The sequence below is a fragment of the Pseudomonas sp. QD4 genome (assembly GCF_049199125.1).
Lineage (GTDB): Bacteria > Pseudomonadota > Gammaproteobacteria > Pseudomonadales > Pseudomonadaceae > Aquipseudomonas.
Genome location: NZ_JBLZOM010000003.1, coordinates 389,949 through 447,619, shown reverse-complemented (window position 1 = coordinate 447,619; position 57,671 = coordinate 389,949). Strand labels below are relative to the sequence as shown.

The following is a 57,671-nucleotide window of genomic DNA, read 5'->3' as shown; positions in this document are numbered from 1 at the left end:
GGGCGCGGCGTCACGCTTGCGCATGGTCACGCATCTTGACGTCAGCCGGGCGCAAATCGAGCAAGTCGTCGATGCTTTTGCCGAGTTTTCCCGCAACTGACAGTGTTAGCCGTCCAATTGACTGTTTGTATCGTACAAACACGCTGTACCTGCTGATTAACGCCGATATAATGCGGCCCTTTGCCGTCGCTTCGTCTGTTGACGTTTCGCACAGGCCTTTGGCCGCAGCCTCCGTGGAAGAACCTAATGAAAAGCGCAGAAATCCGTGAAGCCTTCCTTCGCTTCTTCGAAGAGCAAGGCCACACCCGTGTAGCCTCCAGCTCTTTGATTCCGGGCAACGACCCAACCCTGCTGTTCACCAACGCGGGGATGAACCAGTTCAAGGACTGCTTTCTGGGCCAGGAAAAACGAGCCTACACCCGCGCCACCAGCAGCCAGAAGTGCGTGCGTGCCGGTGGCAAGAACAGCGACCTGGAAAACGTCGGTTATACCGCTCGTCACCACACTTTCTTCGAAATGCTGGGTAACTTCAGCTTCGGTGACTATTTCAAGCACGACGCGATTACCTATGCCTGGACCTTCCTGACCGGTGTCCTGAAGCTGCCGAAGGAAAAACTCTGGGTCACGGTCTACGCCTCGGACGATGAAGCGTATGACATCTGGACCCAGCAAATCGGTGTGCCAGCCGAGCGCATGATTCGCATCGGCGACAACAAAGGCGCGCCTTACGCATCCGACAACTTCTGGACCATGGGCGATACCGGCCCGTGCGGCCCATGCACCGAGATTTTCTACGATCACGGCGACCACATCTGGGGCGGCCCACCCGGCTCGCCGGAAGAAGACGGCGACCGTTACATCGAAATCTGGAACAACGTGTTCATGCAGTTCAACCGCACCGCCGATGGCGTGTTGCATCCGTTGCCAGCCCCTTCGGTCGACACCGGCATGGGCCTGGAGCGGATCAGTGCGGTGATGCAGCACGTCAATTCCAACTATGACATCGACCTGTTCAAGAACCTGCTGAGCGCATCGGCCGAGGCCATCGGCTGCGAAAATGGCGATCAGTCGTCGCTGAAAGTCGTGTCCGACCACATCCGTTCGTGCGGCTTCCTGATTGCCGACGGCGTGCTGCCGTCCAACGAAGGTCGCGGATACGTGCTGCGCCGGATCATTCGTCGCGCCTGTCGTCACGGCAACAAGCTGGGTGCAACCGGCAGCTTCTTCTACAAGATCGTCGCGGCACTGGTTGCCGAGATGGGCGAAGCCTTCCCTGAATTGAAGAAGCAGCAGAGCAACATCGAGCGCGTACTCAAGGCCGAGGAAGAGCAGTTCTCCAAGACCCTGGAGCACGGCCTGAAGATTCTCGAGCAGGATCTGCTGGAACTCAAAGGCACCGTGGTGCCGGGCGACGTGGTGTTCAAGCTGTATGACACCTACGGGTTCCCGATGGACCTGACCGCCGACATCGCCCGTGAGCGCAGCCTGACGGTTGACGAAGAGGGCTTTGAGCGCGAGATGGAAGCGCAGCGCGTACGTGCGCGTTCGGCCAGCTCGTTCGGCCTGGATTACAACACCCTGGTCAAGGTTGACGTGGCCACTGCGTTCACCGGCTACACCGCCACCAGCGGCGCGGCCAAGGTGGTTGCTCTCTATAAAGACGGCCAATCGGTCGATGTCCTGAGCGAAGGCGAAGAGGCGGTGGTGGTTCTGGACCAGACCCCGTTCTACGCCGAGTCGGGCGGCCAGGTCGGCGACTGCGGTTACCTGCAGGCTGGTGCGGCGCGTTTCGACGTGCGCGATACCACCAAGACCGGCGGTGCCTTCCTGCATCACGGCGTGCTGGCGTCGGGCAGCCTGACGGTCGGTGCTCCGGTGCAAGCCCAGGTCGATGCCCAGGTGCGTCACGCCACGGCCCTGAATCACTCCGCGACTCACTTGCTGCATGCTGCGCTGCGCCAGGTGCTGGGCGAGCACGTGCAACAGAAAGGCTCGTTGGTCGATAGCCAGCGTCTGCGTTTCGACTTCAGCCACTTCGAGGCGATCAAGCCCGAGCAGCTCAAGGCACTGGAAGACATCGTCAACACCGAGATTCGCAAGAACTCCGCAGTGGAAACCGAAGAAACCGACATCGAAACCGCCAAGAAAAAAGGCGCCATGGCCCTGTTTGGCGAGAAGTACGGCGATAACGTGCGCGTACTGAGCATGGGCGGCGATTTCTCCGTCGAATTGTGCGGCGGTATCCACGCCAATCGTACCGGCGACATCGGCCTGCTCAAGATCATCAGCGAAGGCGGCGTGGCCTCTGGCGTGCGCCGTATCGAAGCGGTCACCGGCGCTGCGGCGCTGGCGTACCTGAACGCTGCGGAAGAACAACTCAAGGAAGCGGCCAACCTGGTCAAGGGCAGCCGCGACAATCTGATCGACAAGCTGTCGGCCGTGCTGGAGCGCAATCGCCTGCTGGAGAAACAACTCGAGCAGCTGCAAGCCAAGGCTGCCAGCGCCGCTGGCGACGATCTGTCGGCCAGCGCAGTGGACGTCAAGGGTGTGAAAGTACTGGCGGCGCGCCTGGACGGCCAGGACGGCAAGGCGCTGTTGGCGCTGGTCGATCAATTGAAAAACAAACTCGGTCGCGCAGTGATCCTGCTCGGCAGTGTCCATGAGGAAAAGGTCGTTCTGGTTGCGGGCGTAACCAAGGACCTGACTGGCCAACTCAAAGCCGGTGATTTAATGAAACAGGCCGCTGCGGCAGTGGGCGGGAAGGGCGGTGGTCGTCCGGACATGGCGCAAGGCGGTGGCGTTGACGCCGCAGCGCTGGATGGCGCGCTGGCCCTGACCGTACCCTTTGTCGAACAGGGTATTTAAGGCTCCGAGCCGGGCCCGCCGTCTAGTGGCGGGCCTTTTGCGCTTTGCAGTTTGATTGATTAATAGGCGCCCCTTTACGGGCTGAGGCGGCTTAGAAATGGCTTTGATCGTACAGAAATTTGGAGGCACCTCGGTCGGCTCTGTCGAAAGAATCGAGCAGGTCGCCGACAAGGTTAAGAAATTCCGCGAAGCCGGCGATGACCTGGTAGTTGTGCTGTCTGCGATGAGCGGCGAAACCAACCGCCTGATCGATCTGGCCAAGCAAATCAGTGGCGATGGCCAGCCGGTTCCACGTGAGCTGGATGTGATCGTTTCCACGGGTGAGCAGGTGACAATCGCCTTGCTGGCCATGGCGCTGATCAAGCGCGGCGTGCCGGCGGTCTCGTACACCGGTAACCAGGTACGGATCCTGACCGACAGCGCGCACAATAAAGCGCGCATCCTGCAGATCGACGACCAGAAGATTCGCGGTGACCTGAAGGCCGGCCGTGTGGTTGTGGTGGCAGGCTTCCAGGGCGTTGACGAGCACGGCAACATCACCACCCTGGGACGTGGCGGTTCCGACACTACCGGCGTGGCACTGGCAGCGGCCTTGAAGGCCGATGAATGCCAGATCTACACCGATGTCGATGGCGTCTACACCACCGATCCACGGGTAGTGCCGGTGGCGCAGCGACTGGACAAGATTACCTTTGAAGAGATGCTGGAAATGGCCAGCCTCGGTTCCAAGGTGTTGCAGATCCGTGCGGTTGAATTCGCCGGCAAGTACAACGTTCCGCTGCGCGTACTGCACAGCTTCAAGGAGGGTCCGGGCACCCTCATTACTATTGATGAAGAGGAATCCATGGAACAGCCGATCATTTCCGGCATCGCTTTCAATCGCGATGAAGCCAAGCTGACCATCCGTGGCGTGCCAGACACCCCCGGCGTGGCCTTCAAGATTCTCGGTCCGATCAGTGGCGCGAACATTGAAGTCGACATGATCGTGCAGAACGTCGCGCACGATAACACCACTGACTTCACCTTCACCGTGCACCGCAACGACTACCTGGCGGCGCAGACCGTGCTGGAAAACACCGCTCGCGAGATCGGTGCCCGCGAAGTGGTCGGCGACACCAAGATTGCCAAGGTGTCGATCGTCGGCGTCGGCATGCGCTCTCACGCAGGTGTGGCGAGCCGGATGTTCGAATCGCTGGCTAAAGAAAGCATCAACATCCAGATGATCTCGACTTCGGAAATCAAGGTGTCCGTAGTGATCGAAGAGAAGTACCTGGAACTGGCTGTGCGCGCTCTGCACACGGCTTTCGAACTGGACGCACCGGCCCGCCAGGGCGAGTGATGCGTTGCCCAAGGGGCGCGGCCTTGCCGCGCCCCTTGTCTTTTTTGGCCGGCGTGAGTGAAAACTGTTCTTTTGCTGGCGCTGGTCAATACTTAGGCGTGTAGGAATGCAGCCGTCCTGGTTGTAGGCCAACACCCTTTTTTTTGCAGACTGTTGTCCCTGAAATGAAATGCGTGAGGAGAAAGGTATGCTGATTCTGACTCGTCGGTGCGCAGAAAGCCTGATTATTGGTGATGGCGAAATCACTGTGACCGTGCTCGGCGTCAAAGGAAATCAAGTGCGTATTGGTGTCAACGCCCCGAAAGAGGTGGCTGTGCATCGTGAGGAAATTTACCTGCGGATCAAGAAAGAGAAGGACGAAGAACCAAGCCATTAATTTTTATCGTTTTTTATGTTTGCAAACGGGGATAAAGCTGGTTAATATACGCCCCGTGTTGCGGAGAGCTGGCCGAGTGGCCGAAGGCGCTCCCCTGCTAAGGGAGTACACCTCAAAAGGGTGTCGGGGGTTCGAATCCCCCGTTCTCCGCCATTATTTGCTTAGTACGTTGCAATCTGGATTTTTCGGTAAGTTGTTGAAATTACTAGAAAAAATCGCTTTACATAGAGATTGAACGGCCTATAATGCGCGGCAACAAATGCACTCGTAGCTCAGCTGGATAGAGTACTCGGCTACGAACCGAGCGGTCACAGGTTCGAATCCTGTCGAGTGCACCATTTAAGAGTTGTTTGCAGTGATGCAAGTAACTTGGCTCCAACCAGTTGTGATCTGGTCTAAAAACACAATCTGCACTCGTAGCTCAGCTGGATAGAGTACTCGGCTACGAACCGAGCGGTCACAGGTTCGAATCCTGTCGAGTGCACCAAACACCAAAAAGCCCGCATCTTGATGCGGGCTTTTTGCTTTCTGCGATTTATCTTTTTTCTTTCCTTCTCTTCTTCGGGCCTGACTTGAACGCTGCGGGTGTTCTGGCGTCTGAGTTGGCGTGTGGCCTGTATTTCTGCCCCTTGTTTGCTGCTGTCGGCGACTTTTTTCGCCGGTGGTGTGTTTTCTTTTTCCGGGCAGTCGTCGCAGCTTCATAGATTCGGGCAGCGCTTAGCTTTGTCTCGCAAGCGCTTGTTCTGACCATGATTTTTAACGTTTAAAGCCGCCAGGCGGTGTATGATTGCGCCCGTCAGCCCCGCCGGGGCTTGTGGAATACCTCCATGGACTTACCCAGTAGTAACTCAGTACCTCGCTTTTCCAATCATGAATTGACTGATTGATCCTTCCGGCGTGCCCCGCTGCTGGGAGTGGAGTTCGCCTATGACCGAAGTTGAAGTAAAGAAAACACAAGACAGCTTGCAGGATCGCCTCGCTCAAGTTGTTGAGCTGTTGCACCGCCAGCGAGTCGTCGAAGACCTGACTCATCGCCAGGAAGGTCATCACCAGGATCGGGTTGAAAACCTGGTTCACCGGCAGAACCTCGTCGAGTTGCAACGCAAGCTCGATGATCTGCACTCCGCCGACGTTGCCTACATCCTTGAAGCCTTGCCGCTGGAAGAGCGTCTGACCGTCTGGCAATTGGTCAAGGCCGAACGCGACGGCGACATTCTTCTCGAAGTATCCGACTCCGTACGTGAAACCCTGATCGCCGACATGGACGATCATGAGCTCCTGGCTGCTGCCAAGGAGATGGACGCCGACGAACTTGCTGACCTGGCCCCCGAGCTGCCGCGAGACGTCGTCCATGAGCTGATGGAAGCCCTCGATGGCCAGCAGCGTGAGCGCGTTCGCTCCGCGCTGTCCTATGACGAGGAGCAGGTCGGCGCGCTGATGGACTTCGAGATGGTGACGATCCGCGAAGACGTCAGCCTGGAAGTAGTTTTGCGTTACCTGCGTCGTCTCAAGGAATTGCCGGGGCACACCGATAAATTGTTCGTGGTCGATAACGGCGGGGTGCTCAAGGGCGTGCTGCCGATCAAGCGGCTGCTGGTCAATGATCCGGACAAACAGGTTGCTGAAGTGATGGCCAGCGATCCGGTGAGCTTTCACCCGGATGAGGACGCCTATGACGCGGCCCAGGCCTTTGAGCGTTACGACTTGATTTCGGCTCCAGTGGTCGACAAGAACGGCAAGCTGATCGGCCGTTTGACCATCGATGAAATGGTCGACTTGATTCGTGAGGAGAGCGAGACCGAAGTCCTGAATATGGCCGGTCTGCGGGAAGAGGAAGATATCTTCGCCTCGGTATGGAAATCCCTGCGCAACCGTTGGGCGTGGCTGGCGGTCAACCTGATCACCGCCTTTGTCGCATCGCGGGTGATCGGGCTGTTTGAGGGGTCGATCGAAAAGCTGGTGGCGCTAGCGGCTCTGATGCCGATCGTGGCCGGTATCGGTGGTAACTCGGGCAACCAGACCATCACCATGATCGTGCGCGCCATGGCGCTCGACCAGGTCAGTACCGGTAATACCGCACGTTTGATGCGCAAGGAACTGGCCGTCGGCCTGATCAACGGTCTGGTCTGGGGCGGCGTTATCGGGGTTGTGGCATACCTGCTTTACGGCAGTTGGTCGCTGGGGGTGGTGATGACTGCCGCGATGACCCTTAACCTGTTGCTCGCTGCGCTGATGGGGGTACTGATCCCCATGACTCTGGCGCGCCTGGGTCGCGATCCGGCGATGGGTGCGAGCGTCATGATCACCGCGATGACCGACAGTGGTGGTTTCTTTATCTTCCTCGGGCTGGCAACCATCTTTCTGCTCTGAGTCCTGCGCACCTCCCGGTTCTGGCCGGGCGGTGCGTTTTCGTTGCGCCTCCCTCTTTCTTCTATCTCTCCGACCGAGCGTTTCGTGGCGTCGGCAGCCAAATTTTGTGCAAAAAAAAGCCAGCGCGAGGCTGGCCTAGTGCTTACGGGATGAATCAGGAAGCGTCTGCAGCCATTTCGGCGTCGTGGGCAATCAGCGAAACAAGAGCGTTCTGCTGGCGGTGGGAGAGTTGACGGAAACGTTGAAGCAGTTCGCGTTCATGCAAAGACAGCTCGGGGCTGTCCAGACGCATGCTCAACTCTTCACCCAAAGCGCCTTCCTGAATAAGACTCTGTTCCAGGCGCGCGATGATTTCGGAGTTCATGCTGCGGTGATGATTGCGAGCCACCTCGGCAATGCGTTCACGCATCCCGTCGGGTAGACGTACGACGAACTTGTCAGCCGTACGGCTGGAATAAATTGCCTGTTTCAATGGGCGCATATATTTAACCGGTTAGTTCAGGGGAGCGGTTCTCGGAATTGGCCGCAGGATGTCTTTAGGACAAGCCTTAAAGCCAAATGTTCAACCTGAATTGTTTAAGAGGCCCGAATCATGCCTCAAAATTGCCAGATCATTGGCGCCAATTCTGTGACAAATATTGAACCGGATAAAGGCGTTATGCCAGCACCAATTATCAGAAATGCGGACTGGTTTGAAAAGATCGCTCTGGCCCGGTCACTCCATCTATCCTGCCGCTCGTCAGAAGCTGTTTAAGCCTTCTTAAACGTGCATGCTAGGGGTATCGGTTGCTGCGGCCCCTACCTTGTACAGGATAGTGGCAAATGGCCGATTTACTAGCGATATATGGCAGAGTGATATTGAATGCCGGGCAAACTGATTTACCTGTTGGGGCCGTCGGGCGCAGGCAAGGACAGCCTGATCGCTGCAGCCCGCGAGGCGTTGCATGAAATCGGCTGTGAGGTCGCGCAGCGTGTCATTACCCGTTCGGCTGAGTCGGTGGGAGAGCAAGCCCTTGAGGTTTCTGCGCAGGAGTTTGAAAAGGCGGTCCAGCGCGGGGAGTTTGCCTTGTGCTGGCGGGCCAACGGCCTTGGCTATGGCATTCCTGTGCAGATCGACGCGTGGTTGGCCGCTGGTCGACATGTATTGGTCAATGGTTCCAGGGGGTATCTGCAGCAGGCGCGTGAGCGGTACCCAGAGCTGATTCCGATTTTATTGACGGTCACCAACGAAGTGCTGCGCCGCCGCTTGATTCGCCGCGGGCGTGAGAGCGGGGAGGAGATCGAGCGCCGGATGCAGCGCAACGCTGTGTTTGCCGATGAGGGCTGGGGCGACGATCAGAACATCGTGCATCTGGACAACTCGGGCGAGTTGTCCGTGACCGTCATGCATTTGTTGCGGTTGCTGCAGCAGCAGGGGATCAGCGCAGTACAGGATCAAACTTGATCCTGCGCCCTATAATCAGGGCCAGCACAAATAAACCGCCGAAGGTGCCACAGGCAATCAGCGGCAGGCTGCTGAAGCTGCTCTCAGGCAGTAATAGGCTTAGCGCGCCGCTGAGGATGGCCAGGATAAGAAGGCTCTTGGCAAATGTGGACATAAAGTGCTCCTGGAGTAACGGGCTTAAAATACCCAGCTCTGGGTACGTGGCCCAACGGGCGCGGCGGCTTTTTGCTCGGTTGCAACCTGAGTGGCAATAGCTGTCTGCGCCTGGCTGTTCATCACGGCCAGTTGTGGCGTTTGCTGCTGGATGTAGTGAGCGCTGGAGTAGGCGACAGGTTCAGCGTTGTTATCGGGTTGAAAGTGAAACGCCAGCAACACGGCAATGGCGATCGCATTCAAAAGGAAAAGGGCGCTGTTCATGTGCGTTGTCTCCGCGGTTCTTTATAGAGGTTATAAAGCAGTGCGCGTGCCAACCGTATTATCTTAAAAAATACTTTAAAATCAGCGACTTATGATGTTTTCGCAAGGTCGGTTAATTGCATTTTGCAATGATGGCCTTTTGCGGTAATGCAAATTGCACGACGCCTGCCAGCGGCCTGGGCTCCAGGGCCTAGATCATGCAAAAAGCCCTACGGATTGCATGACAAAGTCAGGCTTGGCCGTTAACATGCACGCCGTTCCCCGCACCGCCCACTTTTCGGCGGTCGACGATATGTCTCAGTAGCTCAATTGGATAGAGCATCCCCCTCCTAAGGGGAAGGTTGCAGGTTCGAACCCCGCCTGGGACACCATTTAATTCAAGGCTTATAGCCATTCTTGGTGTTTCATCCATGCTTCTATGACAGCAGGGTGGCAGCAGCAGGCAAAAAAGAAAGCCCCTCCAAATGCCTGGTGGGGCTTTTTTACGTTTACGTCATTGGCAGAGTGTATGCCCACTGAGGACTTGTTTATGGAGTTTAGGGATTACGCGGTCATCGCTGCTGCAACGGCAGGCGTGGCAGGTCTGGTGCTTTCATTGATAACGCTTCTGATGAAGGGCGGGGAAAATAATCGCACTATTAGGTCGCAGCTCACGGACGTTCTAGCTCGCCTAAATGCCGTCGCAGCCGAATCGAGAAAATATCGGATCGAAACCTCTAAAGAACGTCTTACTCCAGATCAGCGTGCGATGTTTGGCTTTTACAATGACCAAAGGTTATTTCTTGTAGGTCAAGCAAGGTATTTGATAGAGCAAATTCCTGACCACGTTTCGCATTCGGAGCTGTTTTTAGTAGCTCAGGCACTGGGAGTGGTAGGTGATCACGAGCTGGCCTGTCACTACTGGGAAAGCAGCTTTGAAAAGTCTCCCAGCAGCTCCATCAGGGGGATGCATAGCAGGGGCTTCGCATCGTATTTGTTCGGTCAGGGTTACACCGAGCTGGGGCGATCCCGCTTTAAGAGCAGTATTTCTTTGATTGCAGCTGACAGCGATCAAAGGCGTGCGGATCGGTTGGAAACCTACCTTCGCTGGGCGGTGTGCGAAAGATATTCGGATTTTGTCGCCGAAGCTGCAGAGCTAGTGGTGCAAGCACAGATTGAACTCTCCCTAATCAAATCACCGCCGGTTCGAAACCGCTGCGCTCAAAAGATTAGAGAATACGAGGATGACTGGCTTCCGCAGCCGGATGTTAGGAAGCTAAATCAAGCAAATGCTTGATCCTCATTACTGTAGTGGTTGAGCAGTTGGCGTGCCTGGAGATAGCGCGTATACACAGGCCGGCGGTTAGAAGCTCACGCACCCGCTTGTGCAGATCCTCATCGATTGGTCTGCCCAGGTACTTACCAGCAGCTTTAGCCTTCTCAATACCTTGCGCTTGACGCTCTCGGCGCTGTTCGTAGTCCTTGCGTGCATTTCTACCAGCATAGAGTTGATCGCCCTCAGCATCCGGCCGGTGAACTCGTCGCCCTTAGTATCCTGCATTCCCTGGTGGCTCGTCGGAAGGTCAAGCGCAACGACGCGCAGACCTTAGTGGCCTTGAGCTTCTGCCAGTCCTCCATAGGAAGGCGTGAGAGGCGGTCTATCGACTCCACCAGCAGTACGTCACCCTTGCGCGCATCCTTGAGCAGGCGCAGCGGCTCAGGCCGGTCCATAGTCGCTCCGCTGGCGTTCTCCAAGTATACCCTGAAGGAATTTTGTAGTTATCTGTACGAAAATCGTCTTGGGTTGATCGGACTCCAGTTCTGACGCTGAAGGGCAGACCGTTTTCCAAATTCAATCTCAAGACGTTGTTGCATAGGCTAGCGCCCGACAGTGAAATCAATTATGGTCCACTTATTATTCAGTAGTGGAAAAACGTCATGTTTTGTATCGGTGCTGCAGCTTCCGCCGCTCGCATTCCGTATGACCTGCGTGTCACGCCTCCGTTTCTCATGGCTGCAAGGCTTAGCGTGTGCCAGAATCGGCATCCGCAGATGACCTCCACTGCAAGCCAGATACCCCAAAAATCTAGCCAACAGATCGCGACATCTCGCTGCGGCACAAGTTAAAAAGCCTCGTAGCAACATAACTCACAAAAAATCCTCATAAGAATGTTGAGCAAATATACAGATTCAATTGGGATGCAAATGTACAGTAAACTTTTACAACTTGGCTCTGAATTGAGCAGCAGTCGCGATGTACTTTATCAACTCATCACCCAGCAGCTCATACTTCGATATCGTCGCACCGCATTAGGTTATTTGTGGACTCTTGTCAGCCCGCTACTAATGATGTCGATCATGGCCGTGGTGTTCTCGGGCCTGTTCAAGACCGACCTTAAAGACTTCGCCATTTTTCTTTTTGCGGGAATGATCCCCTGGACATTTTTCAATGCCGTCGTCACCCAGTCAGGTCCTGCATTTATTGCAAATGAAGGGCTTATAAAAAAAATCTACATCCCTAAGATTATATTTCCATTAAGTGTTGCATGCGCGCTTCTCATCGACAGCATGCTTTCATTCGTTGCGCTATTCGTAATTATCCTTTCGCTGGGTGGTTCATTGTCCGGACCGGTATTCTTCATGCCCGTTGCCTTTTTCCTTTTGTTCGTGTTCTCGTTTGGCATAGGGCTAGTCATGTCGGTGGCTACAATATTCTTTCGAGACCTGCAGCACGTGATTTCGATCATTATGCAGGGCCTGTTCTTTCTGTCGCCCGTACTTTACAAGCAGAGCGCACTATCTGGATCGATAGGCTGGATCACAGAATTAAATCCGATTATTCCATTCCTTGAAATGTTTCGAGCCCTGCTTTATCAGGCGCAACTCCCGCCCACTGAGGTTCTCATCCGCGCCAGCATACTTGCAGTTGTGTCGTTGGCAGTAGGACTAATCATCTTTCTCCGTCAGGAGAAGAAAATCGTTTTCAGGTTGTGAGCAAAATGTCAAGCATTAGCATCGAAAATTTATTCATAAAGTTTCGGTTGTATCATGACCGTACCCCTTCTATGAAAGAGTACTTCGTTAACTTTTTCAATCGTAATCCGGGACATTCATATAGTGAGTTCCTGGCTGTGAACGGTGTTTCGCTGGAAATCAAGTCGGGTGACCGTGTAGGTATCGTAGGCCACAACGGCGCGGGAAAAAGTACTATCTTAAAAGCTATTTGCAGAATCTACGAGTCTACCGAGGGCAAGGTTTCAGTGAGTGGCCGTATTGCGCCGCTGCTGGAAATTGGTGCCGGCTTCCATCCGGAATTTACGGGGCGTGAAAACATCTATTTAAATGGCGCGATATATGGTTACCGCAAGTCCGAACTAAAAAAAATTGAACATGAGATCATAGCTTTCGCGGAGCTGGAAGAGTTTATTGATACTCCGGTCAAATATTACTCTACGGGTATGTACATGCGACTTGCCTTCTCGCTGGCAACGGCAATGCACCCCGACATCCTTGTTTTGGACGAAATCTTCGCGGGAGGCGATGCGTCATTCATGGCCAAGGCAAGAGCAAGAATGCATGAAATGATTGATAATGCGAATATCATGATCATGGTATCCCACGACCATGAGCTGGTTAAGTCACTTTGCAATCGTGTAATATGGATGGACCATGGAAAGGTTGTAGCTGATGGCGATCCTGTAACTACTGTCGCCAGCTACCTCAATAGGCAGGTGTCATGAGTATTCAAAAAAAGGTACTGCTCGTTGGTAGCAGTTTCAGTGCCGCTCCAATTTTTTTCGCGTTGAAAAGGCATGGTTTTCATGTTTCGGTGTGTGGAAACTTTGCCGCTGACCCCTGTCATCAGTACGCAGACCAGTCATTTTACATTGACTACTCCAACCCTGATGCTTTGATGCAGGTCGTAGAGGAGCATCATTTCGACTATATCGTACCTAGCTGCAACGATAAGTCATATATGTCGTCGGTGCCCATTGCAGAAAAATACGGGTATGTCGGCTTTGACAAGTCGGACACCGCACTTGCCATTCATACAAAAGGAACGTTTCGGCAAGTTGCAGAGCAGCACTCTTTATCAGTACCCCAATACATAAGACACAGCCGGGGTCAGCCGCTGCCGGTCGATCTGCTTTCATTCCCGCTGTTGGTCAAGCCAGTTGACAGCTTCAGCGGACGCGGGATGACCAGAGTAGATACTACTTCCGAACTTGAAGAAGCGATAGCGTACGCATTTGCGACATCGCAGGCAGATGAGGTCATCCTAGAAGCATTTGTTGACGGAGCTTTGCATAGTCACTCAGCTTTCATCGAAAACCAGAAAGTAGTCCAAGACTTTTTCGCTGACGAATTCTGCACGGTATACCCGTACCAGGTTGACTGCTCCAATCACCCTTCAGTCCTTTCGGGCGATATAAAGGAACGTGTTCGGTCAGAAATCAACCTATTGGCGGACAAGCTTGGGCTTGCCGACGGCCTGATGCATACACAGTTCATAGTCGATGGCGATAAATTCTGGATCATCGAGAGCATGAGACGCTGCCCAGGCGACTTGTATGGCTCAATGGTCGAATTGTCCACGGGCGTCGATTACGCGGATTATTACATTCGCGGTTTTATTAGCAAAAAATTGCCCAGTGCCCAGCCAGCTCATGCTGTGAAATACGTCGGACGCCACACCATTTCTACAACAGAGCCACTGGTCTATTTCTCCTTTTCGAACTCGATCCCCTCAGACCGCGTCGATATTGTATCTTTGAAAAATAGCGGCGATCGACTGAAAGTAGCGCCATTTGACAAACTTGCAATAGTTTTTGCCGAGTTCAGCGACAAGCAAACAATGCTCGCGACATCACCCTACCTGGCTGATTTCGTGAAGATAAAGCGATTAGGGGGTCCTCTATGAGTCAAGTCGAAGATCTGATTCATTCGGCCGTGAAAAAAAAGCTGAGAGTCGCCTTTGTTGGCGGTGCCTATGAGTCTGCAGTTGGCAGGGCACACCGTGCGGCAATCGAAATTGATCAACGCTTTGAGCTGGTGGCGGGCTGCTTCAGTCGATCAATAGAAACGAGCCGATCAAGTGCGATTCGATATGGGTTAGCCTCTGATCACGCCTATGACAGCTTGGATGAACTCCTGTTGCATGAGGCAAAAAATCTGGACGCTGTGGTGGTCATGACCCCTCAGGATCAACATGGTCCGCACGTCCTGAATTGCCTAGAAAGGGGCCTTCCAGTAATTTGCGAAAAGGCGCTGGTTGCATCTGTAGAAGAAGCAGAGGCGATTCAGCGGGTCCTGTCTGCTCGAAGGGGCTTTCTTGCCGTTACTTATAACTACACGGGGTATCCAATACTTCGTGAACTTCGGCATATGATCCAATGCGGCCGATTGGGCAAGATTCAGCAAGTTCAGATCGAGATGCCGCAGGAAGGCTTTTTAAAGCTAGGAGCAAACGATCAGCCTGTTACACCTCAGGAGTGGAGGTTGCGCGATGCTCGCGTGCCTACAATTTCGCTGGATCTTGGTGTTCATATACATGGCATGATCCACTTCCTCACAGGCGAGACGCCGCAGGAAGTTGTCGCCACATCGCAATCGTACGGCAATTTCAATCAGGTTACGGATAACGTAGCTTGCCTGGCTAACTACAGCAATGGCATGTCGTGCAACATCTGGTACAGCAAGACCGCGCTGGGCTGCCGAAACGGTCTGAAAGTCAGAGTCTTCGGAGAAACCGGTTCTGCCGAATGGGTTCAGGAGAATCCTGAGTTCCTGCACCTTGCGGATCAAAGAGGCAGCCGGCTTATAGTGGACCGAACCTGCACTGGTGTAGACATTGCCAATCAGCCCAGGTACGGACGTTTTAAAGGAGGCCATCCCGCAGGGTTCGTAGAAGCTTTCGGCAATTACTACTACGATATCGCGGATGAGCTTGAAAACTATCAACATCAAAAAGCTGCCGGAACGCAGGGCTACGTTATGGGCATAAACGAATCCATAGAAGGCTTGCGTATGCTTGAAGCTATTGCTAAATCTTCACGCAGCAAAAAGTGGGAAGACTTGGTATGAGCTTTGCTAAGCTAAAGAACAGCGATCAAATCGCTGAAAATGAAATTGCCAAAAAATTCTGTGCGGAATTTTGCTCCGCTAGCAGCAGCCTCAAATACGTTTTGGGTAGAAACATATACGCCGAAAGCGTCGCCAAACATGTCAATGTCGATGGGTTTATAGACGATTACACCCGGGACTCGCAATACCTGGGTGCTCCTGTAGTCAAAATGGCGGACGTGCCTAAAGATGCATTGGTACTCAACGTTGCGGGGGGAAGTCCTCTTTCAGCCAAGAACCGGCTGGATAAAGCAGATCTGCGAAATCTAGATTATTTTTCGTTTTACAGGAATTCCGGACTCTCGCTTACCCAGATCCGGTTCAACGAAGATTTCGGGGACGAGTTTAGCGCTAATGAGAAACGGTATGAGTGGATCTATGAACGCTTGAATGACGAAGAGTCACGCCAAGCATTTCTGAAACTTGTCAGTTTTAGACGTACCTACGATATTAAGCATCTGGAAGGCTTCAGCTGGAGGGAAGACGTGCAGTACTTTGAAGACTTTTTACACCTCCAGGCTGAGGGCGAAACGTTCATCGATGTCGGTGGTTTCAATGGCTTCACAACTCTGGAATTTATAAAACGCTGCCCGCAATTCAATGCTGCTCATGTCTTTGAGCCCGAGCCGGCCAATTATCAAAACTGTTTGAGTGCATTAGGTGCGTACAACAACGTGCGTGTCCATAACGTAGGCCTGTCCGGCGCCAAAGCGACGCTAAAAATTGATGCTATGGGATCTGCCTCCACGGTGTCGCAGCACGGGACGGTAACGATTGAGGTAGACAAACTGGATAACCTGCTGAAAGAGGCGCCCACGTTTATTAAAATCGATATCGAAGGCGAAGAACTTTCGGCACTGCAGGGCGCTAGGCAAACAATTATCGAGCATCATCCTCGGTTGGCAATCAGTGTGTACCATAAACCGGGTGACTTCTGGCGCATACCAGAATTGATTCTGTCCATCCGTAATGATTACGAAGTATATCTGCGCCACTATACGGAATGCATTTATGAAACGGTAATGTTCTTCATTCCCAATTCAAAAAGTAGGTCCTGATATGTCGGTCCATGATTGCAAACTCATAGAACTACCGAAAATTACTGATCAACGGGGCAATCTCACGTTTATCGAGTCGGGCCGCCATATTCCGTTCGATATCAAGCGCACGTACTACCTGTATGACGTACCAGGTGGTGCTACGCGGGCCGCTCACGGACACAGAAGGCTCCATCAGCTGATGATCTCTATGTCCGGAAGTTTCGATATAACACTTGATGATGGGCATGAGAAAAAACTGTTCCAGTTGAACCGTTCTTACTACGGCCTGTATATCCCGCCGATGCTATGGCGAGACCTCGACAATTTTTCTTCGGGGGCCGTCTGCATGGTTCTCGCGTCTGATTATTATGAGGAGGCTGACTATTTTCGTGACTACAACGACTTCTTGAAAGCGGCACTGGAGAAGAAAGCGTGAACGTACCTTTCCTCAACCTGAAATCGATTAATGACGAATCTCAAGATGAACTGACCGAGGCATTTCATCGCGTCATGAACTCCGGTTGGTATATTCAAGGCAAAGAGCTGGAAGCTTTCGAGCAAGAGTTTTCAAGTTACTGCGAAACCAAATATTGTATTGGCGTGGGTAACGGTCTGGACGCCATTTACTTACTTCTCTGCGCCTATGGCATTGGTCCCGGAGACGAAGTCATTGTCCCCTCCAACACCTTCATTGCGACATGGCTGGCTGTAACCCGTTGCGGTGCTACCCCTGTTGCCGCTGAGCCAGATGAAAGCACTTACAATATCTCGCCACAATCCATAGAAGCCGCTATCACGCCTCGCACCGCTGCGATCATTCCTGTCCACCTTTATGGCCAGCCTGCTGACATGGATGCTATCAATAATATTGCAAGCCGCCACAAACTGGTCGTCATTGAAGATGCCGCGCAGTCACAGGGAGCCCGTTACAACGGCCGGCCTGCAGGCAGTTTGGCTCACGCTGCCGCCACCAGCTTTTACCCAGGCAAAAATCTTGGTGCGCTGGGTGACGGTGGGGCGATCCTCACGGATGACAGCGCCATAGCGAGCAAAGTCAAACAGCTGCGAAACTATGGGTCTCAAACCAAATATCACCATGAATTGATGGGCTGTAATTCGAGGCTCGATGAATTGCAGGCAGCGTTCCTGCGAGTGAAGCTCAGGCAGCTTGACGCCTCAAATGCTAAACGTCGAGAGGTGGCCCGTCTTTACACTGAAGGTCTGACTGGTGCTGACCTGATATTACCCACTGTACCTGAGTGGACCGTTCCAGCATGGCACCTTTATGTTATAATTACAAAGCAACGGACAAAGTTGCAACAACATCTCTCTTCGCACGGAATAGAGACACTTATCCATTACCCTATACCGCCACATCTTCAAAAGTGCTACGAAGGTTTAATTTCAACTCCGGACTATCCAATTGCTGAGCGTCTCGCGCGTGAAACATTGAGCCTGCCAATTTCGCCGTCGACGGAAGCACATGAGGTTCAATACGTCATGGAGAAAATTAAAATGTTTTCGACTGACTGAACACTATTCATCAGTGCATGCTCAACTCGAAAGTCAGCATCTACATTGGGAATGAAGCAAATAGATGGCAGTAGTAGCACTCATTCTAACGCTACCTTCAAAAACGCTTCTTGTCGCCGAGCGCTACTGGATGATTCATGCTGCAGTACCGCTAATCTCATGCAACTCCGATCCGGAGTCAATCGTGGTCAGAGATAATAAAATTGAGTTCTACTTGATGAATATTAAGTATGCGTAATCAAAATATTTTTTTACGCCTCAAACCTTACTTGCTAAAGATTTATTGGGCTCTATATCATTTCCGCCAAAACATACGATCCATCCTTAAAGTGGTTTACCACTCTTATCTCGCTAGATTTGCGCTGTTTCGCTCCACCTTGGCCCACATCAGGAAAACCAAGACCTGGTTGCTGAAAGTGAAGGCTGCGGTCCAGCTAAAGCTGTATGCCAAGCGGTATTCTTTGGTCAGTCACAGTGCTTTTAAGCAAGCGCACGACATCATAAGCATTCCGTTCAATGAAGGGGGCACAATAAGCATCAAAGGCCCCGCGTTTCTAGGCCGCTACGACTTCAGCCCAATTGGCGATAAGACTATCAATCTCTGCCAGCCCAAACTGGAGACATTGAAGCTTCAAAATGTCACGTTGATGGGTGGAACAAACTATATTCTCGCACAGGGTTTTGTTATACATCCAGATCAGTATGACCCTAATCGCGACATCTGCCCGGCTGAGCTGAACGGGATAGCACGAGTCAATCCACGTGAGCATTCCATCTTCATTGTTTTCGAGGGAAAACGGGTAGTTGAAAAAGCTATTTCCCTACTGGGCTGTTGTACAGGTAACTATGCGCACTGGCTGACTGAAACCTTACCAAAAGTTCTTATTGTCGATGGCATTGCCGATTTTGACGACTACCCACTCCTGATCGATAGCTGGATACATCCCAATTTCATTGACTCCATAAATCTGATCTGCAAAATCAGACGTCCTCTCATTCGCGTCAACCGTTGGGAGGCGGTGCATGTTGGTTCGCTGGTGGAGGTGTCACCTACGGCTTACGTTCCGCCGGAGTATCGATCTTTTATCGAGACTAAACAACTGCGCGATCCGGACCCAAGTGATTTCCCATTCTCCGCGGTCGCCTTGAATTTACTGCGCGATACAGCTCATAGAGCAATGGATATCGAGCCGACAGCAGGCGATGTAAAACTGTTTCTATTCCGACCAAGAGAAAGCTGTGGAAATACCCGTCTCGTCAAAAATATAGTAGAAATTGAGCAAATCGTACGGTCCTATGGATATATTTTTCTGGATCCGGCAAAGCTTAGCTTTAACGAACAAGCAGCGGTCTTCTCAACTGCGTCGCATGTCGTCTCCCCCTTGGGCGCAGCAATGGCTAACTTGATATTCACTCCACCTGGCTGCAAGGTACTGGGACTGTCCCCTTATTATGACAATGCGAACTATTACTATTTCTCCAATTTCATGGGCGCCCTCGGGCATGAATTGAACTATGTCTTAGGCCACCAGACCAGCGAAATTGGGCATCCATTCAATCGAGAGTACGCGATTGATCTCGATGCACTGAAATTTGCGCTGGAATCAATCAGCCATTACGGACGCTAATTAATGAGGTCCCTCGTCGCTTCTGTGCCATATGTGTACCGTAGGTACCTGTCTCCTTTTTTGGTTTTCAGGTTGCTGAAAGAGGCCATTATGATCACTTACAGAGGCCTGTATCGTGCCTTCTGTCTGCTGAAAAATAAATTCAATCTAACTACTTACAAGATGATTTCCCTGTCAGCGTCTAGCGAAATACTTCCTTGCACGAAAATACTCGTGGAAGAGCAGCAGACTCTTGAGATTCCGGCACCCAGGTTCTCCGGTTTTTGCGCTGCCCAGGCCTCACAAAAAAATCAGGCGATCCTAACCAGGATGCCACGGTTGGAGATTTATGAATTCAAAAATGTCGTGTTGATTGGGGGCGTGGATTTCATCCTCAAGAAAGACTTAGCCATCCATCACGACCTTTTCATTGCGTCGGCGCATCATATGCCTGCGGAATACAGAGGGGTGGCGGCCATAGATCACTCTAAAAACACCGTAAAATTTTACCTTACGACAAAATCGCAAGCTTTGGATAATGCAGTAAATCTCATCGGTCAGTGCAATGGTAACTACGCCCACTGGCTGACTGAAACGCTTCCGAAGTTAGCCCTGCTTGACGCTCAGGATCGTTATGCAGACTTTCCTTTAGTCGTTGATGATGGGTTGCACGAGAACATCTATAGATCGCTCGAGCAGATCAACCAAAAACGCAGAGCTATCATCAAGATAGGCCGTTGGAATCGCCTAACGGTGGCCAACTGCGTCACTGTTTCCCATACTGGATACGAACGATACGCGCCACATGGCTTACGTTCAGTGGAGCCGCCGGCATTTGTCAATATTTTCTCCCGCTTGGCACTAAGAGCGCTTCGTGAGGTTGCGCTGCAAGGTCTTCATGAGAAGACCACCAACAAGCATAGAATCTATCTCGCTCGGAATAAAACTAGCGGTAATATTCGACACGTCGAGAATCGTACCGCAATCGATGCTGTGATCGAAGCGAACAATATCAATTTCATTCACCCCGATTCAATGACCTTCATGGAACAGGTGTTTAGTTGTAAGGATGCAACCGTGATCATCGCGCCAGTTGGTGCAGCATTGGCCAATATGATTTTTGCCCCTCCGGGCTGCACAATTATTGCGCTAGCCCCGTACTATGACCAAGCCAGCTATTTTTACTACTCTAACTTGAGTGGTGCATTAGGTCATACCATACACTATGTGCTAGGTCAGCAAGCCAGTGATAAACAGCATCCCATTCACCGGAACTACACAATTGATCCAGAGACCCTTTCTGCTGTTATTAAACGAGTGATGTCCCTTGAATAATAAAGCTGCTCCTTTAGCGTCGAGCGGGCCGGCAATTGCACAAGTAGTTAATAACGAGCGGTGCGACGTAATTATTGTTAATTATAATGCCGGTCGCTTACTTCTAGACTGTATAAGATCCCTGCGCTCGGACAGAATCTCAAAGATTATTGTGGTCGACAATAATTCTTCTGATGAAAGCCTAGCCCCCTTGTCATCACTGGCCGATGAAAGACTTATTGTTATCAAAAACGAGCAGAACCTCGGATTTTCGGTCGCTTGTAATATAGGGACCGAGTATTCATCATCCGAGCTGCTGCTTTTCCTCAACCCTGACTGTATTGTGGAGCCAGAGGCCATTTCGCAGCTGGTAGAAGTATTAGAATCGGAAAAAAAAATTGGGATGGTTGGAGGTTTTCTAGCTAACATTGACGGGACAGAACAACCTGGTGGGCGCCGTTTTTTCCCAACCCCGGAACGAGCATTTATGCGTGCGTTCGGGGTTTACAAACTTTCCCGTTTCTTCCCCTCGGCGCGTCTGGATTTTTCGCTGCACAGGGGGCCACTGCCTACGGAAGCTACCTCTGTCGACGCTATCTCCGGGGCCTGCATGATGGTTAAACGAGAAAGTATCGAACAAGTCGGACTGTGGGACGAAGGCTATTTTCTGCATTGTGAAGACCTAGACTGGTGTATGCGATTCAAACAACATGGTTTAAGTGTTATGTTTGTGCCTTACGCTAAAGTTACGCATGCTTGGAGAGCATGCAGCAAGAGCAGACCTTTCTTCGTCGAATGGCATAAGCACGGCGGCATGCTTCGCTTCTACAAAAAATTCTTCAAACAAAAGTACTCTGCCCCATTGTGGTGGCTCGTCGTTCTGGGCGTGTTCATAAGGGGCTCATTAGTGTTTGCCTACTATGGCGTAAGGTTACTGCGAGAGAAGATCGGGGGGCGGCGTGGTTAACTCATCAGTCAATAATCTCGGAGTATTAGGCGCGACCAGCCCGGTAGGAGACTGCCTCCTCCCGATGTTGGTCGAGGCGGGATTTCAGGTCAATGCTTTTTCGCGAAAAGTAGTTCGTACACCGCAATCGGGGATCAAATGGAATCGACTGCCTTTCTCACCGGCTGCAGTAACAAATACGCCGGCGAACATAAGAGATTGGATATGTATTGCGCCGATCTGGGTTTTGCCGGACTACTTACCGATGCTGCAAGAGTTCGGTGTCCGCCGACTGATAGCGCTTTCTTCTACCAGTCGCTTCACGAAAGAAAACTCCTCAGTTCAAGAAGAACAGTCTGTAGCACAGCTATTGAGCAGTGCTGAGTCACACGTTCAGGCTTGGGCTGCGAGCCAGGGAGTTGAATGGGTCATTTTACGACCAACGCTGATTTATGGGTTGGGTAGTGACAAAAACATAAGCGAGATTGTGAAAATTATACGCAAATTTGGGATCTTTCCAATTCTAGGAAAAGCCCGAGGCATGCGCCAGCCAATTCATGTCGCTGATTTAGCCTTCGCATGTTTGGCGTCATTGACTTCCCCCCTGACGTCAAATCGCGCTTACAACTTGTCAGGTGGAGAAACGCTTACGTACCGAGAGATGGTCAAGCGAGTATTTGCTTCGCTCGGACGTCCGGCGATATTGCTTCCAGTACCCCTGCCATTGTTCAAAATCGCGATATCGATCCTTCGTCGGATACCAAAGTATCGAAACTGGACATCTGCCATGGCTGAGCGAATGAACTCGGACCTAATGTTTGATCACAGGGATGCTTCAAGGGATTTCGGTTTTGCCCCTCGACAATTCGTCCTAGATAGGAATGATATTCCCAAATGAATCCGACGGTGAGACTCCTCGCTTCTTATAGTTAACCAAACAGCCTCAGGTCCCGCACATTCCATCTAAAGCGAGTTGGGGAAATATATGCCAACGGCAACTTTTGAGACGGATTTTGGTCAGCGGTGACAATATATCACTTTCGGGTGCTCACGACCGCTCAATATTTCCGCTCAAATCAGCACCTCACTTTGAGGTGTCTTTAGGCGAAATGTAGCGAGTGTTCTGCCCGAACTGGGCGGAAATTTTCAAGGCGGCTTTGTCAAAACGTGCTTGGAATGCCTCTCGCTCCTCCGCCGACATTGCCGCCGCTCTTTTGCGCAACATCGCTCTGTGCATGTCTGACTCAACATGCATTCTCGCCTTCAAATGGACTACCTCATCGAATCCTCTGGCGCTTTCTTGGCCGTCGGCACTAGGACGTCTGGATCTTCATTCATATAGGTTATCCTCCTGGATACGTCCTCATCTTAGTTGCAGTTTTAATTGCGTTTTTTTGCGCAGAACTATCTTTTTTTCATTCCAAGTTTGACCTTGTTCGAGCCTGTCTAGATAGGTTCCCCAAAGAATCAGTGCGTTCAGCTTCTCGTCGTAATACTCATATCGATCATAATGCACGCCTTGAACATCTCGTCGACCATGAGAAAGTATCCAGGCACGGATTTCTTTTGTGATGCCTAAGCCTGCCATCATCGATTCGCAGGTCACACGGATATTGCGGTTGGTGAAATACTTAGTCCTGCCAGCTTCGGACAACGCTTTGCCAGCATCACTGAAGCATTTGCCAAGAACATCGGGCCGCAACACTGTTTTACCCAAACAAAAAGGTCCAGGGCAGATTTTGGTCATGGTCAGTGGCTTCATTATTTCTAGGATTCTAGGAGTGATTGGCAGCACATGCTCCCAAGCGACTATCCTTTTGCCTTTGATTTCTAGAATGCGGAGTGAATTATCATCGCCCACATCTGCCCATGTAACCCGCAAAATCTGAGCCAGCCGTTGTCCGCTAAAGTAAATCATGCTGCGACATACAGAAGCATCAAGGAATCCCGGCGTGCTTGCGAAGTAACGCAGCACTTCCGCAAACTCCACGTCCGTCAACGACTCTGTGCCCCCCCCCCCTCGGTATCGGTCAAGGGACGGATAGCTTCAGCCGGTTTTTTTTCGATTGCAAAAATCTTGGTGGCGTTTACGTCACGCTCAAGAGCGAGGTGGGCACCGTCAGCAAAATTGAATGCGGCTTTTAGATAGCGGTGAACCATCGCAACGCTCGAGTGCATATCTGAATTGGCGCTGGCCTTAGGCTTGTTTCCGATTCCTCGCCCGCGAGGCTTTCGGTCACGGATTTCGCTGAGGATGTGATGACGGTCTTCTGGGGTGATTCTTATCGCAGGCTTTGCCATCAAATCACGGTGGTGATCTGATATATGTGTTCGGAAAAGCCTTTTTACCTCTTTGTCTTTCGTTTTGCCCCGTGCTGTGAGATCCCGGACATACTCATCCAGCAGTTCTTGGAATGATCCCACCTTGGACAGTTGGTCCTCCTTTATCCGTGCTGCTTCTTTTACATCCTTGGCTAACGATGCCACGCTATCGAAATATTGCTTCAGATCCCCGACTCGTAAATGAAGCGCGGAATATTCGGCTCATTTTTCTCTGATTTGGGCGAGTGTGCTACCTGCTTTTTCGCTTGGATCAAAGCTATCGATATTGACTATTTTTCGGAGCCTCTCGATGTGATAGGCGTATTTCGCAATGATAATCCCTGTCTTCTGGCAAACCAAAATCAGGCTTCCACGACCCTTTCCTGGAAAGCTTTCACCAAACCAATCGCCTGGTTTCATTCCTTTGAGGCGTTGGGATTCGATTCGCTTATCGTTTTTTAATGCCAGCCATTCCAAATCATCCGATTTGTTTCGTGAGGGCATACTACTTGAGGTACTACATGGGGCACTACATCGGGTTAAACTAAAAGCAGTTCGATGAAGCGATTTGAAACGAAATATTATTAAAAATATTTATAAACAATAGGTTATGGTTATATTTGTAACTGAACAGTACAAGTTGAACCTATAAGTTATTCCCCTCCTAAGGGGAAGGTTGCAGGTTCGAACCCCGCCTAGGACACCATATTGAAAGCCCTCCAGTCATTGTCCTGTGCAGCCATATGGCAACAGGATGACAGCGGGCTAAAAAAGCCCCACCGGGTATTGCCCGGGCGGGGCTTTTTCATGAAGGGCTATAGCAGTTCGCGCTGACTCATGAGACCGCAAGTGTCAACCTTCAATCGGAAGTCTTGGCGTGAGATCTGCTGTTAAGTCCCTCAGCACTGGTTGTGAACAACAAGATCTGTCTTTTATAAGTACTTGTGACGATATAAAAGAGTTACTCATGAAACTGCTGCATGGCGGCCCTCACCAGCAATGCGTAATCCGGGTTGGTCTTGTTCATTTGCATAAAAGCTTCATCTTCAATGGCCCGCATTAACGTCAAGAACTGCACTCTTGGTAATCCTTTTTTCCAGCTATAGAGATGGCGCAAAGACAAGGGGGAGTTATACAGGTCATTAAATACTGCACACAGCCCGTCAGGCACGTCACGCATGATGCTCTTTATGTAGCAATCCCAATCGGACGAGGCTTGTTCCCACGCAGCATCGACTTCATCCCAGCCTGGATAGGTTTCCACGTCCAGAGGCAAGCCCAGGCTCTGGGCCTGGATGGCCGCTTCAAGCAGCGCGTCGCAGATTTCAACCTGGAAGTCGTTGGTGTTCAGCCAGTACAGTTGTGAACAGATGTCCTTTATAAGCCTGAGCGGATGGAGGCGTTTGGTTGAAATCTGCTTGTTGCTGATTGACTCGAGTTCGCTGAATTTACCCAGTATGGAGTGACCATTATTGAGTGCCGACAGTCGTTGAAGTAAGGCGTTTTTTGTCTTGTTTATTCTTTCTTGTGAAAAGTCCGAGTCATAGTAGTAGTCCGAGTTGTCGCCCATTAGCGTCAGGGTTTGTTCTCGGGTGATTCTCTTTATCTCTACCAAGTCCGCGGTGGATCGTTCGGCGAACAGTTTCTCGCCAAAGCAGTCGGTGCTTGCAATAAATAGAATGTGATCGAAGTTCATTTAAAGATTTGTCGATGGCTTTGAGTGTGCCCGCTCATGTCTATCAGCGGGGGATCGATAGGCTCAGTAGTCGGTGGCGGGCCGGTTGACGGCTTTGTGCCCTAATAACGCACACCGGGTGGTGAGCGGGGTTACTAGCGCAACCACCACCAAGCTGGCTGGAGTCAAAACCAGTGGGCCGAAGCCGGTTGGATCCAGCAGTGCGCTGAGCAGGCGTTTGCAGCAGGCGGGCTCCAGGGCTCCGCCGAGCAATGTCAGCAACAGGGTCAGGGGCAGGCTGATTATCAGGGTCAGTGCGTAGCCGATAAGTACTCGGTGGGCCGACCTCCAGGCAAGCGCGTGGCGGTTGGCGAATAAAAAGGTCTGCAATAACCACCCCAATAGCAGCGCCGGGGCAGACAGGTAGGACAGGAATACCAGGTATTCGGAAAGGGGTATGGATTGCTCGGCTGACATCGGGGCGTCTTAATCGTGGGGTGGATAGGGTTCGCCGTCATCGCCCTGGACTTGGGCGTCGAGGCGCTGGGCGATGTCGATCAGCTTGGTGATGGCCTGGTCTGAGGGGCTCTTTGTGTAGGCTTCCCCGCGTTCCAGGTCAAACCAGAGGGGGAAGCGCTCTGCGCCGATCAGGACGATAAAGTCATTTTCGCTGTTGTCTGGATCTCGCTGCACTTGAGCGTCCGCAGCCACGTAGGCCGTCCACTCCGCAGCGCTGATGGCGGGGCCCGTCTCATCGGCCCAGAAAGCCTTGCGGGTAATGTGCAGGTCGTAGCCGGCAAGGGCGTTGCTGCCTGCCAGCGCCAACAGGATAAAAATCAGGGCGCGCATCATGGGTCCTTCCCGAGCAATGGGACGACTATTTACCAGCAGCCTGGCCCGATGGCGAGCATCTTTGTGCAACCGCCGGCTTCGGCCGATGGGGGCACGTTTGTACCTTGCAGATTTGGCTCTAAAAAATGCGTATTGCCTGCCGCCTCCCTATAAGGGAACGGCGCTCTTGGCCGATAACTCGTTGGACAGTGGTTTTCTCGGGCTGCGCCGGCGCCTGCAAGCGCTCTGTGCATGTGCGGGCAATCACAGATAAACCGTAAAAGCGGTTGATGGCTCATCGCTACCCGTTATTATCTGCGCGCCGAAATGGGCCGGGCTTGTCCTTGCAGTGGCCAATGGGTTCATCTTCTTAATTGCCTGGAATCTTCGATGCTGGCGTACCACCAAAAAAGCTTTTTGATCGTCGATGATTTCTCCGATTTCCGCAGTTCGGTGCGTTCGATGTTGCGTGAGCTGGGCGTCAAGGACGTGGACACGGCGGACACCGGCGAGCAGGCCCTGCGTATGTGTGCGCAGAAACGCTACGATTTCATCCTGCAGGACTACCACCTGGGTGACGGCAAGAAGAACGGCCAGCAAGTGCTCGAAGACTTGATGACCGACAAGCTGATCAGCCACGAAAGCGTGTTCCTGATGGTGACTGCCGAGAGCAGCCAGGCCATGGTTCTCAGTGCCCTGGAGCACGAGCCCGACGCGTACCTGACCAAGCCGTTCAACCGTTCCGGCCTGGCCCAGCGCCTGGAGCGCCTGCAGCAGCGCAAGAATCTGCTGAAGCCGATCCTGGAGGCCCTGGATCGCGGCAAGCCGGTGGAAGTGCTCAATGCCTGCATTGCCTTGTGCAAGCAGGACCCGCGTTATTCGCCGCTGTGCCTGCGTTATCGGGCCGATGCGTTGCGCGATATGAATCAGAACGAAGCGCTGGAGCGTCTGTACAACACGATTCTGGCGGACCGTCCGCTGCCTTGGGCCTATGTCGGCCTGGGCCGCTTGCTGTTCAAGCGTGGCCAGGTGGGGCAGGCCAAGGATGTCTACGAGAAGGCCCTGAAGCAGTTTCCGATGATGCCTGCGCTCTATGACGGCCTGGCCGACGTGCTGGTGGTCGAAGGCGATGCCAAGCGCGCGCAGCATGTGCTGGAAGAGGCGGTGCGCCTGTCGCCGCTGGCGGTGCGTCGCCAGGCGTTACTGGGCAAGCTGGCGATGGGCAACGAAGACTTCGAGACCGCCTCCAAGGCCTATCGCCAGGCAGTGTCCCAAGGTGCGCAGTCGCGGTTCAAGGACCCGGAGAGCAACCTCGGCCTGGCCCACGCCCTGATCAGCAAGGGCAGCGAAAAAGGCCTGGATACCCGGACCCGACTGGAAATCAACACTACCCTGAGTGCGGTGGCCAAGGAAAACCCCACCGACCCGGGCTTGCAGATTCGCGCACGGCTGATGAAGGCCACCAGCCTGTTGCTCAACGATGCGGAAACCGCGGAAAAACTTACCGAGCAAGCCATGCTGCGGCTGGATGGCATGGAGCAGTTCATGAGTCCGGAGGCCGCGCTGCTGGTGGCCAAGCAGTTGCAGATGCTCGGCCAGGCGAGCGCCGGCGCATCGATGCTGAAAAACTGCGCGGAGATCTACGGTGATGATCCGAAGGTGATGCAGGGCATTGCCAAGCTCACCGACGACCCGACGATTCTCAATACTTCCAACGCTGCGGCCGATCTCAATCGCCAAGGTGTGCGCAGCTATAAGGCCGGCACCCTGGGCGAGGCGCGCGAGCTGTTCCGCCGGGCGTTGGCGATGCAGCCGAAGAACATCAGTATCGCGCTGAACATGGCGCAGTCGTTGTTGCACGGCGCCGATGCCAGCGCCGATCCGGCATTGCTCGAAGAGTGCCGGGCGAGCTTGAAGATGGTGGGCTTGATGCCCGACAGCGACCCGCGCTATCCCCGTTACCAGAAGCTGCGAAGCAAGGCGTTTGGCGAATGAACGAGAGTGAACAGGGGCTGGATTTTTCCACGGTGATCGCCTCCACCGTACACGACATGAAAAACTCCCTGACCTTGCTGATGCAGGCCCAGGCCCAGTGGCTGGCACGCCTGCCCGAGCCTGAGCGCAACAGCTCGGAGCAGGGTGTGATCGATTTCGAGTTCGCCCACCTCAACGGCATGCTGGTGCAGCTGCTAGGGCTGTACAAACTCGGCGCCAACCAGTTGCCATTGCGGCCCGACTACCACGAGCTGGATGACTTTATCGAAGCCCAGTTGGCCAGCCATCAGGACGTGTTCAAGAGCCGTGGCATTGCCGCGAGCTATGACGTTGATCCGTTGAGTCCGCTGGGCTTTTTCGACCGCGAGCTGATCGCCTCGGTGCTGGCCAACAGCATCAACAATGCCATCCGCTACGCACGTCATGCGCTGCTGATCAGCGTGCATGACGAAGCCGGGCAGACGGTGCTGACCATCAATGATGACGGCGACGGTTACCCGCCGCAGATGATCGAGCGCCAGGACGATTACGTGCAGGGCATCAACCACAGCAGCGGCAGCACCGGCCTGGGCCTGTACTTCGCTGGCAGGATTGCCGAGTTGCATCAGCGCAACGGCATCCGTGGTCGTACCCGGATCAGCAACGGCGGGCCTTTGGGCGGCGGTGTGTTCAGTCTTTATCTGCCTTGATGGACGGCCGGCAGCGGATGCCGTGGGTGAGGTGTGCCGGGCTTTGTGGTTTTTTGCTCACGGCTGCTTGATATTCCGAACAGCCGAAGCCTATTTTGTACGGGTCGCCGTTCTCGGCTCGTACAACAACAAGGATTGAGTCATGACAACCGATGGCCATCGTTCACTCGCACAGCGATTGACGGGCATTGATGAGATTGAATGTGTCACTCCGGACCTCAATGGAGTGCCCCGCGGCAAGGTAATGACCGCAGAAGGTTTTCTCGAAGGGCGGCGGTTGCAGATGGCACGGGGCGTGCTGCTGCAATGCATCATGGGCGGATACCCGCCCGCGCGCTTTTACGGCAGCGACGACGGCGACCTGGCGCTCGTGGCCGATCCGCAACAGATCCATCGCCTGCCCTGGAGCCAGCAGCCACGTGCCCTGGCGATCTGCGATGCGGATGAATTGACGGGCGAAAGCTCGCGTCTGTCCACTCGCGGCCAGCTCAAGGCGGTGATCGCCCGGTATGCGGCCCATGGCCTGGCGCCGGTGGTGGCCACCGAACTTGAGTTTTTTGTGTTTGCGCCCAACACCGATCCGACTCAGCCATTCCAGCCGCCCGTAGGCCTGGACGGGCGTCGCGAGGACGGGCATTCGGCGTTCAGTGTCAGTTCCAACAATGGCCTGCGTCCGTTTTTCAGCGAGGTGTATGCGTGCATGGCGGCGCTGGGCCTGCCCCGCGATACCTTTATGCATGAAATGGGCGTCAGCCAGTTCGAGATCAACCTGCTGCACGGCGACCCCCTGCTGCTGGCCGACCAGACTTTCCTGTTCAAACACCTGCTCAAGGAAGTGGCGCTCAAGCATGGCCTGACCGTGGTGTGCATGGCCAAGCCATTGGCCCATACCCCGGGCAGTTCGATGCATATTCACCAGAGCATCGTCGAGATCGGCAGTGGGCGAAACGTGTTCAGCGACGACGCGGGGCAGCCGACGGCGACCTTCCGTCACTTTATCGGCGGACAGCAGGCCGGCATGGCGGATTTCACCGCGTTGTTCGCGCCCAACGTCAATTCTTATCAGCGCCTGTGCCATCCTTACGCATCGCCAAACAATGCGTGCTGGTCCCATGACAACCGCGCCGCAGGCTTGCGTATTCCGGCCAGTTCGCCGGTGGCGCGCCGGGTGGAAAACCGCCTGCCGGGGGCGGATGCCAACCCTTATCTGGCAATCGCCGCCAGCCTGGCAGCCGGCCTGCACGGCATCGAAAATGAACTGGAACCGCAAGCCGCGATCCAGGGTGAATTCGAAGTGCCGGACAGTTTGTCACTGCCTTGTACCTTGCATGCGGCCCTTGAACGTCTGAAACGTAGTCCATTGGCCAAGGAACTGTTCGGCAAAGAGTTCATCGAAGGCTACATCGCTTCGAAGACCATGGAGTTGACCAGCTTCTTTGATGAAATTACTCCCTGGGAACGGCGTGTTTTAGCGGCCCAGGCCTAACTGAACCGTCGCCGTCGGGCTGTCGTGAAGACGGCCCGACACTCAATTCAAGGAGCCGCTCGGAACGCCGATGCGCCAAATCTGGAAATCCTTTCGAGCGCTTTATTTCGCCTCGCTGATGATGCTTATCGGCTCGGGCTTGCTCAGCACTTATCTGGCATTGCGCCTGGCCGCCGACCATGTCGATGGCTTATGGGTCGGTGCCTTGATGGCGGCCAACTACTTCGGCCTGGTCCTGGGCGGCAAGATCGGCCATCGGCTGATTGCCCGGGTCGGGCACATCCGCGCCTACGCCACCTGTGCCGGTATCGTCGGGGCTGCCGTTCTCGGCCATGGCCTGGTGGACTGGCTGCCGGCCTGGCTGGTGCTGCGGGTGATCGTCGGCCTGGGCATGATGTGCCAGTACATGGTCATCGAGAGCTGGCTGAACGAGCAGGCCGAGGCCAAGCAGCGTGGGCTGGTGTTCAGCGGCTATATGATCGCTTCTTACCTGGGGCTGGTCCTGGGGCAACTGATTCTGGTCATGCACCCGGCCCTTGGCCTGGAACTGCTGATGCTGGTAGCCCTGTGCTTCGCTCTGTGCCTGGTACCGGTGGCCATGACCCGTCGCATTCACCCGGCGCCACTGCACCCGGCGCCGATGGAGCCACGCTTCTTTATCAAACGCGTGCCGCAATCTCTGAGTACGGTGCTGGGGGCGGGGCTGATTGTCGGCTCGTTCTACGGCCTGGCGCCGCTGTACGCCTCCCAGCAGGGGTTGAGCACCGAGCAGGTCGGCCTGTTCATGGGCTGCTGCATTTTTGCCGGCCTGCTGGTGCAGTGGCCGTTGGGCTGGCTCTCGGATCGTTATGACCGGGCGATGCTGATTCGCTGCTTTGCGATGTTTCTGGCGGTGGCGGCGCTGCCCCTGGCGATCTTTCCGAGTGTGCCGCTGGAGGTGCTGTTTGCCTTGGGTTTCCTGTGTTCGCTGGTGCAGTTCTGCCTGTATCCGTTGGCGGTGGCTTTTTCCAATGACCATGTCGAAGGCGATCGCCGTGTGTCGCTGACCGCGATGCTGCTGGTGACCTACGGTGTGGGCGCGAGCATCGGGCCGTTAGTGGCGGGCGTGCTGATGAAGCTGTTCGGCAGCCAGATGCTCTACGCGTTCTTCAGTTTCTTCGCGTTGGTCCTGGTGTGGCGGATCCGGCCGAAGGCGGTGACCAATCTGCATCAGGTCGATGATGCCCCGCTGCAGCACGTGGCGATGCCGGACAGCATGTCCAGCTCACCACTGGTGGCGGCTCTTGACCCACGGGTGGATGAGCAAGTGGTGCAGGATCAGATGCAGAACCCCGTCGAGCCGGTGGCCGACGAGCCAGCGGCTGATGAGTCGCCGGCAACCGAGGCTGAGGATGAGGTCCAGCCCGAGGATGAGGGGCCGCATCATCTCAGTGGCGCCAGGCCTTAGGGTCTGGCGGTTGCCGGAAGGCGGCGCAAAAAAAACGGGCAGTCACCGCAAGGGACTGCCCGTTTTCATGGCTGGCGTTGGCTTACATGTCGTCTTTATCGAAGCGCCGTGCTTCGCGTTGCAGCTGATAGACGAAACGCTCGACCTGGCGCTGTACCAGGCCGCTCATATTATGAAAGCGGACCCCGGCGAAGGTGATATCGATGCGCTCTTCATAGTGCAGATACCGCAGCTCGACGGGAGCAGTCATGCTGCCGAAGGGCAGGGCGGCGATAAAACGTTCGTAGACTTGGCCCAGTTGCAGACGCTCGGAGATATCGCCTTCAAAGCGCAGTTTGCAACCGGTGGCCGAGATATCCAGCAGCTTGCCGCGGATGGACTCCTTGAGCTTTTCGCCGTCGAGTTCGACGTTGACCAGTTGCGAAAGCTTGAGCGCTGCGCGGAAGGCGCTGCGGCGCTGGTGATAGACCACTTCGTCCGGCAGGGTGCCACGGTAGCAGCGACCGTTGTTGGATTCATCAAGGGTCGGTGTACTGGTGCTTTCCCAGGCGATACGCACGCCTTCATGGAAGCCTTCGACGCGAAATGGCTCGCCGGCCAGCATGAAACGTTCACCGTCGCGGGGAATCATTTCATCGAGGGCGATCATGTTGCTGTCGCGATCGACTTCGACTAGATAGCTCTGAAAGCGCTGGCTGCGCTCATGGAAGGTGATGATCAGCGGGTCATGGCTCTCTTGTAGCATCCGCAGGTTCGAAGCTATCTCCAGAGGAGTGGTGAGAACCTTAGGGGGCTGCGGAGCATCTTCCGCGCTTGGGGCATTGAACACGGTTCATCAGTCTCCAGACAAAATACGACTACACGCAAGAGCCAGCATTTTGCCAGCATGTTTCGCAGCTTGATAGGGCGCGCACATTTTCCGGGGTCAAGCCTGACTGAGCGGGCGCGGCTTCGCAAGCAGGGAGGTCGAACCGCGGGCGTCATACAGTGCGGGGCTTTCGCCGCCGTTGAGGATTTTCAGCTGGTTCGCGGTGGTGGCCTGCTGAACCTGGATCGAGCGACCGTTGAGTTCATTGGTCGCCTGACACTCGGCGAGCAGTTCGGTCAGCACATCGCTTTGCTCAAGCAATTGCGGGCCGATCGAGGAATGTTCGGCGAGTTGCTCAAGGCCGGCGCGACTGGCGGGTAGGTTCAGGCTGGCAAGAATCTCGCTGCGCTTGCGGCCATGCTGTTCGAGCAGAATGATCAGCGCATGTTTCTGCGCCAGAATATCCTCCAGTAGCGGCATATCGCGGCCGTACAGAGCGAGGGATTCGGTCTTCAGCAGTTCCAGCAATTGTTGAGCTGGAGCAAAATCTTCAGTGATCAGTTGCAGTAAATTAGAGTCGTGCATGGCTGGCCTTGGGTTTTAAGCGTCCAAAAGCCTGGCGCAGGCCTTTGGCTAGCGCTGGGCTTCGAAATTGAGCAGTTTGCTGGCTACACGGTTGCTGTCGACTTTATAGCTGCCATCGGCAATCGCTGCTTTCAACTCGGCCACGCGGGCTTTGTCGACGGCAGGCTGATCGCGCAGCTTGTCAGTGACCTTTTGCAAACGCTGAGCCTCATTGCTGAGGTGTACCGATTCCCCGCTTTTGGTGGTACTGGCTTGTTCAGCCGGGGTAGCCAGCGGCGCAGACTTGTCGGTGTCGCCGATGTCTTTGTTGGCGCTGGTACGCGTACTGCCGGTAAGTGAGGGGGAGCTGTTTAAACGGCTGAAATCGATGACCATGATAAAAAAACCTCTGGGTATTTGGACGCTTGCCATGTTTTCGGCCATACCCTGGAAAACTTTAGGCGCTATTGTCGATTAACCAACGCCCATGGCTGCGGCCCGCATGGACCACAGTTTAGGGAAGGGCGGGCTTGTGCGCCAGTTCCTACATTGCGACTTCTACTTGCCCGGGAGCGGTAATCCGGGCCTTGATCACACGTTTCGAGTTCAGGTTCTTGACCCTTATCTGCTCGTTCATGCCGCCGTTGGACAGTGCTTCGCCGGGCATTCGCACGTTCAGGGTGCCGCTGCGGGCAGATATCACCACTTGATCGCCCTTGCGCACCACCTCGGCCTGCTCCATGTGCAGTTGGGTAATGACTTGATCGGCGACCATTGGTCGGACAAGTTTCTGCCCAATGGCATCGTCGACCGAGGTCAGGTAACCCTGGTTGATCTGGCTGATGTCACGTTCACGCAAAGTGACCTCCTCCGGCGCAATGATTCCGGCGCGCTTTAGGGGGCGGGTCGTGGTCACCACTTCGCGAAACAGTTTGACCTGGGCCGGCACGAACACGGTCCAGGGCGAGGCGCCGTCGCAGCGGACCTTGACCGTGACACGGCCAATGGGCTGCGCCGGGCTTTCAAGGGTGGCTGTCAATTCCTTGTCGCAATTGGGCATGCGCATGCGCGGATCGAGTTGGGCAACCGTGATTTCATAGCGTCCGGCGGTTTGACTGGTGGCCAGATAGTCTTCTACGGTGAATTCAAGAAACCCTTGAGTGACGCCGATAAGTAGATCAGGCAGGGTGACCGAGTCAGCAAGGGCAGGGCCGCCAGGGTTGAAAATAGACAAAACTGACAGCGCGCAAAGTAATTTGCGGTAGTTTGATGTCAGGCGTCGGAAAAATGTCGTTTTGGCGTTCATAACAGTTAAAAAGCAAGCCCCGTGCCGTTTAGCGATGAGCGTGCGTCGGAACTTAAAGCTTTGGGGAGTCTGGGCATGGCGGGTGTAATGGATGCGGTTAACCAGCGCACGCAACTGGTTGGGCAGAATCGCCTGGAGCTGCTGCTGTTCCGTCTGGACGGCCAGCAGCTTTACGGGATCAACGTGTTCAAGGTTCGGGAGGTGTTGCAGTGCCCGAAACTGACCTTGATGCCTAAATCCAGTCCTGTCGTGTGCGGTGTCGCAAGTATTCGCGGGGCGACCATCCCGATCCTGGATCTGGCGATGGCCACCGGTTCGGGTGGTTTGAAAGACCTGAGCAACCCGTTTGTGATCATCACTGAGTACAACACCAAGACCCAGGGGTTTCTGGTGCGGTCGGTGGAACGTATCGTCAACATGAACTGGGAGGAGATCCATCCGCCACCCAAGGGCACCGGTCGCGATCACTACCTGACGGCCGTGACCCGGGTTGACAATCAGTTGGTCGAAATCATCGATGTCGAGAAGGTGCTGGCGGAAGTGGCGCCGACCTCGGAAGTGATTTCAGTCGGTGTGGTGGACGTCGAAACCCAGCACAAGGCGATTTCCCTGCGGGTACTGACCGTCGACGATTCGTCGGTGGCACGCAAGCAGGTGACGCGCTGCCTGCAGACGGTTGGCGTGGAAGTGGTCGCGCTGAACGACGGCCGCCAGGCCCTGGATTACCTGCGCAAGCTGGTGGACGAGGGCAAGAAGCCGGAAGAAGAATTTCTGATGATGATTTCCGACATCGAGATGCCGGAGATGGACGGTTACACCCTCACGGCCGAGATACGCAACGATCCGCGCATGCAAAAGCTGCATATCATCCTGCATACTTCGTTGTCAGGTGTATTCAATCAGGCGATGGTGAAGAAGGTCGGTGCCGATGACTTTCTTGCCAAATTCCGTCCTGATGACCTGGCATCCCGGGTAGTCGACCGGATCAAAGCAGCAGACAACAGCTAGGGGCATCGGCTCCTGGCGGTCATACGATTTAAGAGGCGGCATCATTGTCTACGGGTAATTTGGATTTCGAACAGTTCCGGGTCTTCCTGGAAAAAGCCTGTGGGATCTTGCTGGGTGAGAACAAGCAATATCTGGTATCGAGCCGTCTCAACAAACTGATGGAACAGCAGGGCATCAAATCCCTGGGTGAGCTGGTGCAGCGTATTCAGACCCAGCCGCGCAGCGGTTTGCGCGAGCAGGTGGTGGATGCCATGACCACTAACGAAACCTTATGGTTTCGCGATACCTATCCCTTTGAGGTCCTGAAGAACAAGGTCCTTCCCGAAGCGATCAAGGCCAGTCCGAACCAGCGCTTGCGCATCTGGTCGGCCGCCTGCTCGTCGGGCCAGGAACCCTACTCGTTGTCGATGTCGATCGACGAGTTCGAACGGACCAACATGGGTCACCTGAAAATGGGTGTGCAGATCGTTGCCACCGATTTGTCCGGCACCATGCTCAACAACTGCAAGACCGGCGAATACGACAGCCTGGCCATTGGCCGCGGCCTGTCTGCCGAGCGCCTGCAACGCTACTTCGACCCGAAAGGGCCGGGGCGCTGGGCGATCAAGGCGCCGATCAAGAGTCGGGTGGAATTCCGCTCGTTCAATCTGCTGGACAGCTACGCGAGCCTCGGCAAGTTCGACATCGTGTTCTGCCGCAACGTGTTGATCTACTTCTCCGCTGAGGTGAAGAAGGACATCCTGATGCGCATTCACAGCACCTTGAAGCCGGGCGGTTACCTGTTTCTTGGCGCATCCGAGGCGCTCAACGGCCTGCCTGATCATTTCCAGATGGTTCAGTGCAGCCCGGGGATCATCTACCAGGCGAAGTAGGCCGGGTGGAGAGCGAGTCGATAAAAGGAGGCCCTTGGGCCTCCTTTTTTGTGCCTGGTCGTTGCCGGGGCGCGGCGTAAAAGCGGCAGTGAGGTTGCCGCTTTGCTGGCGCATCGCGGAAATCCATTGCCGCTTTTCTGGCATTGCCGCCTTGCCGCTGCCGGCGAAGCCTTGATTTACGGGGCTTTTGCACTTGGCACGGGGCTTGCTATATCCAGATTACGAAAAATCAGGTCACCCAAAGGTTTCCCGACATGAGCATCAGCTTCGATAAAGCGCTCGGTATCCATGAACAGGCTCTGGGCTTTCGCGCCAAGCGCGCCGAAGTTCTGGCGAACAACATCGCGAACGCCGACACCCCGAACTACAAGGCTCGGGATCTGGATTTCTCCGCCGTGCTCGCCGAGCAGAACGAGAAGACCAAGAACGGCACCTTTGCCTTGAACATGACCAACAGCCGTCATATCGAAGCAGAAGGCATGGGTAACGGCGACGAGTCGCTGCTGTACCGCACGCCGATGCAGCCTTCCATCGACCAGAACACCGTGGACGCCCAACTGGAACAGTCGAACTACGCCGAGAACTCGGTCAACTTCCAGGCCAGCTTCACGCTGCTCAACAGCAAATTCAAAGGGCTGATTTCAGCCCTGCGCGGAGAGTAATCCATGTCCCTCGCCAGTGTTTTCAATATCGCCGGTAGCGGCATGAGTGCTCAGACCACTCGCTTGAACACCGTCGCCAGTAACATCGCCAACGCCGAGACCGTGTCGTCGAGCATCGACCAGACCTACCGTGCCCGCCATCCGGTGTTCGCCACCATGTTCCAGGGTGCGCAGAGCGGTGGCAGCCAGTCGCTGTTCCAGAACCAGGACTCCACCGGCCAGGGCGTGCAGGTGCTGGGTGTGGTCGAAGACCAGAGCAACCTCGAAGCGCGTTACGAGCCTAACCATCCGTCCGCTGACGCCAAGGGTTATGTCTACTACCCCAACGTCAACGTGGTTGAAGAAATGGCCGACATGATTTCCGCGAGCCGTTCGTTCCAGACCAACGCTGAAATGATGAACACCGCCAAGACCATGATGCAGAAGGTCCTGACCCTCGGTCAGTGATAAGGGGCCTCTCCAATGAGCATTAACGACACCACCAGCACCACCAGCAGCTTGAGTCTGAATCAGATTCTCGCGAACTCGTCGAAAAAGACCACGACTTCAAGCTCTGACGGCATTACTGCGGCCACCAACAGTGCCACCGGTAAAAAAGCCCTGGGCAAGGACGCGTTCCTGCAACTGCTGGTGACCCAACTGAAAAACCAGAACCCCCTGGACCCGCAGGACAACAGCGAGTTCGTGGCGCAACTGGCACAGTTCAGCAGCCTGGAAGGCATCACCACGCTCAATGATTCGGTCACCGCGATTTCCGGCAACTACAAGTCGAGCCAGGCCCTGCAGGCCTCGTCCCTGGTCGGTCGCTCGGTGATCGTGCAGTCCGGCACTACCCAGGTCGACACCACCAAGAGCATGACCGGTTCGATCACTGTGCCGAGCAGCGTCGCGGGCGTGACCGTGACCATCACCGACAAAGACGGCAAAGCGGTGAAAACCATCGACCTGGGCAGCCAGGTTGCGGGCACCTCGAGCTTCACCTGGGACGGCACCAAGACCGACGGCACCAAGGCCGACCCGGGCAACTACACCTTCAAAGCCAGCACCACGATCGATAACACCGCGGTCGCTCTGGTCACCTACCTGCCTGCGACGGTCAATAGCGTCACCATCAGCCAGACTGGCGGTGAATTGATGTTGAACCTCGCCGGACTGAGCAGCCCGATCGCTCTGTCCAAAGTCAAAACCATTGGTATATAGAGCCGACTAACCCGGCACAAGGAGTGGAATATGTCTTTCAATATCGGCCTTAGCGGTCTCTATGCAGCCAACAAGCAGCTGGACGTTACCGGCAACAACATCGCCAACGTCGCAACCACCGGTTTCAAATCGTCGCGCGCGGAATTCGCCGACGTCTACTCGGCCACCAAGCTGGGCAGCGGCAGCAAAGTGATTGGCAACGGCGTGCGCCTGGCCAACGTTTCCCAGCAGTTCAACCAGGGTGACGTGAACAACACCGGCAACGTGCTGGACATGGGGATCCAGGGCCAGGGTTTCTTTGTCCTGAGCAACAACGGTTCGTTGACTTACACCCGTGCCGGTACCTTCAAGACCGACAAGGAAGGCTACGTCACCAACTCCGACGGCACCGCTCGCCTGCAGGGTTACGGTGTGGACGCCAATGGCAAGATCATCAATGGTGTGTTGACCGACCTACGGATCGACACTTCGAACCTGGCGCCCAAGGCGACCACTTCGGTGTCTTCGACCATCAACCTGAACTCGACGTCCGATCCTATCGACGACACGATCGTGGGTAACAAGTTTGACCCGACACTGTCGGCAACCTTCACCAAACAGTTCAGCACGCCGATTTTCGATACCCAGGGCAACGAGCACCGCATGGACCAGTACATGGTCAAGACGGGCGCCAACACCTGGAAGACCTACACCCTGATCGACGGCCGCAACCTGGACGGCAGCTTGCCAACCAAGGATGGCAGTACCACCGATCCGGTCGCTTCGACCATTACTTTTGATACATCCAGCAAGTTGGTGCAGGTCAGTACACCTAACCCGGCTGACGCGACTAAACCCATCATCAGCAACGACCTGAAGTTGACTGGTTGGGTTCCAGGCACCGTGACCAATGGTGTATGGAAATCCAATGGCGCCAGCTCTGGTGGCACGGTATCGGTCTCCCTGGCCAATACCACCCAGTTCAACGCCGATACCGCCCGCTCGATCCCGGCCCAGGACGGCTACGCCACTGGCCAGATCACCAACCTGACCATCGACGGCAGCGGTGTGTTGCTGGCCAACTTCAGCAACAACCAGACCAAGCCGATCGGTCAGATTTCCCTGGCCAGCTTCACCAACGAGCAGGGCCTGCAGCCGGTAGGCGGCACCAGCTGGAAAGAAACCTTCGCGTCGGGCATCCCGGGCTACGATGCGCCACAGACCGGTACCCTGGGTTCTGTGGTGTCGAACTCCCTGGAAGAGTCCAACGTCAACCTGACCAACGAACTGGTCGAGCTGATCAAGGCGCAGAGCAACTACCAGGCGAACGCCAAGACCATCTCCACCCAGAGCACCATCATGCAGACCATCATCCAGATGACCTGATGCTGGCGGGCTGATCATTCAGCCCGACTCGCCACGAAAAGCCCTGCCGGTTCATGCCGGCAGGGCTTTTCTGTTTTGGGGCTGGGCAGGGCGCAGTGGCGAGCGGCGGCGCGACAGACAATTGTCATATTCAGCGACTACATTGCTGGCACTCGCCAACAGGGAACGTGCCCGAATGAATGTTTTTCTTGATCTCCTGCCGATGCTGTTCTGCGGCATGACCTTCGCCTGGGTGTGCCTGGGATAGCGCGGGTTCGGGCCGCTGTAGCCGCTGCCGCCAGGCTCGGGCCGCGTTCGGACGCTGGCCCTTTTAGACGGCGCAGTTTTCCCTGATGTAATCCAGTGCCTGATAGGGGCAGTGCAGCCTCGTCAAGCTCGGCAGCGGCTACAGGCTGGGTCAGGGTTGGAACTCTACGTTCAAGGTGCGGCTAGTGCTGCGGCCCTGGTCATCGGTGACTCGCAGTTGATAGCTGGCGGACCTTTGTGGTCGCCAGGTGAGGCTGACCTGGGGTGGGCCCTGGCCGATCAGGGTCTGGTCGGCGAACCAGTACAGCCGGCGTGCGTCACTGGCGGCGTTGGCGCTCAGCTGGATGTTTTCTTCCGGCCGCGACAGGCGCAGGTTGTAGGTCACCTGGGTCAGCGGCGAGCGTATTTGTGGCGCCTCGCTCTGATCGGCATTGCGCTCGGGCTGGCAGGCCTTGAGCACATTGGGCACTGCGCGCCTTGGCAACCCCGCGGCGCGGTATAGCCGGCGCACATCGCTGGGCCAGAATTCGAAGACCTCCTCGCGGGTGTACTGCGGATCAAACGGCGGGCAGGCGGCCTTGCCGGTGCGGGTGTCGATCAGCACCGGGCGATGCAGGTTAGACACCCGGATCGGTGATACGCCGGGGATGTACCAGGTCTTGCGGGTTTGCGGGCACCAGCGGTTGGGCAGTTCGCCCGAGGCGCTGCACACCTGGATCCGCGTCAGCCCGGGCGGTGGTTTGTCGGCGCGCTCGGCGACCGTGGGCAGGGCCAGCGGCAGGGCGTCGGCGATCCTGAAAAACAGCGGCCCTGCGGTCTTGGCCCCAATGAATTGCGGGTTGGGCCGGCCGTCGAAATTGCCGACCCACACCACCAGCACATAAGGCCCTACCAGCCCGGCGCTCCAGGCGTCATGAAACCCCCAGGAGGTGCCGGTCTTCCACGCGGTGCGCCAATGCCGGCCGCGGCTGTCGGCCGGCAGCCCATCCGGACGCGGGTTGTGGCGCAGCATGTCGCGCACCATAAAGCTCGCTTGCGGGCTGAGCAGTTGCTCGCCGCTGCCGGTCGGCTGCTGGCTCAGGTAACGCAGCGGTCGCAGGTGGCCGTCACCGGCCAGCATCAGGTACAGCCGGGCCAGTTCCTCCATGCTCATCTCGCCGCCGCCCAGGGCCAGGGCCAGGCCGTAATGCCCTGGCGCGCGCAGCCCCTTGACGCCGGAGCGTTGCAGCAGGTCGTAGAGGGTCGGGGTTTTCAGCTGGCTGGCGAGCCATACAGCCGGAATGTTGCGACTGCGGATCAACGCCTCCTGCGCGTTCAGCGGGCCGATGAAACTGCCATCGAAGTTCTCCGGCTGGAAGTAACCGAAGTTGCTCGGCATGTCCCTGAGGATGCTCATGGGGTGGATCAGCCCCTGGTCGATCGCCAGCCCATAGAGAAACGGCTTGAGGGTCGAGCCCGGCGAGCGTCGCGCCATCACGCCGTTGACCTGGCCCTGGATCGGCAGCGAGAAATAGTCGGCCGAACCGACCAGGGCCTTGACGCTCTGGTCGCGGGTATCGAGCAGGATGGCGGCCGCATTGTCCACGCCGAGGTCGTGTTTTTCGCCGATGTAACCCTGGATCAGGCGCTCCAGCAGGCGTTGCAGAGGCAGGTTGAGGGTACTTTGCAGCTCGCTGCCGGCGTGGGCGGCCAGCAGTTGTTCGCTCAGGTGCGGCGCAAGAAACGGCAGTTGCTGACGGCTGCGGGCTTCCAGGGGCAATTCCAGCAGGCTTTGATTGCGTGGGTCATCCGGATAGGCCTCGCGCCAGGCAGCCATCAGGCGCAGCCGGGCCTGTTGCAGGTCGGCGGTGAAGGCCGCGCGGCGGTTGGGTTGTTGCGGAATCACCGCCAGGGCCAGGGCTTGCGACAGCGAGAGCTGGGCTGCCGGCCTGGCGAAGTAGACACGGCTGGCCGCCTCGGCGCCTTCGATATTGCCGCCCATGGGCGCCAGATTCAGGTAGGCCTCGAGGATGTCGTGCTTGCTGTAGCGCGCCTCCAGCCACAGGGCCAGCACCATCTGTTGCAGCTTGCCGGGAACCTGTCGGGTGTTGAGGTCATACAGCCTGCGCGCCAGTTGCATGCTCAGGGTCGAACCGCCCTGGCGCAGCCCGCCGCTGTAGGTGGTCAGCGCAGCGCGCAACAGCGCCGGCGGGTTGACCCCGGGGTGGTAGTAGAAATTGCGGTCCTCCTTGAGCAGGAGGGCCTGCACCAGTGACGGCGAGATGCGCTCCAGAGGCAACCACAGACGGTATTGGCCATCGCTGGCCAGGGTCATGCGCAGCAGTGTGCCATCCTCGGCCAGCACCACTCGCGACGAAGGCGCCGCCTGTTGCAGCGGTGCATGGGGCCACAGCCGCAGCAGCCCCAGGCCGATTGCCCCCAGCAGCAGGCCCTTGAACAGCGGTTTTAAGCGCTGTCCAAGGGGCCTGCGTTGGGGCTGGGGCTCAAGGTTTGACGATTTCAAGCTGGCCTACCTTGCCACGTCCTTGCAGGGTTGTCTGGTAGAGCCCTTCGGCATACGCCGGCGGGGTGTTGAAGGTCCCGGCGTTGGTCGCGCGCACTCGGTAGACAAAGGTCGCGGCGTCGCGCAGCACGGTGCCGTAGAACACCACACGGTCATCGCGCACATCAATGTACTCCGGCTGCCAGTTGCTCAACTCGCTCTCACCGACCGGCGCTTGCCAGGATTCCTCGTCGTCATCGCCGGACGATTGCTCCTGGTCTTCATCCTCCTCGTCGCGCTGCTTGGGCTGCGGCGGCAGGCGATAGACCGGCTCGACGCCACCTGGCAACAGGTCGACCACGGCCACTTGCTGCACCTGGTCATGTTCGGTGGCCCGCAGGCGCAGGCGCACCAGGAACTCATCGCCCACGCTGACCTGGGTCACCGGCTGGCCCTTGAGGTCGAGGTAGTCATGGATCACTTCCAGGCCATTGCTCAGGGGCTGGGTGTTGGCGCCGCGATCGAAACCGGCTTCGCTGAGCATGTAGAACGCGGCAGGACCGGAGGACTTCTCCAGGAGCAGCTTTTCAGTGGCCGCCGGCACCGCACTGCGCGGTGGCTGGCCGACCATGTTCAGCAATTGCTGGGACTTGTCGTTGAGCCAGGCGCTGGCCTTGAGGTGCATGCCGCTCTCGGCGCGCTGCCCGTAGTTGTCCAGCGCCCGCAACAGCAGGGCGGCCGACAGTGAGTTGTAGCGCTGCTCGTTGAGACGCTTGCCGAGTTTATCCAGCAACTCGAGCGGCACATCGTCCACCAGGTCGGGGAAGTGTTTGCTCAGCAGGTGCAGGTGTTCGGCATCGTGCACCAGGGGGTCGTAATACAAACCGTCGCTATCCCAGCGGTCGTTCAGGGTGCGCCAGGGAAGCTTGCGGAACAGCCGATCGGCCAGGCGATCCTGTTTCAGGAGCTTATAGCTGGCCGCCAGGTAGGCCGCGCCCAGGTCGTTCTGCCAGGTATCGCGGTGATAGGTTTCGTAACGCTCGCGGATATCGCTCAGGGCACCGCTGACCAGGATCCCCTGGCGGCTCAGCAGGTAGCTGGCGTAGGCGCGGTTGCGCAATTCCTGCAGGCCTTCGCTCGGACCGTTGGCGATCTCGGTCAGGTAGGCATTGGCCCGCTCCAGCAGGTCGCCGGGCACGGCCAGGCCGCGTTCGCGGGCTTCGATCAGGAAGTCGGTGGCGTACAGGCTGGCATAGGGCGTGACCTGTGGGTTGGCAGCCCACAAGCCGAAGCCGCCGGCCTGGTTCTGCCGTTGGCGCAGTACCCGCAGCAGGCCGTCGAAGCCCTGTGTGGATGGCACGCTCGCTTGCGCATCGCGCCAGATCAGCGCTGGCATGGCTTTGGACACCAGTTGCTCAGTGCAGGCGTAGGCGTAGTCGTCCAGGTAGTGTTTCAGGCCGTCGGCCCATACCAGTGGCGACGCGGCAACACCCACTTGGACATTGCGCAACTCGCTGAACAGATTGCGGGTCGGCAGCAGTTCCTGGCTGGCGCCTTCAAAGCGGCCGAGGGTCAGGGCCACCCGGTGTTCGCTCAAGGGGCGGACCGAGGTGGTTTCCGCGACCTGGATTCGTTTGCCGTCGGGCAAGACCGCGATAAAGCGCAGGTCGGCGGAACCGAGGTTTTCCAGGACCTTGATCCGGAACTGCGCCACGCCTTCCTTGCGCGGTTGCAGTTGCAGCGTGCTCCCGGGTTCGCCTTCGACCTGCAGTCCGGCGCTGGTTTGCAGCTCGAACTTCACGGCGGTATCGACTTCCAGGTTGCTGAAGACCCCAGCGCTGACCGTGAAAATATCCCCAGGGGCGACAAAGGCCGGCACGTTCGGCGTGATCACCAGCGGGCCGCGCACCTCGCTCGCGCCTTCACTGACGCCGACGCTGTTGGCGTCCACCGCCACGGCGAACAGGTGCAGCTTGCCGTTGAAGTTGTCCGGCAGTTGGTAGTGCAGCACGCTTTCGCCCGCCGGCAGGTCCACCACCCCCGACCACCAGGCCACAGGCGGCTGGTGCTTGCGCTTGAACGGGTTGAGGTGCGACGCCAGGGCGCCCTCGGTGTCGCCACCTGGGGCTGCGCCACTGAGCAGGCGGCTGAACTCCGGCAGGATCAGGTCGAGGATCTGGCTGGTGCCGACTTCCAGGGCACGTTTCTGGAAGAAGAAGCCCAGCGGGTCGGGCGCCTTGTAGCGCGCAACCTGCAGGATGCCTTCATCGACCGCATAGATCACCGCGCGGGTCGGCCGGTCGTTGCTGACCTTGATATCCAGCACTTGCCCCGGTTCGATCTGCGCCGGCCCTTCGACTTTCAGCGGCATGCGGCGCGCGTCGAGGTTGATGCTGAAGGGCACCACACCATAGGACAGCGGGCTCATGTAGACCTCGGACGAGCCGATGTCACGCACGAACTGCACGTTGACGTAGGCGTTGCCCTCCAGGCCCTTGGGCACCCGAATGTGCTGCACGCTGTTGGTGCTGTCGGCCTTGAACCACTGCTGGCTGTAGACCTTGTCGCGCTCGATGGTGATCAGCCCGGCGCCGGTGTAGGGCGCGCGAATGCTGATGGCGATCTCGTCGCCGCTGGCGTAGCTGCGTTTGTCGAGGCGCAGTTGCAGTTCGGCGTTGCGTTCCAGGGAGCGCGAAGTGTTGCCTTTGCCAGCGACGCTGTAGTCGATCTGGTTGAGCAGGTTGCCGTTGGCATCCTTGAGTTGCAGGGTGAAGTCCCCCGGCGTCTGGGTGTCCAGCACCTGGGTCGCGCCCTGCTCGGTGAGCGTCAGCGGCGAGGCGGGTTGAGCCGTGTCCTTGAGGCGTGACTCGTACTTGTAGGTGCCATTGGCCTGCTTGACCAGCACCGACACGTAGCGGTGCTCGATCACCTGGCTGACCAGGCCTTCAACCGCACGCGGGCTCAGGTCCGGCCCGACAGCCAGCCATTGCACCTGGCGCGCCGTGCCCTTGGCCACGTAGGACAGCGAGTCCTGGCTCTTCACCCCGATCAGGTAGGGCGCCGAAGACACCAGCAACGAACTTTGCGCCGCCACATTGCGCCCACCCTCGGCCTCGTACACCTGGGTCAGGACCTGCAGGCGGTAGGTGCTGTTGGCAAAACGCTTGAGGTCCAGGTCGAGCACGGCCTGGCCATTGTCGTCGGCGGTGGTTTCCGCCAGGTCTTCGCTGCTGGCTTCAGTCAGCGAGTCGTTGAGGCGGAAGCGGTACTCAGGGTAACGCTCGAACCCCGCCAGTGCCGGGTTCAGCGACAGGTTGGCGGTGATCCGCCGCCCTGCGGCCGGCGCGCCGAACAGGTGCAGCGCCGTGACCTTGGCCTCGACCTGATCCGGCGCGATCCAACCGGCGACCGGGGTGTCGTGCAGGCTCAGGCTGACCTTCAGGCGGTCGGGCTCGAAGTCGCGGACCTTGAAATTGACGCTGCCCAGGTGGGTACGCAGTTGTTTGTCGCCAATCAGTTGCAGGGTCGCGGTGTAATCGCCGGCCGGCGCTACGTCGCTGCTGGCAAAGTCGTAGCTTTCAAAACCGCTGGAGGACAGCTTCAGGGGCTCGCGCACCACCGTCAGGCCCCGTGGGTCGGTGATCAGCAGTTCGACCGGCAGGCCCTGCAGGGCACCTTTCCAGTCGCCACTGCGCACGATCATGCCCAGGTGTGCGGTCTCGCCCGGGCGGTACAGGCCCCGGTCGCTGAACAGGTAGGCGCTCAGGCGGTTGCTGGTGCCGTCTTCCTGCAGGCCGCCGACGTCGAAGCGCGACAGGTCCAACTGTTGCGACTGGCGGGCGATCGGCAGGAATGACTGATCGTTGCCGCGGGTCACCACATACATCAGCGGGGTTTTCTCGCGTCGCAGCTCGTCGAGCTTGGCGAAGTGCGCGTGACCCTGGGCGTCGGTCTTGCCACTGCTGACCGGCAAACCGTTGCGTCCGATGATCTCGACCTGGGCCTCGGCTACCGGCAGGCCGCTGCCGATGGATTGCACGTACAGGTCATGGCTGCCGTCGCTGGAGCGCTTGGCGATGATGCCAAGGTCCGTGACCACGATAAAACGCAGGTCATTGGTCGCGCTTTGCGAGTAGCCGTCGAAGGTACGCTGGCTCGGTTGGTCCTGGGCGCTGAGCTTGAGCACGAAGATCCCGCGGCGACCGCCGTTGGCGCTGAGGTAGCTGCCAAGGTCGACGTTGTCGTATTGGGTCTTGGACGGATCGCTGGCGGACAGCGGGATGTCCAGGGACTGGCGCTCGACCATGCGGTCGAAATAGTCATTGGCAAAGTTGGGGCGGGCAAAGCTGCCGCTGCTCTGGTCGACCAGGTGTTGCAGCTGGTTGGGCAGGACGCGGGCGATCTCTACGTGGGCGCCGGGCACGCCACGGGCCATGAAACCTACGCGTTTTTCACCGGTGAGGCTGAGCAGGGCACCGTCGGACAGAAAACGCAGGGTGCGCGGGTAGGCCGGCATGCTCAGCAATGAGGTTGTAGGGTTTTTCGCCAGGTAGCCGCCAATCGCCTCGATCCGCGCCGGGATTTGCACATAGAGGGTGCGCCCCGCGGGTGCCTTGAACTTGAAGGCGTGCTCGGTATTGAGCGGCTCGACACTGGGTACATGGCTGAGCTTGATCGGTTGCGAGCGGGCCAGCAGGGCTTCGTCGATGTCCTTGGCGTACCAGGGGGCGAGGTCGTCCTGGGGTTTTTCCGGCAGCAGCCAGGCCTGGACCTTGCCGGCAATCGCCTCGTCGGCCACGGCGCTGGAGCTGGTGAACATCAGCACCGGCTCGGGTTCGCCGCGATCATTGTCGGCGAAGTTGATTTCGCTGTTGCTGAAGGTCAGCCGATAGCGACCGGGCACCGTCACCAGGCGGGTTTGCGAGGAAGGGGTGGCGTTGCCGCCCAGTTGAGACTTGACCCCTTCGCCGAGGGTCAGACTGATCTGGTTGGTTTCCAGTGGCGTGGCCAACGCCGCAGAGCGGATATAGGCCTGCAGCTTGAAGGCGTCGAAGCTGATCTCGGGCTGATTCGCGGCTTTTGGGTCGCGGTATTGCAGGCCGGTGCCGAGGGAGAACTTGATTCGTTTGCGTACGCTCTCTTCATCCACCGGGTGGGTGAACCTGAAGGTGGCGACCTGCTGTTTCAGGCTGGCGTCGACCGGGTCCTGATACAGCTCGTTCTGAACCAGGGTGGCGCTGAATGCAGGGGTGGAAAATGTGTTGCTGTACTGGCTCAACAGCACGCCATCGGCCAGCAGCTTTTTCTTGGCCAGCTCGACGCTGTATTTGGCGTCGATCGGCCAGTCCTGGTCCGGGGTGAATTGCAGGGTGCGGTCCTCGACCCAGCGCCAGCTGCCGGCGACTGTCGGGCTCAGGGTGATGCCTTCGGTCACGGGTTGATTGATGGCTTCAAGGGGCGCCACCGATTCATTGAAGCGGATACGCAGGGTGTCGATCAGCAGCGGCTGCCGGGTGTAGTCGGTCAGGCTGGGGCCCTGCACGCTGTAATGCACGGTGTGCGGTTGCGGCAGGTTGGAGTACCAGTGCCAGCCATACAGGCCGCCGGCACTCAGCACGGCGAGGGTCGCGATGCCGGCAGCAAATTGCCGTGGGTAGGCCTGGACCTTGCGCCCGATGGCGGTCAGGCCTCGTCCCAGTGCAGGGATCAGTTTGCGCAGCCAATAGGGCGGGCGCCATTGGCCAAGAAGGCTTTGCGCCAGCCACAGGGTCAGCCCGAACAACAGGCGTGCCACGGTTGATAAAACGCCGAAAAGGCGGCGCGCTGCGTCCCTGCACCTGGCAAACATTGCAAAAAATCCCTGAAGTTGAATGGCGCGCCATCTTACACCTGAACACCGCCACAAACCGTGGTTTAAGCGGTTGTCACCGGTAAATTGCAAGCAAAAGAAAACCCCCGATAAACCAGAGGTCTATCGGGGGTTCGGTTCAAGCGCCTGGCGGCGCTCAAAGGTTCAGCTTATTGGCAGGCTTCGCAATCCGGCTCGTCGATGGCGCAAGCCTTCGGCACTGGAGCGGGACCTGCTGGAGCGGCCAGGACCGAGTCATCACCGTGGTTGCCGCTGGAAACAGCGTTCAACTTGCTGGTGCTGATGGTGGACTTCTCGGTGCTGGTCGCGGCCAGGGCACGGAGGTAGTAAGTGGTTTTCAGGCCACGGTACCAAGCCATGCGGTAGGTCACGTCGAGCTTCTTGCCCGAAGCGCCGGCGATGTACAGGTTCAGGGACTGAGCCTGGTCGATCCACTTCTGACGACGGCTGGCGGCGTCAACGATCCACTTGGTGTCCACTTCGAAGGCCGTCGCGTAGAGCTCTTTGAGTTCTTGCGGGATGCGCTCGATCTGCTGCACCGAACCGTCGTAGTACTTCAGGTCGTTGATCATGACCGAGTCCCACAGGCCGCGGGCTTTCAGGTCGCGAACCAGGTACGGGTTGATCACGGTGAATTCGCCCGACAGGTTCGATTTCACATACAGGTTCTGGTAGGTCGGTTCGATCGACTGCGATACGCCGGTGATGTTGGCGATGGTGGCGGTCGGTGCGATGGCCATGATGTTGGAGTTGCGAATGCCTTTCTGCACACGGGCGCGAACCGGTGCCCAGTCCAGGGATTCGTTCAGGTCGACATCGATGTACTTCTGGCCACGTTGCTCGATCAGGATCTGTTGCGAATCCAGCGGCAGGATGCCCTTGGACCACAGCGAACCCTGGAACGTCTCGTAGGCGCCGCGCTCGTCGGCCAGGTCGCAGGAAGCCTGGATCGCGTAGTAGCTGACCGCTTCCATGGACTTGTCGGCGAACTCGACCGCAGCATCCGAACCGTAAGGAATGTGCTGCAGGTACAGCGCGTCCTGGAAGCCCATGATGCCCAGTCCCACTGGACGGTGCTTGAAGTTGGAGTTCTGCGCCTGTGGCACCGAGTAGTAGTTGATGTCGATCACGTTATCGAGCATGCGTACGGCGGTGTTCACGGTGCGTGCCAGCTTGGCGGTGTCCAGCTTGCCGTTGGTGATGTGGTTCGGCAGGTTGATCGAGCCCAGGTTACAAACGGCGATCTCGTCCTTGTTGGTGTTCAAGGTGATCTCGGTGCACAGGTTCGAGCTGTGGACCACGCCCACGTGCTGCTGCGGGCTGCGCAGGTTGCACGGGTCCTTGAAGGTCAGCCATGGGTGGCCGGTTTCAAACAGCATGGACAGCATTTTGCGCCACAGGTCTTTGGCCTGGATGGTCTTGAACAGCTTGATCTTGCCTGGGTACTGGGACAGGGCTTCGTAGTACTCGTAACGCTCTTCGAAGGCCTTGCCGGTCAGGTCGTGCAGGTCCGGCACTTCGGACGGCGAGAACAGGGTCCACGGGCCATCATCGAAGACGCGCTTCATGAACAGGTCAGGGATCCAGTTGGCGGTGTTCATGTCGTGGGTACGACGACGGTCATCACCGGTGTTCTTGCGCAGCTCGATGAACTCTTCGATGTCCATGTGCCAGGTTTCCAGGTAGGCACAGACAGCGCCTTTGCGCTTGCCACCCTGGTTTACGGCAACGGCGGTGTCGTTCACTACTTTGAGGAACGGAACCACGCCTTGGGATTTGCCGTTGGTGCCCTTGATGTACGAGCCCAGTGCGCGCACCGGAGTCCAGTCGTTGCCCAGGCCACCGGCGAATTTAGACAGCATGGCGTTGTCGTGGATCGCGTGGTAGATGCCCGACAGGTCGTCCGGCACGGTGGTCAGGTAGCAGCTCGACAGCTGTGGACGCAGGGTGCCGGCGTTGAACAGGGTCGGGGTCGAAGCCATGTAGTCGAAGGACGACAACAGGTTGTAGAACTCGATGGCGCGGTCTTCGCGTTGTTTCTCTTCGATCGCCAGGCCCATGGCCACGCGCATGAAGAAGATCTGTGGCAGTTCGAAACGCACGCCATCCTTGTGGATGAAGTAACGGTCGTACAGGGTTTGCAGGCCCAGGTAGGTGAACTGCTGGTCGCGCTCGTGGTTGATGGCCTTGCCGAGTTTTTCCAGGTCGAACTCGGCCAGGACCGGGTTCAGCAATTCAAATTGAATGCCCTTGGCGATGTAGGAAGGCAGTGCCTTGGCATACAGGTCGACCATCTCGTGGTGAGTGGCGCTTTCGGCTACTTCGAGGAAGCTCAGGCCTTCGGCACGCAGGGTGTCCATCAGCAGGCGAGCGGTCACGAAGGAGTAGTTCGGCTCACGCTCGACCAGGGTACGGGCGGTCATCACCAGGGCGGTGTTGACGTCCTTGAGGGCCACGCCGTCGTAGAGGTTCTTCAGGGTTTCGCGCTGGATCAGGTCGCCGTCGACTTCTTCCAGGCCTTCGCAGGCTTCGCTGACGATGGTGTTCAGGCGGCCCATGTCGAGCGGCGCCATGCTGCCATCGGCACGGGTGATGCGGATCGATGGGTGAGCCTGCACCGGCTCTTCGCTGGTGGAACGCACGGCGCGCTCTTTGGCGCGCGAGTCGCGGTAGATCACATAGTCGCGGGCCACTTTCTGCTCGCCGGCACGCATCAGGGCCAGTTCGACCTGGTCCTGGATTTCTTCGATGTGGATGGTGCCGCCCGATGGCATGCGGCGCTTGAAGGTCGCGGTGACCTGTTCGGTCAGGCGGGCCACGGTGTCGTGGATTCGCGACGAAGCGGCAGCATTGCCGCCTTCAACTGCAAGAAACGCTTTGGTGATAGCGACGGTGATTTTGTCATCGGTGTAAGGAACGACAGTGCCGTTACGCTTGATCACGCGCAGTTGGCCGGGCGCGGTGGCGGACAGATCCAGATTTGAATCAGCGGCCTGCGGCGCGGTGCCCTGCGGGTTCTCGCGAGTTGTGTCGGTTTGCATGGGTGTCTCCACGTTCTCTATGTTTGTTTGGGCACCATCACGGTGCCCACCGTTCCGTCCTGAAGCACTACAACCGGCATGGGCCGGGCATAACCACTTCGGGACAGTTCAGGAAGGGGGCTGTTGGCGCCGCTTCCATGCCGAAGTCTTGGGTCCCGAGCTTTTGGCTCAAGCACCTGTTCCTGATGGATGACAGTCTGTGACTGCAACACCCGTACCGTTTTCCCCTGTGGCAGGTTGGAAAACAGTAGCCATCCGCACGCGCGGTCTTGGTCTTCTAAAAAAGCGATTGGTTCACCAAACTTGGGCAAGAAAAGGGCTTGAGTTTCTTGTCTGATTTGTGTTTGGTTTTTTGCGCAAAACCCTAGATGTAGGGTTTTTTTTGCGCCGGGCTACAAGATAATGCGTTTTTGGGGGTGAATGCAATGTACAGCCTGTGGATAAGGTTGTGCGTAAATTGTGTATGAAAGCCGCAAACCTCATGCAGGCCGCAGTAGGCCTGGATCAAACCGTTTGTCACTGTTTTTTACCGCAGGAAACTGTCCTGGGCGGATTTTTGCGGGCGCGAACCCTATCACAAAAAAGGCCGCTGTCCGAACCGATTTTCCTCCTTGTGTTCACCTGCCTGGCCATTGCTACAATCGGCCGCGCTTTAAGCAGTCTTATCCACCTCAAACATTACAAAAAGACGGGTGGATCCTTCCTGAATATGTTCTTGGCAAGAAGAGGTCACCCGTGGAGCAAGAAGCCTGGCAGGTATTGATTGTTGAGGACGACCAGCGTCTGGCCGAGTTGACCCGTGAGTACCTGGAGAGCAATGGCCTGCAGGTGGCCATAGAAGGCAACGGTGCGCTGGCGGCGGCGCGGATCATCAACGAGCAGCCGGATCTGGTGATTCTCGACCTGATGCTGCCCGGCGAAGACGGCTTGAGCATCTGCCGCAAGGTGCGCCACCGCTATGACGGGCCGATCCTGATGCTCACCGCGCGTTCCGACGACATGGACCAGGTCATGGGCCTGGACCTGGGCGCCGACGATTATGTCTGCAAACCCGTGCGCCCGCGGCTGCTGCTGGCGCGGATCCAGGCCCTGCTGCGGCGCAGCGAGGCGCCGGAAGCGGCGGTCCCGGAGAAGCAGCGACGCCTGCAGTTCGGCCCGCTGGTGGTCGACAGTGCGCTGCGCGAAGCCTGGCTGAACGAGGCGGGGATCGAATTGACCAGTGCCGAGTTCGACCTGCTCTGGCTATTGGTGGCCAACGCCGGGCGCATTCTGTCCCGCGAAGAAATCTTCACCGCCCTGCGTGGCATCGGCTACGACGGCCAGGACCGCTCGATCGATGTGCGCATCTCGCGCATTCGCCCCAAGATCGGCGACGATCCGGAGCACCCGCGCCTGATCAAGACCATCCGCAGCAAGGGCTACCTGTTTGTCCCTGAAGCCGCCGCCGATATGCCGCTGTGAACTCGATCTTCCTGCGGATCTACGGCGGCATGTGCGCCGCCCTGATCCTGGTGGCGCTGCTTGGCGTCCTGGCCCTGCACCTGCTTAATAATGTGCGCAGCGAGCAGTATCGCGAGCGCCTGGCCCATGGCACGTTTTCGCTGATGGCCGACAACCTGCAGCCGATGAGTGAGATCGAGCGTCGGCGCGTCCTGGCGTTGTGGGAGCGTCTCCTGGGGATTCCCCTGGCCTTGCAGACATTCGCCCAGACCAGCCTCGACAGCGGCCAGCGCAGCCGCGTGCTGCGGGGCCAGGCCCTGGTGGAGCAGACCGGGCCACACGCGGCGCGGGTCTACCGGTTGGTCAGCGACAAGGAACAACTGCTACTGACTGGCGAGGTGCAGCAGATCAGCGAGCAATTGGCGCGCGCGACTATCTACCTGCTGGCCGACGAACTGGTGCGCTACCCGGTCGCCGAGCAACCGCAACGCCTGGCGGACTTGAAGGAAGCCAAGGGTTTTGGTTTCGATATGCACCTGGTGATCCTTGAACAGGCTGACATGGACGAAGACCAGCGCCGCCGCGTCGCCGAGGGCGATACCGTGATGGCGTTGGGCAAGGGGGGCGATTCGATCCGGGTGTTTGCCGGCATGGTTGGCACGCCCTGGGTCCTGGAAATCGGCCCGCTGTATCAGATGAACCCCTATCCACCCGAATGGCTGGTGCTGATCGCCGTCCTGGGCCTGAGCCTGATCGGCTTGATCGTCTATCTCCTGGTGCGTCAGCTGGAGCGGCGCCTGCGCGGGCTGGAGTCAGCGGCGACGCGCATCGCCAAGGGCAGCCTGGAAACCCGGGTTCCCGCCCGCGGCGCCGACTCGATCGGGCGCCTGGCCGCCGCGTTCAACGGCATGGCCGAGCACCTGCAACGTCTGCTGGCGATCCAGCGTGAGCTGGTGCGGGCGGTGTCCCACGAGTTGCGCACGCCGGTGGCACGCCTGCGCTTTGGCCTGGAAATGATCGGCTCGGCCACCACCCCTGTGGCACGGGAAAAGTACATGGAGGGCATGGACAGCGATATCCAGGACCTGGACCGCCTGGTGGATGAGATGCTCACGTATGCGCGCCTGGAGCAGGGTTCGCCGGCGCTGAACTTCCAGCGCATCGACCTTGATGCCCTGGTCAGCCAGGTGATCAGCGAACTGGCGCCGCTGCGGGCCGAGGTCAAGGTCCAGCGCGGGTTGTGCCTGTCGGCCGCCAATTGTGATGACGCCTGGGTCGAGGCCGAGCCGCGCTACCTGCATCGGGCCTTGCAGAACCTGGTGAGCAACGCCATGCGCCACGCCAAATCCCAGGTGACCATCAGCTATCAGGTCGGGCAGGTGCGGTGTCGGGTGGACGTTGAAGACGATGGCCCCGGGGTTCCGGAAAGCGCCTGGGAGCGGATCTTCACCCCCTTTCTGCGGCTGGACGACAGTCGTACCCGGGCCTCCGGTGGGCATGGCCTGGGCCTGTCGATTGTGCGGCGGATCATTCACTGGCACGACGGCCGCGCGCTGATCGGGCGCAGCAAGAGCCTGGGCGGCGCCTGTTTCAGCCTGAGCTGGCCACGCCATCAAGAAGAGAAGCCCTGAAGCAGCAGACCTCAGGCCCGGGGCTCGGGGCTTGTGGGCGTCTCAACCGGGAATGCTGACCAGGCTCAGCAACTGCCCATCCTGCAGCGCAAACTGCGCGTCCAGTTGCGTGCCGTTGCGCCACTCGTTGGACAGGTCTTGCAACAGGCGCAGGCGCACCTGGCCGGCCTCGGTCCACTCCAGCACTTCGGCATGTTCGAAATAGAAGCGCTGCTGGACGATCGGGTACAGCGCCTTGAACAGGCTTTCCTTCACTGAAAAGGTCAGGGTCACCCACAGCGCCAGATGCTCGCTGGGGCCGGCGGCCATGCGCTGCAATTCCGGCGCGGTAAGGATCTCGCCCGCCAGGCGCCGTGCACGCTCGGCATCCAGCAGGTTCTCCAGATCCATGCCCAGGCCGCGCCAGTGCTCCTTGCGCGCCACGATGGCCGCTGCCCGGCCGGTGCTGTGGGTGATCGAACCGCAGATGTGGGTCGGCCATACCGGTGCCCGGTCGTCCCCGATGGGTGGGGTGCAGTCCAGACCTTCCAGGCGTTGCAGGGCGGCGCGGGCACACAGGCGCCCGGCAAGGAACTCGGCCTGGCGCTTGGCGACCGAGCGCTGAATGCTCGCCGGCGGCTCGATGGCGCAGCGCTGGAAGTCGTCCGCCGCCAGTTGCGCGGGATTGAAGTGGGTGCTGAGCAGGACGCTATTGGCCAGCGCCTGGGGCAGCGGCCAGTGGGCGTCGAGTGGGGTGCAGCAGGCGGGCAGGGCGGGGAGAGAATTCATGCCCGGCATTTTGCCGGGTTGCGCGGTTGCGGGGTAGCCCCGGGGGTTGAGGGCGCCTTTGTAAGCTGCGGCGCCCGTGTGGCGTCTGATGACTCATTGCCGCTGTTTTGCGAAAAATAGCTGAAAAAACAGCAGGGTGGATTCGGTTCAGGCCAGGTTCAGAGTGTGTTCAGGGGGAGTTCAGGGGGCGGTGGTTAACCTAGCTCCGTACCCAAAAAGCACATAGCGAATGAGGAAATTCCCTAATGACTTCTATCAAAAAGATGATCCTGGCCTTCACTGTTCTCGGCGCCAGCGCCGCTGCCCAAGCCGCTGACAGCAACTTCGCCGGTCTGAGCTACGGCCTCACCAGCGACAAGGTCAGCAAGTCCAGCCTGCTCAACAAAACCTCGGCCACCCGGATTCCGATGGTGTGATTGCCAAGGACAGCACCTTCGGTGTGCGCTTCGGCCAGTTGAATGACCAGGCCCGCTACTACGCCACTTATGAATATGTTTCGGGCTCGCACAATGGCATTAAACTGCGTCAGCAAAATCTGCTGGGCAGCTACGATATGTTCCTGCCAGTGACCAGCAGCACCAAATTGTTCGGTGGTGCCACCGCCGGTCTGGTCAAAATGACCCAGGAATCGCCAGGCTTCAGCCGTGACAGCGACATCGGTTATGCGGTCGGCGTACAGGCCGGTGTGCTGCAGCAAGTTTCGCAGAACACCTCGGTTGAGCTGGGTTATCGTTACTTGCGCAGCAACGCCAGCACCGAAATGAGCGAGCGCGGCGGCAGCAAGCAGGGTTCGCTGAACCTGGACAGCAGCGCCCAGACCTACCTGTCGGCCAACTACGCGTTCTGACACGTACCTTGGTTTTGACTGACGCCGGATCTGGCCCAAAGGCAGATCCGGCGTTGCCGTATGAGTAATCAGGGGGCCTGAACGCCCTTTGGAGTTGTGGAAATTTTGCCTGGGAGAGCTTTATGAAACTGCTGGTCGTTGAGGATGAGGCGCTGCTGCGCCATCACCTGCAAACCCGGCTCACGGACAGTGGTCATGTGGTCGAATCCGTGGCCAACGCCGAAGAGGCGCTGTATCAGAGCGAGCAGTTCAATCACGATCTGGCGGTGATCGACCTGGGGCTGCCGGGCATGGGTGGCCTGGACCTGATCCGCCAATTACGCGCCCGTGGCAAGACGTTCCCGATCCTGATCCTGACCGCTCGCGGCAACTGGCAGGACAAGGTCGAAGGGCTGGCAGCCGGCGCTGACGACTACGTGGTCAAGCCCTTCCAGTTCGAAGAGCTGGATGCGCGCCTGAACGCCTTGCTGCGCCGTTCCAGTGGCTTTACCCAGTCGACCATCATCGCCGGGCCGCTGCTGCTCGACCTCAATCGCAAGCAGGCATCCCTGGATGAGCAGCCGCTGGCGCTGACCGCCTATGAGTACCGGATTCTCGAATACCTGATGCGTCATCACCAGCAGGTGGTGGCCAAGGATCGCTTGATGGAGCAGTTGTACCCGGACGACGACGAGCGCGATCCAAACGTGATCGAAGTGCTGGTCGGGCGCTTGCGGCGCAAGCTGGAGGCGCCGTCGGGCTTCAAGCCGATCGAGACCGTGCGTGGCCTGGGCTACTTGTTCAATGAGCGCTGCCGATGATTCGATCGCTGCGCTTGCGCCTGATGCTGGCCGCCACCACCCTGGCGGTGCTGTTCATGCTGGCATTGCTGCCGGCCATGCAAGGCGCGTTCAGCCTGGCGCTGCAGGACTCCATCGAGCAGCGCCTGGCCTCCGACGTGACCACCTTGATCTCGGCGGCGCGGGTCGAAGGCAATCACCTGCAGATGCCGATGCAATTGCCGGATGAGCGTTTCAACCTCACCGACAGCCGTTTGCTCGGCTACATCTATGATCGCGAAGGGCACCTGGTGTGGCGCTCGAAAGCGACCCAGGAAGAGAGCATCAACTACAAGCCGCGCTATGACGGGCGTGGCAACGAATTCGCCAGAATCCGCGAAGCCGATGGCCAGGAGTTCTTCGTCTACGACGTCGAGGTCAAGCTGCTGGGCGGTAAAAGTGCGGCCTTCAGTATCGTCGCCTTGCAGCCGGTGCGTGAGTACCAGTTGACCCTGGAAGGCGTGCGGGAAAACCTCTACCTGGGTTTCGGCGCGGCGTTGCTGGTGTTGCTGGCATTGCTCTGGCTCGGCCTGACCTGGGGCCTGCAGGCCTTGCGCCGTTTGAGCCAGGAGCTGGACCAGATCGAAAGCGGCACCCGCGAAAGCCTCAGCGAAGAACACCCGCGCGAGCTGCTGCGGCTCACCGGCTCGTTGAACCGTTTGTTGCACAGCGAGCGCGAGCAGCGCAGTCGATACCGCGACTCGCTGGATGACCTGGCCCACAGCCTGAAAACCCCGCTGGCGGTACTGCAGGGGGTCAGTGAAGACATGGCCCAGCGTCCCCAGGACCGCGACCAGGCCTGGGTCCTGCAAAGCCAGATCGAGCGCATGAGCCAGCAGATCAGCTATCAGCTACAGCGCGCCAGCCTGCGTAAAAGCGGCCTGGTGCGGCACCAGGTCAGGTTGCGTCCGGTGCTTAAGAGCCTGTGCGACACCCTGGACAAGGT

At 57.2% G+C, this 57,671-nt stretch carries 49 protein-coding genes, 5 tRNA genes and 2 pseudogenes (2 of these 56 cut by a window edge); 38 read left to right on the top strand and 18 right to left on the bottom strand.

What is annotated here, in order from left to right; translation table 11 throughout:
* The 8 genes from ltaE to mgtE form a co-directional block, all read left to right on the top strand.
* A protein-coding gene (ltaE, locus tag ACOZJV_RS22415) for a low-specificity L-threonine aldolase (protein ID WP_421548538.1) crosses the window boundary here: on the top strand, positions 1–100 show its final stretch. Its footprint begins 905 nt before the window's first position; only the last 100 of its 1,005 coding nucleotides appear in the window; its start codon lies off the left edge, out of view; its stop codon occupies positions 98–100.
* 146 nt (positions 101–246) lie between these two features.
* Entirely contained in the window at positions 247–2,865 is a 2,619-nt protein-coding gene (gene alaS / locus ACOZJV_RS22410; protein WP_078470849.1) for an alanine--tRNA ligase, read from the top strand.
* Positions 2,866–2,962: 97 nt separating this feature from the next.
* Positions 2,963–4,204, top strand: a complete 1,242-nt coding sequence (locus tag ACOZJV_RS22405) for an aspartate kinase (RefSeq protein ID WP_020295672.1) — start codon at positions 2,963–2,965, stop codon at positions 4,202–4,204.
* Between the two features lie 187 nt (positions 4,205–4,391).
* Positions 4,392–4,580, top strand: coding sequence for a carbon storage regulator CsrA (gene csrA, locus ACOZJV_RS22400; protein ID WP_002554426.1), 189 nt, complete (start codon positions 4,392–4,394; stop codon positions 4,578–4,580).
* A gap of 62 nt (positions 4,581–4,642) precedes the next feature.
* A tRNA-Ser gene (locus tag ACOZJV_RS22395) sits at positions 4,643–4,733 on the top strand.
* 108 nt (positions 4,734–4,841) lie between these two features.
* Positions 4,842–4,918 (top strand) — tRNA-Arg (locus ACOZJV_RS22390).
* A gap of 72 nt (positions 4,919–4,990) precedes the next feature.
* Positions 4,991–5,067: transfer RNA gene (locus ACOZJV_RS22385), tRNA-Arg, on the top strand.
* 440 nt (positions 5,068–5,507) lie between these two features.
* A complete protein-coding gene (mgtE, locus tag ACOZJV_RS22380) occupies positions 5,508–6,950 on the top strand; it encodes a magnesium transporter (RefSeq protein WP_078470848.1) in 1,443 nt (480 codons plus the stop codon).
* A 154-nt stretch (positions 6,951–7,104) separates the two neighbouring features.
* On the opposite strand, the gene ACOZJV_RS22375 is transcribed toward mgtE, so the two are convergent.
* Positions 7,105–7,431, bottom strand: a complete 327-nt coding sequence (locus ACOZJV_RS22375) for an Arc family DNA-binding protein (protein ID WP_003178899.1) — start codon at positions 7,429–7,431, stop codon at positions 7,105–7,107.
* 381 nt (positions 7,432–7,812) lie between these two features.
* Here ACOZJV_RS22375 and phnN point away from each other — a divergent pair, with 381 nt between their 5' ends.
* Positions 7,813–8,394, top strand: coding sequence for a phosphonate metabolism protein/1,5-bisphosphokinase (PRPP-forming) PhnN (gene phnN, locus ACOZJV_RS22370; RefSeq protein ID WP_421548537.1), 582 nt, complete (start codon positions 7,813–7,815; stop codon positions 8,392–8,394).
* Here phnN and ACOZJV_RS22365 read toward each other — a convergent pair.
* Together ACOZJV_RS22365 and ACOZJV_RS22360 are read right to left on the bottom strand one after the other, a co-directional pair.
* Positions 8,369–8,548 carry a PA3371 family protein gene (locus tag ACOZJV_RS22365; protein WP_421548536.1) on the bottom strand — a complete coding sequence of 60 codons (180 nt, stop codon included), beginning with the start codon at positions 8,546–8,548 and terminating at the stop codon, positions 8,369–8,371. The genes phnN and ACOZJV_RS22365 overlap by 26 nt on opposite strands.
* 23 nt (positions 8,549–8,571) lie before the next feature.
* Positions 8,572–8,811 carry a hypothetical protein gene (locus ACOZJV_RS22360; RefSeq protein WP_201132008.1) on the bottom strand — a complete coding sequence of 80 codons (240 nt, stop codon included), beginning with the start codon at positions 8,809–8,811 and terminating at the stop codon, positions 8,572–8,574.
* 294 nt (positions 8,812–9,105) lie between these two features.
* Here ACOZJV_RS22360 and ACOZJV_RS22355 point away from each other — a divergent pair.
* Both ACOZJV_RS22355 and ACOZJV_RS22350 read left to right on the top strand, forming a co-directional pair.
* Positions 9,106–9,182 (top strand) — tRNA-Arg (locus tag ACOZJV_RS22355).
* Between the two features lie 158 nt (positions 9,183–9,340).
* On the top strand, positions 9,341–10,087 hold the full coding sequence (locus tag ACOZJV_RS22350; protein ID WP_421548535.1) for a hypothetical protein: 747 nt from the start codon (positions 9,341–9,343) through the stop codon (positions 10,085–10,087).
* On the opposite strand, the pseudogene ACOZJV_RS22345 reads toward ACOZJV_RS22350, so the two are convergent.
* Positions 10,059–10,652 (bottom strand): annotated as a pseudogene (locus ACOZJV_RS22345) (recombinase family protein). The gene ACOZJV_RS22350 and the pseudogene ACOZJV_RS22345 sit on opposite strands and share 29 nt — an antisense overlap.
* A 343-nt stretch (positions 10,653–10,995) precedes the next feature.
* Here ACOZJV_RS22345 and ACOZJV_RS22340 point away from each other — a divergent pair.
* The 11 genes from ACOZJV_RS22340 (at position 10,996) to ACOZJV_RS22290 (ending at position 22,251) form a co-directional block, all read left to right on the top strand.
* Complete coding sequence (locus ACOZJV_RS22340; protein WP_421548534.1) at positions 10,996–11,784, top strand: ABC transporter permease; 789 nt, start codon at positions 10,996–10,998, stop codon at positions 11,782–11,784.
* 71 nt (positions 11,785–11,855) lie between these two features.
* Complete coding sequence (locus ACOZJV_RS22335; RefSeq protein WP_421548533.1) at positions 11,856–12,530, top strand: ABC transporter ATP-binding protein; 675 nt, start codon at positions 11,856–11,858, stop codon at positions 12,528–12,530.
* Positions 12,527–13,711 (top strand): ATP-grasp domain-containing protein, encoded by a 1,185-nt coding sequence (locus tag ACOZJV_RS22330; protein WP_421548532.1) that lies wholly within the window; start codon positions 12,527–12,529, stop codon positions 13,709–13,711. Before ACOZJV_RS22335 ends, ACOZJV_RS22330 begins: the two co-directional genes overlap by 4 nt.
* Positions 13,708–14,874 (top strand): Gfo/Idh/MocA family protein, encoded by a 1,167-nt coding sequence (locus ACOZJV_RS22325; protein ID WP_421548531.1) that lies wholly within the window; start codon positions 13,708–13,710, stop codon positions 14,872–14,874. Before ACOZJV_RS22330 ends, ACOZJV_RS22325 begins: the two co-directional genes overlap by 4 nt.
* A complete protein-coding gene (locus tag ACOZJV_RS22320; protein WP_421548530.1) occupies positions 14,871–15,971 on the top strand; it encodes an FkbM family methyltransferase in 1,101 nt (366 codons plus the stop codon). Before ACOZJV_RS22325 ends, ACOZJV_RS22320 begins: the two co-directional genes overlap by 4 nt.
* Before the next feature lies 1 nt (position 15,972).
* A complete protein-coding gene (locus tag ACOZJV_RS22315; protein ID WP_421548529.1) occupies positions 15,973–16,389 on the top strand; it encodes a sugar 3,4-ketoisomerase in 417 nt (138 codons plus the stop codon).
* A complete protein-coding gene (locus ACOZJV_RS22310; protein ID WP_421548528.1) occupies positions 16,386–17,486 on the top strand; it encodes a DegT/DnrJ/EryC1/StrS family aminotransferase in 1,101 nt (366 codons plus the stop codon). The genes ACOZJV_RS22315 and ACOZJV_RS22310 overlap by 4 nt, the downstream gene beginning before the upstream one ends.
* Before the next feature lie 230 nt (positions 17,487–17,716).
* Positions 17,717–19,114, top strand: a complete 1,398-nt coding sequence (locus tag ACOZJV_RS22305; RefSeq protein ID WP_421548527.1) for a glycosyltransferase family 61 protein — start codon at positions 17,717–17,719, stop codon at positions 19,112–19,114.
* Between the two features lie 90 nt (positions 19,115–19,204).
* Complete coding sequence (locus ACOZJV_RS22300; protein WP_421548526.1) at positions 19,205–20,428, top strand: glycosyltransferase family 61 protein; 1,224 nt, start codon at positions 19,205–19,207, stop codon at positions 20,426–20,428.
* Positions 20,421–21,374 (top strand): glycosyltransferase family 2 protein, encoded by a 954-nt coding sequence (locus ACOZJV_RS22295; protein ID WP_421548525.1) that lies wholly within the window; start codon positions 20,421–20,423, stop codon positions 21,372–21,374. Before ACOZJV_RS22300 ends, ACOZJV_RS22295 begins: the two co-directional genes overlap by 8 nt.
* A 64-nt stretch (positions 21,375–21,438) precedes the next feature.
* Positions 21,439–22,251 carry an NAD-dependent epimerase/dehydratase family protein gene (locus tag ACOZJV_RS22290; RefSeq protein WP_421548524.1) on the top strand — a complete coding sequence of 271 codons (813 nt, stop codon included), beginning with the start codon at positions 21,439–21,441 and terminating at the stop codon, positions 22,249–22,251.
* 465 nt (positions 22,252–22,716) lie between these two features.
* Here ACOZJV_RS22290 and ACOZJV_RS22285 read toward each other — a convergent pair whose 3' ends face one another.
* From ACOZJV_RS22285 to ACOZJV_RS22275, 3 genes are read right to left on the bottom strand one after another with little or no spacing between them, the layout of a single operon-like run.
* Complete coding sequence (locus tag ACOZJV_RS22285) at positions 22,717–23,328, bottom strand: hypothetical protein (protein ID WP_421548523.1); 612 nt, start codon at positions 23,326–23,328, stop codon at positions 22,717–22,719.
* Positions 23,329–23,348: 20 nt separating this feature from the next.
* Entirely contained in the window at positions 23,349–23,840 is a 492-nt protein-coding gene (locus ACOZJV_RS22280; protein WP_421548522.1) for a hypothetical protein, read from the bottom strand.
* Positions 23,841–23,897: 57 nt separating this feature from the next.
* Positions 23,898–24,152 (bottom strand): hypothetical protein, encoded by a 255-nt coding sequence (locus ACOZJV_RS22275; RefSeq protein ID WP_421548521.1) that lies wholly within the window; start codon positions 24,150–24,152, stop codon positions 23,898–23,900.
* Between the two features lie 156 nt (positions 24,153–24,308).
* On the opposite strand from ACOZJV_RS22275, the gene ACOZJV_RS22270 reads away from it, so the two are divergent.
* Positions 24,309–24,381, top strand: a tRNA-Arg gene (locus tag ACOZJV_RS22270).
* 255 nt (positions 24,382–24,636) lie between these two features.
* On the opposite strand, the gene ACOZJV_RS22265 is transcribed toward ACOZJV_RS22270, so the two are convergent.
* From ACOZJV_RS22265 to ACOZJV_RS22255, 3 genes are all read right to left on the bottom strand, one after another.
* Positions 24,637–25,371: a hypothetical protein gene (locus ACOZJV_RS22265; protein ID WP_421548520.1), complete on the bottom strand. Its 735-nt coding sequence runs from the start codon at positions 25,369–25,371 to the stop codon at positions 24,637–24,639.
* A gap of 63 nt (positions 25,372–25,434) precedes the next feature.
* Positions 25,435–25,827: a hypothetical protein gene (locus tag ACOZJV_RS22260; protein ID WP_421548519.1), complete on the bottom strand. Its 393-nt coding sequence runs from the start codon at positions 25,825–25,827 to the stop codon at positions 25,435–25,437.
* A 9-nt stretch (positions 25,828–25,836) separates the two neighbouring features.
* Positions 25,837–26,202 carry a hypothetical protein gene (locus ACOZJV_RS22255; RefSeq protein ID WP_078470842.1) on the bottom strand — a complete coding sequence of 122 codons (366 nt, stop codon included), beginning with the start codon at positions 26,200–26,202 and terminating at the stop codon, positions 25,837–25,839.
* 369 nt (positions 26,203–26,571) lie between these two features.
* Here ACOZJV_RS22255 and ACOZJV_RS22250 point away from each other — a divergent pair, with 369 nt between their 5' ends.
* From ACOZJV_RS22250 to ACOZJV_RS22235, 4 genes are all read left to right on the top strand, one after another.
* Positions 26,572–28,176 carry a tetratricopeptide repeat-containing response regulator gene (locus tag ACOZJV_RS22250; protein WP_078470841.1) on the top strand — a complete coding sequence of 535 codons (1,605 nt, stop codon included), beginning with the start codon at positions 26,572–26,574 and terminating at the stop codon, positions 28,174–28,176.
* Positions 28,173–28,865 carry a sensor histidine kinase gene (locus ACOZJV_RS22245; RefSeq protein ID WP_078470840.1) on the top strand — a complete coding sequence of 231 codons (693 nt, stop codon included), beginning with the start codon at positions 28,173–28,175 and terminating at the stop codon, positions 28,863–28,865. Before ACOZJV_RS22250 ends, ACOZJV_RS22245 begins: the two co-directional genes overlap by 4 nt.
* A gap of 244 nt (positions 28,866–29,109) precedes the next feature.
* The gene (locus ACOZJV_RS22240) at positions 29,110–30,351 is read left to right on the top strand and encodes a glutamine synthetase family protein (RefSeq protein WP_178102944.1); all 1,242 of its coding nucleotides are present in this window, start codon (positions 29,110–29,112) and stop codon (positions 30,349–30,351) included.
* A 70-nt stretch (positions 30,352–30,421) separates the two neighbouring features.
* The gene (locus ACOZJV_RS22235) at positions 30,422–31,798 is read left to right on the top strand and encodes an MFS transporter (protein ID WP_421548518.1); all 1,377 of its coding nucleotides are present in this window, start codon (positions 30,422–30,424) and stop codon (positions 31,796–31,798) included.
* Positions 31,799–31,880: 82 nt separating this feature from the next.
* Here ACOZJV_RS22235 and ACOZJV_RS22230 read toward each other — a convergent pair whose 3' ends face one another.
* The 4 genes from ACOZJV_RS22230 to flgA form a co-directional block, all read right to left on the bottom strand.
* The gene (locus ACOZJV_RS22230; RefSeq protein WP_043228721.1) at positions 31,881–32,627 is read right to left on the bottom strand and encodes a flagellar brake protein; all 747 of its coding nucleotides are present in this window, start codon (positions 32,625–32,627) and stop codon (positions 31,881–31,883) included.
* A 96-nt stretch (positions 32,628–32,723) separates the two neighbouring features.
* Positions 32,724–33,191: a flagella synthesis protein FlgN gene (locus ACOZJV_RS22225; protein WP_020295660.1), complete on the bottom strand. Its 468-nt coding sequence runs from the start codon at positions 33,189–33,191 to the stop codon at positions 32,724–32,726.
* Positions 33,192–33,239: 48 nt separating this feature from the next.
* The gene (flgM, locus tag ACOZJV_RS22220) at positions 33,240–33,566 is read right to left on the bottom strand and encodes a flagellar biosynthesis anti-sigma factor FlgM (RefSeq protein WP_078470837.1); all 327 of its coding nucleotides are present in this window, start codon (positions 33,564–33,566) and stop codon (positions 33,240–33,242) included.
* A gap of 148 nt (positions 33,567–33,714) precedes the next feature.
* Complete coding sequence (flgA, locus tag ACOZJV_RS22215; protein WP_421548517.1) at positions 33,715–34,476, bottom strand: flagellar basal body P-ring formation chaperone FlgA; 762 nt, start codon at positions 34,474–34,476, stop codon at positions 33,715–33,717.
* Positions 34,477–34,551: 75 nt separating this feature from the next.
* Here flgA and ACOZJV_RS22210 point away from each other — a divergent pair, with 75 nt between their 5' ends.
* The 6 genes from ACOZJV_RS22210 (at position 34,552) to flgE (ending at position 39,583) form a co-directional block, all read left to right on the top strand.
* Entirely contained in the window at positions 34,552–35,484 is a 933-nt protein-coding gene (locus ACOZJV_RS22210) for a chemotaxis protein CheV (RefSeq protein WP_020295657.1), read from the top strand.
* A 44-nt stretch (positions 35,485–35,528) separates the two neighbouring features.
* A complete protein-coding gene (cheR, locus tag ACOZJV_RS22205) occupies positions 35,529–36,356 on the top strand; it encodes a protein-glutamate O-methyltransferase CheR (RefSeq protein ID WP_078470835.1) in 828 nt (275 codons plus the stop codon).
* 254 nt (positions 36,357–36,610) lie between these two features.
* Complete coding sequence (gene flgB, locus ACOZJV_RS22200) at positions 36,611–37,018, top strand: flagellar basal body rod protein FlgB (protein ID WP_020295655.1); 408 nt, start codon at positions 36,611–36,613, stop codon at positions 37,016–37,018.
* Between the two features lie 3 nt (positions 37,019–37,021).
* Positions 37,022–37,465, top strand: coding sequence for a flagellar basal body rod protein FlgC (flgC, locus tag ACOZJV_RS22195; RefSeq protein ID WP_020295654.1), 444 nt, complete (start codon positions 37,022–37,024; stop codon positions 37,463–37,465).
* Between the two features lie 15 nt (positions 37,466–37,480).
* Complete coding sequence (flgD, locus tag ACOZJV_RS22190; RefSeq protein ID WP_421548516.1) at positions 37,481–38,218, top strand: flagellar hook assembly protein FlgD; 738 nt, start codon at positions 37,481–37,483, stop codon at positions 38,216–38,218.
* Positions 38,219–38,248: 30 nt separating this feature from the next.
* Positions 38,249–39,583: a flagellar hook protein FlgE gene (gene flgE, locus ACOZJV_RS22185; protein ID WP_421548515.1), complete on the top strand. Its 1,335-nt coding sequence runs from the start codon at positions 38,249–38,251 to the stop codon at positions 39,581–39,583.
* 397 nt (positions 39,584–39,980) lie between these two features.
* Here flgE and pbpC read toward each other — a convergent pair whose 3' ends face one another.
* The 3 genes from pbpC to ACOZJV_RS22170 all read right to left on the bottom strand — a co-directional run bounded on the left by pbpC (position 39,981) and on the right by ACOZJV_RS22170 (position 51,221).
* Entirely contained in the window at positions 39,981–42,332 is a 2,352-nt protein-coding gene (gene pbpC, locus ACOZJV_RS22180) for a penicillin-binding protein 1C (RefSeq protein ID WP_421548514.1), read from the bottom strand.
* A complete protein-coding gene (locus tag ACOZJV_RS22175; RefSeq protein WP_421548513.1) occupies positions 42,313–48,159 on the bottom strand; it encodes an alpha-2-macroglobulin in 5,847 nt (1,948 codons plus the stop codon). Before ACOZJV_RS22175 ends, pbpC begins: the two co-directional genes overlap by 20 nt.
* Positions 48,160–48,329: 170 nt before the next feature.
* Complete coding sequence (locus ACOZJV_RS22170; RefSeq protein ID WP_020295649.1) at positions 48,330–51,221, bottom strand: ribonucleoside-diphosphate reductase subunit alpha; 2,892 nt, start codon at positions 51,219–51,221, stop codon at positions 48,330–48,332.
* A 735-nt stretch (positions 51,222–51,956) separates the two neighbouring features.
* On the opposite strand from ACOZJV_RS22170, the gene ACOZJV_RS22165 reads away from it, so the two are divergent.
* Both ACOZJV_RS22165 and ACOZJV_RS22160 read left to right on the top strand, forming a co-directional pair.
* Positions 51,957–52,682: a response regulator gene (locus ACOZJV_RS22165; protein WP_020295648.1), complete on the top strand. Its 726-nt coding sequence runs from the start codon at positions 51,957–51,959 to the stop codon at positions 52,680–52,682.
* Positions 52,679–54,292: an ATP-binding protein gene (locus tag ACOZJV_RS22160; RefSeq protein WP_421548512.1), complete on the top strand. Its 1,614-nt coding sequence runs from the start codon at positions 52,679–52,681 to the stop codon at positions 54,290–54,292. The genes ACOZJV_RS22165 and ACOZJV_RS22160 overlap by 4 nt, the downstream gene beginning before the upstream one ends.
* Positions 54,293–54,334: 42 nt before the next feature.
* Here the strand turns inward: ACOZJV_RS22160 and ACOZJV_RS22155 are convergent, their stop codons facing one another.
* Positions 54,335–55,060: a 4'-phosphopantetheinyl transferase family protein gene (locus tag ACOZJV_RS22155; RefSeq protein WP_421548511.1), complete on the bottom strand. Its 726-nt coding sequence runs from the start codon at positions 55,058–55,060 to the stop codon at positions 54,335–54,337.
* A gap of 245 nt (positions 55,061–55,305) precedes the next feature.
* On the opposite strand from ACOZJV_RS22155, the pseudogene ACOZJV_RS22150 reads away from it, so the two are divergent.
* The 3 genes and pseudogenes from ACOZJV_RS22150 to ACOZJV_RS22140 form a co-directional block, all read left to right on the top strand.
* Positions 55,306–55,907, top strand: a pseudogene (locus ACOZJV_RS22150) (hypothetical protein).
* A gap of 122 nt (positions 55,908–56,029) precedes the next feature.
* On the top strand, positions 56,030–56,707 hold the full coding sequence (locus ACOZJV_RS22145; protein ID WP_020295644.1) for a response regulator: 678 nt from the start codon (positions 56,030–56,032) through the stop codon (positions 56,705–56,707).
* Positions 56,704–57,671: the 5' portion of an ATP-binding protein gene (locus ACOZJV_RS22140; protein ID WP_078470828.1), read on the top strand. It continues 379 nt past the right edge of the window; only the first 968 of its 1,347 coding nucleotides appear in the window; the start codon lies at positions 56,704–56,706; its stop codon lies beyond the right edge, outside the window. The genes ACOZJV_RS22145 and ACOZJV_RS22140 overlap by 4 nt, the downstream gene beginning before the upstream one ends.

Coding starts and splice junctions, on each gene's coding strand:
- alaS (WP_078470849.1), top strand. CDS start 247: ATGAAAAGCGCAGAAATCCGTGAAGCCTTCCTTCGCTTCTTCGAAGAG.
- ACOZJV_RS22405 (WP_020295672.1), top strand. CDS start 2,963: ATGGCTTTGATCGTACAGAAATTTGGAGGCACCTCGGTCGGCTCTGTC.
- csrA (WP_002554426.1), top strand. CDS start 4,392: ATGCTGATTCTGACTCGTCGGTGCGCAGAAAGCCTGATTATTGGTGAT.
- mgtE (WP_078470848.1), top strand. CDS start 5,508: ATGACCGAAGTTGAAGTAAAGAAAACACAAGACAGCTTGCAGGATCGC.
- ACOZJV_RS22375 (WP_003178899.1), bottom strand. CDS start 7,431: ATGCGCCCATTGAAACAGGCAATTTATTCCAGCCGTACGGCTGACAAG.
- phnN (WP_421548537.1), top strand. CDS start 7,813: ATGCCGGGCAAACTGATTTACCTGTTGGGGCCGTCGGGCGCAGGCAAG.
- ACOZJV_RS22365 (WP_421548536.1), bottom strand. CDS start 8,548: ATGTCCACATTTGCCAAGAGCCTTCTTATCCTGGCCATCCTCAGCGGC.
- ACOZJV_RS22360 (WP_201132008.1), bottom strand. CDS start 8,811: ATGAACAGCGCCCTTTTCCTTTTGAATGCGATCGCCATTGCCGTGTTG.
- ACOZJV_RS22350 (WP_421548535.1), top strand. CDS start 9,341: ATGGAGTTTAGGGATTACGCGGTCATCGCTGCTGCAACGGCAGGCGTG.
- ACOZJV_RS22340 (WP_421548534.1), top strand. CDS start 10,996: ATGTACAGTAAACTTTTACAACTTGGCTCTGAATTGAGCAGCAGTCGC.
- ACOZJV_RS22335 (WP_421548533.1), top strand. CDS start 11,856: ATGAAAGAGTACTTCGTTAACTTTTTCAATCGTAATCCGGGACATTCA.
- ACOZJV_RS22330 (WP_421548532.1), top strand. CDS start 12,527: ATGAGTATTCAAAAAAAGGTACTGCTCGTTGGTAGCAGTTTCAGTGCC.
- ACOZJV_RS22325 (WP_421548531.1), top strand. CDS start 13,708: ATGAGTCAAGTCGAAGATCTGATTCATTCGGCCGTGAAAAAAAAGCTG.
- ACOZJV_RS22320 (WP_421548530.1), top strand. CDS start 14,871: ATGAGCTTTGCTAAGCTAAAGAACAGCGATCAAATCGCTGAAAATGAA.
- ACOZJV_RS22315 (WP_421548529.1), top strand. CDS start 15,973: ATGTCGGTCCATGATTGCAAACTCATAGAACTACCGAAAATTACTGAT.
- ACOZJV_RS22305 (WP_421548527.1), top strand. CDS start 17,717: ATGCGTAATCAAAATATTTTTTTACGCCTCAAACCTTACTTGCTAAAG.
- ACOZJV_RS22300 (WP_421548526.1), top strand. CDS start 19,205: ATGATCACTTACAGAGGCCTGTATCGTGCCTTCTGTCTGCTGAAAAAT.
- ACOZJV_RS22290 (WP_421548524.1), top strand. CDS start 21,439: ATGTTGGTCGAGGCGGGATTTCAGGTCAATGCTTTTTCGCGAAAAGTA.
- ACOZJV_RS22265 (WP_421548520.1), bottom strand. CDS start 25,371: ATGAACTTCGATCACATTCTATTTATTGCAAGCACCGACTGCTTTGGC.
- ACOZJV_RS22260 (WP_421548519.1), bottom strand. CDS start 25,827: ATGTCAGCCGAGCAATCCATACCCCTTTCCGAATACCTGGTATTCCTG.
- ACOZJV_RS22255 (WP_078470842.1), bottom strand. CDS start 26,202: ATGATGCGCGCCCTGATTTTTATCCTGTTGGCGCTGGCAGGCAGCAAC.
- ACOZJV_RS22250 (WP_078470841.1), top strand. CDS start 26,572: ATGCTGGCGTACCACCAAAAAAGCTTTTTGATCGTCGATGATTTCTCC.
- ACOZJV_RS22245 (WP_078470840.1), top strand. CDS start 28,173: ATGAACGAGAGTGAACAGGGGCTGGATTTTTCCACGGTGATCGCCTCC.
- ACOZJV_RS22240 (WP_178102944.1), top strand. CDS start 29,110: ATGACCGCAGAAGGTTTTCTCGAAGGGCGGCGGTTGCAGATGGCACGG.
- ACOZJV_RS22235 (WP_421548518.1), top strand. CDS start 30,422: ATGCGCCAAATCTGGAAATCCTTTCGAGCGCTTTATTTCGCCTCGCTG.
- ACOZJV_RS22225 (WP_020295660.1), bottom strand. CDS start 33,191: ATGCACGACTCTAATTTACTGCAACTGATCACTGAAGATTTTGCTCCA.
- flgM (WP_078470837.1), bottom strand. CDS start 33,566: ATGGTCATCGATTTCAGCCGTTTAAACAGCTCCCCCTCACTTACCGGC.
- flgA (WP_421548517.1), bottom strand. CDS start 34,476: ATGAACGCCAAAACGACATTTTTCCGACGCCTGACATCAAACTACCGC.
- ACOZJV_RS22210 (WP_020295657.1), top strand. CDS start 34,552: ATGGCGGGTGTAATGGATGCGGTTAACCAGCGCACGCAACTGGTTGGG.
- flgB (WP_020295655.1), top strand. CDS start 36,611: ATGAGCATCAGCTTCGATAAAGCGCTCGGTATCCATGAACAGGCTCTG.
- flgC (WP_020295654.1), top strand. CDS start 37,022: ATGTCCCTCGCCAGTGTTTTCAATATCGCCGGTAGCGGCATGAGTGCT.
- flgD (WP_421548516.1), top strand. CDS start 37,481: ATGAGCATTAACGACACCACCAGCACCACCAGCAGCTTGAGTCTGAAT.
- flgE (WP_421548515.1), top strand. CDS start 38,249: ATGTCTTTCAATATCGGCCTTAGCGGTCTCTATGCAGCCAACAAGCAG.
- ACOZJV_RS22175 (WP_421548513.1), bottom strand. CDS start 48,159: ATGTTTGCCAGGTGCAGGGACGCAGCGCGCCGCCTTTTCGGCGTTTTA.
- ACOZJV_RS22170 (WP_020295649.1), bottom strand. CDS start 51,221: ATGCAAACCGACACAACTCGCGAGAACCCGCAGGGCACCGCGCCGCAG.
- ACOZJV_RS22155 (WP_421548511.1), bottom strand. CDS start 55,060: ATGAATTCTCTCCCCGCCCTGCCCGCCTGCTGCACCCCACTCGACGCC.
- ACOZJV_RS22145 (WP_020295644.1), top strand. CDS start 56,030: ATGAAACTGCTGGTCGTTGAGGATGAGGCGCTGCTGCGCCATCACCTG.